Consider the following 57,528-nt stretch of genomic DNA (forward strand, 5'->3'; position numbering starts at 1 on the left):
ATTTTCAGAAGTTTTCGAAGAATTCTTCAACAACTTCAACCACTTGCGCTTCCGATCTCTCGTTAGCGGGAGGCGAATTCTACAGCGTTAATCGCTGCTGTCAACACCTCTTTTTCTCCGCTTTCGATCGAGAAGATCGAACCGTTAAAAGAGCCAAACATCACCGCTCTTTTAACTCCTTCCAGGCTTCGATGATCTGAAGCAAGCCGCTGCCGAAAACTGCGTAACTCTTTGAATCTCAAGGAGTTTTCCGTTTCGACTGCGCCGGAAGCGGGGCGAATTATAGACCTCTGGAATTCGCCGTCAACCCCTAATTCCAACTTTATTCAGATTTCAGCGTAATACGTGCGAACGCCTTCTTGCCAGCCTGGCAAACGTGAGTCGCGCCCAGTACATATATAAAGGAACGATCAACCACTTCACCATCAACACGCACGCCGCCCGCCGCCAACAGATCGCGCGCTGCTGCCGAGTTCTTCACCAGGCCCGCCTTATTAAGAACAGCAGCGATCGGCATATCTTCAGCCGAAGCCAGCTCGACCTCAGGCAAGTCATCCGGAAGCTCGCCATCCTTCATGCGATTTCCGGCACCACGGTGAGCATTCGCCGCCGCCTCTTCGCCATGGAATCGCGCAACGATCTCTTCAGCCAGCTTGATCTTGATATCACGCGGGTTCGCGCCAGCCTCAACGTCAGCTCGGAAGGCGTTGATTTCATCCATCGAACGGAAGCTGAGCAATTCGAAGTAACGCCACATCAGCGCATCCGGGATGGAGACCAGCTTGCTGTACATGACGCCCGGCGCTTCCTGGATACCGACATAGTTGCCCAGCGACTTGGACATCTTCTTCACGCCATCCAGACCTTCCAGCAATGGCATGGTCAGAATGCACTGGGCTTCCTGGCCATAACCACGCTGCAACTCGCGCCCCATCAGCAGGTTGAATTTCTGATCGGTACCGCCCAGCTCGACATTCGCGCGCAGCGCGACCGAGTCATAACCCTGAACCAGCGGATAGAGGAACTCGTGAATAGCGATTGGCTGGTTGGTGGTGTAGCGCTTGTCGAAGTCATCGCGCTCAAGCATGCGAGCGACGGTGTATTGCGAAGTCAGGCGAATAAAATCCGCCGGCCCCATCTTGTCCATCCAGGTGGAGTTGAATGCAACTTCGGTTTTCGCCGGATCAAGGATTTTGAAAACCTGAGTCTTGTAGGTCTCGGCATTCTCCAGAACCTGCTCACGCGTCAGTGGCGGACGCGTGGCGCTCTTGCCACTCGGATCACCGATCATCCCGGTGAAGTCACCTATAAGGAAGATCACCTGGTGCCCCAGTTCCTGGAACTGACGCAGCTTATTAATAAGCACGGTATGACCCAGATGCAGATCCGGAGCGGTCGGGTCGAAACCAGCCTTGATACGCAGCGGTTGGCCGCGCTTGAGCTTCTCGACCAGCTCGGACTCGACCAACAGTTCTTCCGCACCACGTTTAATCAGCGCTAGCTGCTCTTCAACCGACTTCATAACAGACCCGCAAGGCTCAGATTCAAAGGGAACCAACCATACAAGAACGCGCACCAATTACAAGTTTTGCCCGGCGCACGGACACCAATCCACAGACCCGAGGTCTGTAGACTTGCTTCAGCGATGATTTGGTTATATTTTATACAGTTATTTCATCTTCATCATGTCATTCATCTTTTCCAATTCATCTATTTCAAAGTCAAAAATTACCTATGACCACAGAACCGTCTAAAGCGCCCCCGCTTTACCCGAAGACCCACCTGCTTGCCGCAAGTGGAATTGCCGCCCTTCTCAGCCTGGCGCTGCTGGTATTCCCCTCCAGCGATGTTGAAGCCAAAAAGACGACTCTGAGTCTTGAACTGGAAAGTCCTGCTGAACAACTGACACAAGATCAAGACGCTGCCGACGCGGCTCAAGCCACAAACGAACCGGCAGCTTCGCCGTTCGCACAAATCGAAAACAGCGACGAAAACGCCGCGCAAACCGCTGAAACTTCGCCTGCACCTGTAGCGCCAGCGGAGAAACCAAAAGAGCCTGGCCACCGCGAAGTCGTGGTTTCCAAAGGCGACACGCTGTCCACCCTGTTTGAAAAAGTCGGTCTGCCAGCAGCCTCCGTGCATGAAGTGCTGGCTAGCGACAAGCAGGCCAAACAGTTCAGCCAGCTCAAGCGTGGTCAGAAACTCGAATTCGAACTGAATCCGGAAGGCCAGTTGACCAGCCTGCACAGCAAGGTCAGCGACGTTGAAACCATTACTCTGACCAAGAACGACAAGGGCTATTCATTCAACCGAGTTACCGCTAAACCAACGGTTCGCACAGCCTACGTTCACGGCGTGATAAATAGCTCGTTGTCGCAGTCCGCTGCCCGCGCTGGGCTTTCCCACAGCCTGACGATGGATATGGCCAGCGTGTTCGGCTACGACGTCGACTTCGCCCAGGATATTCGTCAGGGCGACGAATTCGATGTGATCTACGAGCAGAAAGTCGTCAACGGCAAGGCAGTCGGCACCGGCCCGATCCTGTCTGCGCGCTTCACCAACCGCGGCAAGACCTACACCGCTGTGCGCTACACCAACAAACAAGGCAACAGCAGCTATTACACTGCCGATGGCAACAGCATGCGCAAGGCTTTCATCCGGACGCCGGTTGACTTCGCCCGCATCAGCTCGAAGTTCTCCATGGGCCGCAAGCACCCGATCCTCAACAAGATCCGCGCCCACAAAGGCGTCGATTACGCAGCGCCGCGAGGCACGCCGATCAAGGCTGCCGGTGATGGCAAAGTCCTGCTGGCCGGCCGTCGCGGCGGTTACGGCAACACCGTGATCATTCAGCATGGCAACACCTACCGTACGCTTTACGGCCACATGCAGGGTTTCGCCAAAGGCGTGAAAACCGGCGGTACCGTCAAGCAAGGCCAAGTGATTGGCTACATCGGCACCACGGGCCTTTCCACCGGCCCGCATCTGCATTACGAGTTCCAGGTGAACGGCGTTCACGTCGATCCACTGGGCCAGAAGCTGCCGATGGCCGATCCGATCGCCAAGTCCGAACGCGCGCGCTTCCTCGCGCAGAGCCAACCGTTGATGGCGCGCATGGATCAAGAGAAGGCCACCATGCTGGCCTCGAGCAAGCGCTAAGCCATGGCCCTGTATATCGGAGTGATGTCCGGAACCAGTCTCGACGGGCTGGACATCGCCCTGATCGAGCAGACCTCGGCGATCAAACTGATCGCCACCCACTACCTGCCAATGCCTGAATCCCTGCGCGCCGAGCTGCTTGGCTTGTGCGCCAGCGGCCCCGACGAGATCGCCCGTTCGGCGATTGCCCAGCAACACTGGGTCGAACTTGCCGCGTCGGGCATTCACACCCTCCTCGCGAAACAACAATTGAAGCCCGATGCAATCCGCGCTATCGGCAGCCACGGTCAGACCATTCGCCATGAGCCGGCGCGCGGCTTCACCGTGCAGATCGGTAATCCAGCCCTGCTGACCGAATTGACCGGCATTGCCGTCGTCAGTGATTTCCGCAGCCGCGATGTTGCAGCGGGTGGCCAAGGTGCGCCTCTGGTGCCAGCCTTTCATGAAGCGTTGTTTGAAGCGCGTACCGATAACCAGGCAGTCTTGAATGTAGGCGGATTCAGCAATCTCAGCCTGATCGAGCCGAACAAACCTGTAGCCGGTTTCGATTGCGGGCCGGGGAATGTTCTGATGGACGCCTGGATTCACCGGCAACGTAGCGAAAACTATGACCGGGACGGCGAATGGGCCGCGACCGGCAAGGTTGAACCAACCCTGCTCAAGGCACTGCTCAGCGACCCGTTCTTCGTCACCAAAGGCCCGAAGAGTACCGGCCGGGAAGTCTTCAATCTGCCATGGCTGGAGCAGCATCTTTCACGCCTGCCAACCTTCGCAGCCGAAGACGTTCAGGCCACGCTGCTCGAACTGACGGCGCTGACCATCGTCGAGTCGCTACAAAGCGCTCAATCGGATACTCAGGAGTTGCTGGTCTGTGGCGGCGGCGCTCACAACGCCACGCTGATGAAACGTTTGGCCGCTCTACTGCCAGACACCACGGTCGCCAGCACCGCCACCCGCGGCGTTGATCCGGATTGGGTGGAAGCCATGGCCTTCGCCTGGCTGGCTCATTGCTGCCTCGAAGGCATCGCCGCCAACCGGCCAAGCGTCACTGGTGCTCGTGGCCTGCGCGTACTCGGCGCTATCTACCCGGCATAAGCTTCAGACACAAAAACGCCGCAGAACCGAAAGGCTCTGCGGCGTTTTGTTGCGTGCGGTGAACTGCGATCAGATCGAGAACGAAGAACCGCAACCACAAGTCGTTGTGGCATTCGGGTTCTTGATCACGAAGCGCGAACCTTCCAGACCTTCCTGATAATCCACCTCGGCACCGGCCAGGTACTGGAAGCTCATCGGATCGACCACCAGGCTCACGCCTTCGCGCTCGACGATTGTGTCGTCATCGGCCACGTCTTCATCGAAGGTGAAACCGTATTGAAACCCTGAACAACCGCCGCCCGTAACAAATACGCGCAGCTTCAAGCGATCATTCCCCTCTTCATCGACCAGGCTCTTCACCTTGTGCGCAGCACCTTGAGTGAATTGCAAAGCCGTGGGGGTGAAGGATTCGACGCTCATGCTGACTATCTCCCGGCGTTACGCCGCCATAATGCGTGATGACGCGCATTATCCGCTTGTCCTAGAAAATTGGTCAACTATTAGAGGAGCAGCGGCAAGCTTCAAGCGGTGAGCTTCAAGCTTGCCTCTGATCTCTTGTAGCTTGTGGCTTGAAGCTCGTAGCTGCTTTTAAGGCAGCATGCCGGCATGGGACAAACCGAAACGCTCGTCCAGTCCGAAGAGGATGTTCATGTTCTGCACCGCCTGACCCGAGGCGCCCTTCACCAGATTGTCGATCACCGAGAGCACGACCACCAGATCGCCATCCTGCGGACGATGCACAGCAATGCGGCAGACGTTGGCGCCACGTACGCTACGGGTTTCCGGATGGCTGCCGGCTGGCATTACATCGACGAACGGTTCGTTGGCATAGCGCTTTTCGAACAGTGCCTGCAGATCAACCGAGCGATCCGCTACTGTCGCGTAGAGCGTGGAGTGAATACCGCGAATCATCGGCGTCAGGTGCGGGACGAAGGTCAGGCCGACGTCCTTGCCCGCCGCGCGACGCAGGCCCTGGCGAATTTCCGGCAGATGGCGATGACCTTTTACCGCATAGGCCTTCATGCTTTCCGACGTCTCGGAGTACAAAGAACCTACAGCCGCACCACGCCCGGCACCACTGACGCCGGATTTGCAGTCGGCGATCAAACGCGATGCGTCGGCCAGACCTGCTTCAAGCAATGGCAGGAAACCCAGTTGCGTTGCGGTCGGATAGCAACCCGGCACCGCGATCAGGCGCGCTTTCTTGATCTGCTCGCGATTGACTTCCGGCAGACCATAGACCGCTTCGTCCAGCAGTTCCGGCGCGCCGTGTGGCTGGCCGTACCATTTGGCCCATTCATCAGCATCTTGCAAACGGAAGTCGGCGGACAAGTCGATGACCTTGGTACCCGCCGCCAGCAATTCGCCCGCCAGTGCGTGAGCCACACCGTGCGGCGTGGCGAAGAACACCACATCGCAAGCGCCGAGGGTTTTGATGTCCGGCACGCTGAACGCCAGCCCGTCATAGTGACCGCGCAGGTTCGGGTACATGTCAGCCACGGCCAGACCGGCCTCGGATCGGGAAGTGATGACGACCACTTCTGCCTGCGGATGCTGTGCCAACAGACGCAGCAGTTCGACACCGGTGTAACCCGTGCCGCCGACGATACCGACCTTGACCATAAACCTGCCCTCAACGAACCCACTGGAAAGCCGTCGATAATAGGGGCCGCGCGCGCCTGCGACAACCGCCAAGGTGACGCGCGGACGCTCAAGCCTCTACTATCTGGCTACCGTGAATGAGGGAATAACCAAAAATGCTCTATCTATGGCTCAAAGCGTTTCACATTGTCAGCGTCGTCTGCTGGTTTGCCGGGCTGTTCTACTTGCCGCGCCTGTTCGTTTACCACGCGCAAAGCGCAGACACGATCAGCCAGGAACGCTTCAGCGTCATGGAGCGCAAGCTGTATCGCGGCATCATGGGCCCGGCGATGATCGCCACGCTGATCTTCGGTGGCTGGCTGATCTACCTCAACCCAAGCCTTTTCAGCCAGGGCGGCTGGATTCACGCAAAACTGACTCTGGTCGTGCTGCTGATCGGTTACCACCATATGTGCGGCGCGCAGGTCAAACGCTTCGCCCGTGGCGAAAACACCCGCAGCCATGTCTTTTATCGCTGGTTCAATGAAGTGCCGGTTCTGATATTGCTGGCTATCGTAATTCTGGTCGTGGTCAAGCCGTTCTAACTTCAATCGATAGAAATCTTCGGGGGTTCACAATGTCGCTGCCCGCTGTGCTCGAACAACGTCTGCGTCTGCCCGTGGTAGCGGCGCCGATGTTCCTGATCTCCAATCCGGAACTGGTGCTCGCCTGCTGCCGCAACGGCGTGGTCGGCAGTTTTCCGGCTCTGAACCAGCGTGAAAGCAGTGGGTTCAAGGCCTGGCTGGAACAGATCGAAGCGGGCCTGGCGACGCTGGTTAATCCGGCCCCTTATGCCGTGAACCTGATTGTTCATCACAGCAACCCGCGTCTGCAGGCGGATCTGGACATCTGCGTCGAGCACAAGGTGCCGATCGTTATCACCAGCCTCGGCGCGGTGAAGGAACTGGTCGACGCGGTGCACAGCTATGGCGGTCTGGTTTTTCATGACGTGACCACGCGGCGCCATGCCGAGAAAGCCGCTGAAGCCGGTGTCGACGGGCTGATTGCCGTCGCGGCCGGTGCCGGCGGGCATGCCGGCACATGGAGTCCGTTTGCGCTGATTGCCGAAATCCGTGAGTTCTTCGACAAGACGCTGTTGCTTGCAGGATGTCTGAACCACGGCCATGAGATTCTCGCCGCGCAGCTGCTCGGTGCGGACTTGGCCTACTTCGGTACGCGATTTATCGGCACAACAGAAAGTCACGCGCCTGACGCTTATAAAGAGATGCTGCTGACAGCCAAGGCTGCCGACATCATTCATACTCCAGCGGTGTCGGGAGTGCCGGCCAGTTTCATGCGCCAGAGCCTGGAGGCGGCCGGTTTCGACATGGCGGCCCTGCAAGGCAAGGGCGAGGTGAACTTCGGCGACAAGCTCAAGCCGATCAACGATGAAGCCAAGGCCTGGAAGACCGTGTGGTCGGCGGGCCAGGGAGTTGGTCAGATTGACGATCTGCCGAGTGTGGATCAATTGATTGCACGGCTCGACGCTGAATATCGTCAAGCCCAAACGCGCGCTGCACAGCTGCCACAACGCTGGCCGCGCTGAAACATATATCCGGCCAGTCCTGATCAGACTGGCTGCCCAATGAATCGCGACAAGGATGCCTCGGCCATGAGCGACCCCCGTTACAAGATCGTCTTCGACGGCGCGCTGCAGCCCGGTGTCGACCTCACCACCGCCAAGCTGAATCTGGCGGATCTGTTCAAAAGCGATGTGTCCGCCATCGAGCGTCTGTTCAGTGGCCGCGCCGTCGCTCTCAAACGTGATCTGTCCCACAGTGAAGCCCAGACGTATCTGCAGGCACTGAACAAAACCGGGATCGATGCGCGGATCGAAGCGGAAACCGCCATCGAGCTGAATCTGGCGGATGTCCACGATAACCCTGCAGCGGTGGCCGAACCGGACTCGCCTTACGCGCCACCCCGCGCAAATGTCGGCGAAACTCTGCCGCCGTTCGCCACGCTCAAGCCATTCAGCGTCGAAGGCCGGATCGGTCGCCTGCGCTTTCTGGCCTGGACCATGGTCTTGAGCCTGGTGACCCTGCCCATCGTCGGCGTGTTCGCGTTGATTGCCTTGGGTCTGGTCAGTGGCGACTCGACCACCGGGCTGATCCTCGGCGGGATCCTGGCGGTCTTCCTGTTCATTGGCTTCATGATCGTCAGCATTCTGTTCAGCGTTCAGCGTCTGCACGATATCGGCTGGTCGGGCTGGCTGTGGCTGTTGAATCTGGTGCCGTTCGTGGGCAGTTTTTTCCCGCTGGTGATGATGGTCGTACCCGGCAATGCCGGCGCCAACCGTTATGGGCCGCCGCCACCGCCCAACAGCACGGCGGTCAAAGTGCTGTGCTCATTGTGGATCGTATTCTTCGCGCTGATTTTTGCCGGCGGCCTGCTTGGCGGCTTCTCGGCTGTCCAGGAAGAATATGAAAGCAATCTTGAAAGCAGCTATGACAGCGGCTCGGTGACCACCGACGAAGTCGAGGTTGTCGAACCGCCAGCGATTTCCGCTGACGAGGCAGCCGAACCGGCGCAGGCCCCTGTAGACTCTGCGCAAGAATGAACAGCGCTCCCTGCCGCGACAACCGCGTCGCCGGCGCGGAGCTGTTGCGATGGAGAACTGCATGACCCGTTACGCTCTGATCACTGGTGCTTCCAGCGGCATCGGCCTGGCCATGGCCGAAGCGCTGGCCCGGCGCGGCCGCAGCCTGATTCTGGTGGCACGACAGCGTGATCAGCTGGAAAGTATCGCCATCGAGCTGACCCAGCGTTTCGATGTCGAAGTATTGTTTCGCGCCTGCGATCTCGGCGAACCGTTGCGACTTTCCGGTTTTTTGCTGGAGCTTGAAGAAGGTGACCGGCAGATCGATCTGCTGGTCAACTGCGCCGGCATCGGCACTTGCGGGCCATTTCTCGCGCAAGACTGGATGACCGAGCAGGACCTCATCGAGGTCAACATCCTCGCCCTCACCCGCCTCTGCCATGCGCTGGGCAACAGCATGGCGCTGCTGGGTGGCGGGCAGATCCTCAATGTCGCCTCGGTGGCTGCGTACAGCCCCGGCCCATGGATGAGCACGTACTACGCCAGCAAAGCCTATGTGCTGCATTTTTCCGAAGCCCTGCGCGTGGAGCTCAAACAAAGCGGCGTGAAAGTTTCGGTGCTGTGCCCCGGCCCGACGCGCACACCGTTCTTCCGTACCGCACAGATGAGCAGCGAAAAGATTGAAAGCAGCCACTCGCTGATGAGTCCGGAAGAGGTCGCACTGCACGCCGTACGTGCACTGGATAAAAACCGCGCCATCATTATTCCCGGACGGCGCAACCGCTGGCTGGCGTTCCTGCCGCGACTGGGTTCACGCTGGCTTAACCGGACGATTGTCGGCATGGTCAATAAAGCTTACTGCCCCCGCTAGGAACACGACTTCGCAGCGGTACACTCGATTCAGCCCAACTCAACGGAGAAACAGCAGTGGATACTCTGTTCACCAAGATCATTAACCGGGAAATCCCGGCCAATATCATTTACGAGGACGACCAGGTTCTGGCCTTCCACGACATCGCCCCACAGGCTCCGGTGCACTTTCTGGTGATCCCGAAAAAACCGGTGCGCACGCTCAACGACCTGACCGAAGACGACAAGGCGCTGGCCGGGCACATTCTGTTCACCGCGCAGCGTCTGGCACTGGAGCTGGGCTGCGAAGAAGGCTTCCGCGTGGTGATGAACTGCAATGAACTTGGCGGGCAGACTGTCTATCACATCCATATGCACGTGCTGGGGCAGCGCCAGATGAACTGGCCGCCGGGCTGATTGGCGACAACCAACTGTGGGAGCGAGCCTGCTCGCGAAGGCGCCGATACATTCAACACTTCAGTAGCCGATAATCCGCTTTCGCGAGCAGGCTCGCTCCCACAAAAAAGCCTGACCGCCCAGCAAGTGACCCAGCGCAAACCCTCGCCGGCCGATTCGGTTAAACTGACCGCCGAGATTCTTCCCGGAGGTCAGCATGACTACCCAACGTCACTACTCGCCCATAGACCGTCTGCTGCTGCAAGCCGATGCCGCGATGCGCACTCTGTTGCCCTCCAGTGGCCAGCCCTACCGCCCGTCGCCAGCGATTCTGCAGCCGGATACGCCACTGAGCGATGAAGACACCCGCCATGTCGCCGGTCTGATGCGCATCAACCATACCGGCGAAGTCTGCGCACAGGCGCTGTATCAGGGCCAGGCACTGACCGCCAAGTTGCCGCAGGTGCGCGAAGCCATGGAGCACGCGGCTGAAGAAGAGATCGATCATCTGGTCTGGTGCGAGCAGCGCATCCATCAGCTGGGTAGCCACACCAGCGTGCTGAATCCACTGTTTTACGGCATGTCGTTCGGCATCGGCGCGGTGGCCGGACTGATCAGCGACAAAGTCAGCCTTGGTTTCGTTGCGGCGACCGAGCATCAGGTCTGCAAGCACTTGAACGAACATCTGGAGCAATTGCCGGCAGAGGACGAGAAATCCCGGGCGATTCTCGAGCAGATGCGCATCGATGAAGAACACCATGCGGAAAGCGCGTTGGATGCGGGCGGGTTTCGTTTTCCGGCGCCAGTGAAGTTCGGCATGAGTTTGTTGGCGAAGGTGATGACCAAGAGTACTTATCGGATCTGAGATCTGTGTCGGTGCTGATGACCTCTTCGCGAGCAGGCTCGCTCCCACAGAGGTTTTGTGTGAGGCATGAAAAAGGCGACCAGGAGGTCGCCTTTTTTGTTTCCGGGAATCTTAGGTCGGCATGTTGCGCGCGTAGAAGATTTCCAGCATTTCGTGTTTCACACGGTCGGTCACCTGGGCACGTTGCTCGGGCGAGAGGTTGCTGGTGGCGTCGCCGAACAGGTAGTTGTCCAGTTCGAAGTTCTTCAGCAGCATTTTGGTGTGGAACAGGTTTTCCTGGTACACGTTCACGTCGGTCATCTGGTACGCGTCGCGGGTGTCTTCGGAGAGGTAGTTCTGGATCGAGTTGATCTCGTGGTCGATGAAGTGCTTGTTGCCTTCAACGTCACGGGTGAAGCCGCGCACACGGTAATCCACGGTCACGATGTCCGAATCGAACTGGTGAATGAGGAAGTTGAGCGCTTTGAGCGGTGAAATGACACCACAAGTCGACACGTCGATATCCACACGGAAGGTCGCAATACCGTCGTCCGGATGGATTTCCGGATAGGTGTGCACCGTGATGTGGCTCTTGTCGAGGTGGGCCAGAATGATTTCGGGCAACGGGCCCGGCGATTCTTCGATCTGGCTGTCAGTCGGGGTTACCGGCTCTTCCGAAATCAGAATCGTGACGCTGGCGCCCTGGGGTTCATAGTCCTGACTGGCGATGTTCAGGATGTTGGCACCAATGATCTCGACAACTTCTGTGAGAATCTGCGTCAGGCGTTTCGCGTTGTACTCTTGATTGATGTACTCAACGTAAGCCTGCTGGTCTTGCGGGGTCTCCGCGTAGCAGATGTCATAGATGTTGAAGCTCAAGGTCTTTGTCAGGTTATTGAACCCGTGGAGCTTGAGTTTGCTTTTCACCGTTAAAAACTCTCTATGTATGCGGCGCGGCCGCGTGATCAAGCATGCCCGTCAAGTGCGAACAACGCACCTGCGTAGGACGGTTAACACCTCTTCGCGATGGCGATTTTGGTTATCTGTTCAGGCGGATGACCTGTCGGCTGACCGATCACTGCCCTGAAAAAAGTGGCGCATTATGCAGACGTCAGCGGGGGATCGCCAGAGTCTGCACTGCTTTTATGATAGTTGAATGTCGGTTCAGCCGAGTTCGACGATTTCATAGTCGTGAGTAATTGCCACGCCAGCCGCGCCGAGCATGATCGACGCCGAGCAATACTTCTCGGCCGACAGCTCGATGGCGCGCTTGACCTGAGCTTCTTTCAGGCCCCGGCCCTTGACCACGAAGTGCATGTGGATCTTGGTAAAGACCTTGGGATCTTCAGTCGCACGCTCGGCATCGAGGAAGGCTTCGCAGCTTTCAACGGCCTGGCGCGACTTCTTCAGGATGCTGACCACGTCGAAGTTGCTGCAACCGCCGACACCCAGCAAGAGCATTTCCATCGGGCGAACCCCGAGGTTACGACCACCGGCGTCCGGCGGGCCGTCCATCACCACGACATGACCGCTACCGGATTCGCCGAGGAACATGGCTTCGCCAGCCCATTGGATGCGTGCCTTCATCGCCCAGACTCCACTGTAAAAAAAGGGTCGCCAGCTTAGCACAGCACTTTGTCCCGACAGGAACGACGTCCTAGGACGGATGCTTTCTGGCTGTAGGTAATTTCTCGAATTTACGACGAAGTGTCTGGTAAGCTGGCGCCAATTCGCTGGCGCCAATTCGTCAGCTCTGTAGCGACCGCCTTCAGCGCCTCATAAAAACTCAAACATCACCGTGCAGTCTTTTCGGGATACAACCATGGTTGCTATTACCCCCACACCCAAAATCAAGAACATCGACAAGCTGTTGATGCATTGCCAGCGCCGGCGTCATGCGGCCAAGAGCAACATCATCTGCGCCGGCGATCGCTCGGACACGCTGTACTTCATCATCAAGGGTTCGGTCACCATCCTCATTGAAGACGACGATGGTCGCGAGATGATCATCGCTTACCTCAACGCCGGGGATTTCTTCGGCGAACTGGGTCTGTTCGAGCAAGCAGGTCAGGAGCAGGAACGCAGCGCCTGGGTGCGGGCGAAGGTCGAATGCGAAACCGCGGAAATCAGTTACGCCAAGTTCCGCGAGTTATCGCAGCAGGATCCAGACATTCTCTACGCGCTCAGCGGACAAATCGCACAGCGCCTGCGCAACACCACCCGGAAAGTCGGCGACCTGGCGTTTTTCGACGTAACTGGCCGCGTCGCCCGCTGCCTGCTGGAGCTGTGCAAACAGCCGGACGCCATGACCCATCCGGACGGCATGCAGATCAAAGTCACCCGTCAGGAGATCGGCCGGATTGTCGGTTGTTCACGGGAGATGGTCGGCCGCGTGCTCAAGGATCTGGAAGAACGCAATCTGGTCGACGTGAAGGGCAAGACCATGGTGGTCTTCGGTACGCGCTAAGCTCGTAAATCAGGCACTGTAAATCTGCGCCAGCATCAAACGAAACAATTCATCGAGACGCGCCAACGCCTGTGGCGCGTTGAATTTCTCATGCAGGGCGATGTGGCTTTGCGCCCTCACCCGCTGCTCCAGGCCGCAGGCTTCGTTGAAGCGATTGACCGCAGCGACCATCGCTTCGCGCTCGTCATCCATAAGCATCGCACCGTGCACCAGCCCCACCGGACGCTGGCCGCCCTGACTCTGGCGCCAGCGCTGGGCGGTGCCGACCATTTTGCGACCGTCGAGATTGACGTTGAAACGACCATCACAGAATGCGCCGTCGATTTCGCCCACCGACGAGGTGCCGCCCAGTTCGTCCAACAACTGACAGATCGGATCGCACAGACGGCGGTAGGCGGTTTCGATGCGGTTCAGATCGCCTTCACTGCGAGGCGGGGCATACACCAAGGCAATGTTGATGGTTGCAGCGGATTGCGGGACGGGCTCACCGCCGGTCTCGCGCAACAGCACCGGCCAGCCAGCGGCAGCGGAGACTTCGCAGGCGTGGTCGAATTGCGCGAGACGGTTGAGGCGGCGCGGCATGACCAGCGCGCGGTCGGTGGGTTGCCAGAACAGCAGGCCGAATTCGGCGTCGCCAGCGCAGACCGAGGCCAGCAAGTCCTGCTCGGCTTGCAGGCCGGATTCGATGGTCAGCGGGGTTGGCAGCGACATAACAGGCTCCGGCAACATGGAAATCTTTAGCGGTTTCGATGGGTCCTTCGCGAGCAGGCTCGCTCCCACACTGGAATGCAATCCTCTGTGGGAGCGAGCCTGCTCGCGAATGAGGTCGACTCGGTCAGTCGAGGGTCGACCCGCTGATCGGCACACCACGTTCCGGGAAGAACAGGCGCTGCAATTCAATGCCCGGATTTTCCGCGCGCATGAACGCTTCGCCGACCAGGAACGAGTACACGTCGCTGATTTCCATCAGCTCAACGTCGGCCCGATTGAGGATGCCGCTCTCGGTGATCACCAGGCGATCGCGCGGGATACGCGGCAGCAGATCGAGAGTGGTTTCCAGGCTGACGTCAAAGGTGTGCAGGTTGCGGTTGTTGACCCCGACCAGCGGCGTGTCGAGCGTCTTCAGCGCGCGCTCCAGCTCGTCACCGTCGTGCACTTCCACCAACACGTCGAGACCGACGCCTCTGGCTACGGCGGCCAGCTCGGCCATTTTCACGTCGTCCAGTGCGGAGACGATCAACAGCACGCAATCGGCACCCAGCGCTCGGGCTTCAACGATCTGGTACGGATCGATCATGAAATCCTTGCGGATCACCGGCAGCTTGCAGGCGGCGCGCGCCTGTTGCAGGTAGGCATCGGCGCCCTGGAAGTAATCGATGTCGGTCAGCACCGACAGACAGGTGGCCCCACCCTTTTCGTAGCTCTTGGCAATGTCTGCCGGCACGAAGTCTTCGCGGATCACGCCTTTGCTCGGCGAAGCCTTTTTGATTTCGGCAATCACGGCCGGTTGCTTCTTCTTCGCTTGCGTCAGCAAAGCCTGGGCAAAACCACGGGGTGCATCGGCCGCCTTGGCCAGACTTTCCAGCTCGCTCAGGCTGACCCGGGCGCTGCGCTCGGCGACTTCCTCAACCTTGCGCGCCAGAATGTTTTCCAGAACCGTCGGTACACTCATCCTTCATTCTCCACTTTGAATACCGCGGTAAAGGCACCCAGCTCCTCGAGTTTTTCCCGAGCGAGGCCGGTGTGCAGCGCGTCGTGCGCCAGCTCCACACCTTGTTTCAGACTGCTTGCCAGGTCGGCGGCGTACAGCGCCGCACCGGCATTGAGCACAATCATCTCGGCAGCTTTCTGACCGTTTTCGGTTTTGCGCTTGCCCAGGGCATCGCGGATCAGCGCCAGCGATGCTTCCGGGCCTTCGACGGACAGGCCGTGCAGGCTCTGGCTCTTCATGCCGAGGTCTTCCGGTTCGACCCAATACTCAGTGATTTCGTTGTTCTTCAGCTCGGCAACAAAGGTCGGCGCGGCGAGGCTGAACTCATCCAGACCGTCCTTCGAATGCACGACCAGCACGTGTTTGCTGCCCAGTCTTTGCAAGACTTCGGCCAATGGCCGGCACAGCGTCTGGGTGAATACGCCGACGACCTGATGTTTCACACCGGCCGGATTCGTAAGCGGGCCGAGCATGTTGAACAGCGTGCGCAGGCCGAGTTCGCGGCGCGGGCCGGCGGCGTACTTCATGGCTTTGTGGTGGGTCTGGGCGAACATGAAACCGATGCCGACGTTGTCGATGCAGCGCGCGACCTGCACCGGGGTCAGGTTCAGATAAATGCCGGCAGCTTCCAGCAGATCGGCACTGCCGCTCTTGCCGGACACCGCGCGGTTGCCGTGCTTGGCCACGGTGCAACCGGCCGCTGCGACAACAAAGGAAGACGCGGTCGATACGTTGAAGATGTTCGCACCGTCACCGCCGGTGCCTACCACATCGACTACGCCGTCGAGGGTTTTCAGCTCGACCTGATCGGCCAGCTCGCGCATCACCGACACCGCGCCGACGATTTCGTCGATGCTCTCGCTCTTCATGCGCATGGCCATCATGAACGCGCCGATCTGCGCTTCGGTGCACTGGCCGGTCATGATCTCGCGCATCACATCGCGCATTTCATCGGTGCTGAGGTCGAGGTGTTCGACGATACGGCTGAGGGCTGTCTTGATGTTCATGGGAAGTCCTTAGCGCGTGCCGCCGGTTTGTTTGAGGAAATTGGCAAACAGTTCATGACCCTGCTCGGTGAGGATCGACTCGGGGTGGAACTGTACACCCTCGATGTTCAGGGTCTTGTGACGCAGCCCCATGATCTCGTCGACCGAGCCGTCGTCGTGCTGGGTCCACGCGGTCAGCTCGAGGCAATCGGGCAGGCTGTCGTGCTTGACGATCAGCGAGTGATAACGGGTAACGGTGAGCGGATGATTGAGGCCGGCAAACACGCCCTTGTCCTCGTGGAATACCGGGCTAGTCTTACCGTGCATGACTTGGCGGGCACGCACCACATCACCGCCGAAGGCCTGGCCGATGGACTGGTGGCCGAGGCAAACGCCGAGGATCGGCAGTTTGCCGGCGAAGTGCTTGATCGCGTCGATGGAAACGCCCGCCTCGGTGGGCGTGCACGGCCCGGGGGAAACCACGATGCGCTCGGGATTCAGCGCTTCGATTTCGGCGATGGTCAGTTCGTCGTTGCGCACCACTTTGACCTCGGCACCCAGCTCGCCGAGGTATTGCACAACGTTGTAGGTAAAGGAGTCGTAGTTGTCGATCATCAGCAACATGGCGTTTCGAACCTCTTGAATTCTGACTTGATGACAGCCTTCAGATGACTTGCCCGCAGGGCGCTGCGCGATGTCGGACGCGCACAGGGCGCCAGCACAGCGGCATTTCAAACAGACAAGGAAGGCAAAGCGATACAGATCCGGCGGAGCCGGCAGAGAAGATTCAGGCGCGCCAACGCCAGCGGGCGTGTGCCTTGATGACTTGATCCAGAAGTTTGCTGGTGATCAACACGGGGAAGGTCTCGTTCATACGTTCCGGCACAGTAACTTAGCTGGGCGGAGCGTGCAATATGGCGGGGCCTGCGGGTTATAAAACGGCAGAGGGATTCACGACCGATGGCAAAATGCCGAAAGTTTTTGGTACTGTCGTTTCGTTCACCTACAACAATAAATAAACGGACTTGCTCATGATCAGACAGACGTTGTTTGTACCGCTGGCCAGCTGCCTTCTCGCACTCGCCTGCGCCCAGGCCAATGCAGCGCCCAATCCTTATTCCAGTTTCATCGTCTTCGGTGACAGCCTCAACGATGCCGGCACTTTCGCCGACAGTGGCGGCCCGGCGGGCTCCACCGAGCGCTACACCAACCGCACCGGGCCGGTGTATCAGGATGGCAGCGGCGAAGTTTTTTCATTGAATTCCACCCAGTTGCTCGGCGGCCGCCTGGGCTTTTCGCCCGACCAGACAGCCTCTTCCAGCTCCGCAGTGCGCGCGGAAAACGGCCAGCCCGACGGCAACAACTGGGCGGTCGGTGGTTATCGCACCGACCAGATTCTCGACTCGATCACCACCCAATCGGCCACCGGCGAACGCACCCGTGCCGGATACCTGCCGTCGAACGGCTTCCGCGCCGACCCGAATGCGCTGTATTACATTTCCGGTGGCGGCAACGACTTCCTCCAGGGCCGCATTCTCAGCCTACCTCAGGCCAACGCCGCAGCCGATCGATTGGCCGACAGCGTTCAGACCCTGCAGACCGCTGGCGCCAAATACGTGATGGTCTGGCTGCTGCCCGACGTGGGCCTGACACCGGCCCTCAATGGCACGCCGCTGCAAGCGTTCAGCAGCACCCTCGCCAACCAGTTCAACAGTCAGTTGGTGACGCGCCTGCAAGGCATCAACGCCGAAGTCATTCCGCTGAACATTCCGGTGCTGCTCTCGGAAGTCTTCGCCGACCCGGGACGCTTTGGTCTGGCTACCGATCAGAACCTCACCGCCACCTGCTTCAGTGGCAATAGCTGCACGGAAAACGCCCGCTACGGGATCAACAGCGCCACGCCGGATCCGACCAAACTGATCTACAACGATGGCGTACACCCGACCGAATCCGGGCAAAAACTGATCGCCGATTACGCCTATTCGCTGTTGGCTGCGCCGTGGGAATTGAGCCTGCTACCTGAAATGGCCCACGGCACCGTGCGTGCGCATCAGGATGAATTACGCAACCAATGGCAGGCAGACTGGGAGAACTGGCAAGCGGTCGGTCAGTGGCGCGCGATTGTCTCGGCCGGCGGACAGCATCTGGATGTCGACAGCCAAAGCAGCGGCGCCAGTGCCGATGGCAGCGGTTACAACCTCAACGTCGGCGGCAGCTATCGCTTGAACGAGGCTTGGCGCGTGGGTGTGGCGGCCGGTTTGTACCGGCAGAATCTCGAGGCTGGGCACAACGATTCCGACTACAAACTCAACAGCTACATGGCCACCGCGTTTGCCCAGTTCCAGCAGAACCGCTGGTGGGCCGACGCGGCGCTGACCGGCGGCAAACTCGACTACGACAATCTCAAGCGCAAGTTCGACCTCGGCGCCAGCGAGGGCGCGGAAAAAGGTGATACCGACGGCAGCCTGTGGGCGTTCAGCACGCGCCTGGGCTATGACATTGCGCAACCGGGCAGCCAATGGCATCTGTCGCCGTTTGTCAGCGCTGATTACGCCAGTGTCGATGTCGACGGTTACTCGGAAAAGAGCAACCGCGCCACCGCGCTGACCTTCGATGACCAGAGCCGCGATTCGAAACGCCTGGGCGTGGGCATCCAGGGCAAGTACAACTTCACCGCGCAAACCCAGGTGTACGGCGAATACGCCCACGAGCGTGAGTACGAAGATGACGTGCAGAAGGTCAACATCGCACTCAACACCCTGCCGGCCAATGACTTCACCCTTGAAGGCTACACACCGGCAAGTCACCTGAACCGCTTGAGCCTGGGTGTCAGTCACAAGCTCACGGCGGATCTGGCGCTGCGTGGCGGTTATACGTTCCGCAAGGATGATGACTTCAAGCAGCAGGGACTGAATGTCGGGGTTGTGCTGGATTTCTGAGTCGTAGATGCAAAAAAGCGGCGCCTGTCAGGGCGCCGCTTTTTTTATGCCTCAACACAAAACCCAATATGGGAGCGAGCCTGCTCGCGAAAGCGCCGGGTCAGTCAATATCAACGGTGACTGACACATCCTCTTCGCGAGCAGGCTCGCTCCCACATGGGAAATTGCGTGGATCAGGCGTCCGGGGTCTGCTCGGCCAGGGCCACGGCGCGGAACATCGCGCGGCGTTTGTTCAGGGTTTCTTCCCATTCCAGCGCCGGCACCGAGTCGGCGACGATGCCGCCGCCGGCCTGTACGTGCAATTCACCGTTCTTGATCACCGCCGTGCGAATGGCAATGGCGGTGTCCATGTTGCCGTTCCAGGCGAAGTAACCGACCGCGCCGCCGTACACACCGCGCTTGACCGGCTCCAACTCGTCGATGATTTCCATCGCGCGAATCTTCGGCGCGCCCGACAACGTACCCGCCGGCAGAATCGCCCGCAGTGCGTCCATTGCGGTCAGGCCCGACTTCAACTGGCCGGTGACGTTGGAGACGATGTGCATCACATTGGAATAACGCTCGATGACCATTTTCTCGGTGAGCTTCACCGAACCGATTTCCGAGACTCGCCCGGTGTCGTTGCGGCCCAGATCGATCAGCATCAAGTGCTCGGCGATCTCCTTGTCATCCGAGAGCAGGTCCTGCTCCAGCGCCACATCGGCTTCTTCGGTGGCACCGCGTGGGCGCGTGCCGGCGATCGGACGCACGGTGATCAGGTTGTCTTCGACGCGCACCAGCACTTCCGGCGAACTGCCGACGACGTGGAAATCGCCGAAGTTGAAGAAGTACATGTACGGCGTCGGGTTGAAGCACCGCAGGGCGCGGTACAGATCGATCGGCGCAGCCTTGAAGTCGATCGACATGCGCTGCGACGGCACCACCTGCATGCAGTCGCCGGCAAGGATGTATTCCTTGATGGTGTCGACGGCTTTTTCGTAATCGTCCTGGGTGAAACTGGAACGAAACACCGGATCGGCCGATTGCTGTTTGCTGAAATCCAGGCCACGACGCGGGGTGATCGGCTGACGCAGTTGCTCGAGCAGTTCCTGCAACCGCGCCTGGCCTTGCTCGAAGGCATCGGCCTGCGCAGGGTCGGCGAGGACGATCGCGTGCATCTTGCCGGCCAGGTTGTCGAACACCACAACGGCGTCGGAAACCATCAGCAGAATGTCCGGCACGCCCAGCGGATCCGGGTTCGGGCATTTGCCCAGACGCTTCTCGACATAGCGCACACAGTCGTAACCGAAGTAACCGACCAGTCCACCGTTGAAGCGCGGCAGGCCGGCGATGGTCGGCACGTTGTAGCGCGCTTTGAAGGTTTCCACGAAGGCCAGCGGGTCTTCGACGTCATGGCTTTCGGTCTCGACGCCATCGACGGTGATGCTGACGTGATGATCATGAACCCGCAGCACGGTGCGGCACGGCAAGCCGATGATTGAATAACGGCCCCATTTCTCGCCGCCCTGCACCGATTCGAGCAGGTAGGAATTGGGCTGGTCGGCCAGTTTCAGGTAGATCGACAGCGGCGTGTCGAAGTCGGCCAGGGTTTCGCAGGCCAGCGGGATGCGGTTATAGCCGTCAGCGGCCAGACGCAGGAATTCTTCGCGATTCATAAGGTGCCTCGTGGTGTGAGGTGCAATCAGTCAGGTATGCAAACGCGCCGGCACGGCCGGCCAGAATCAGTCAGGCGCGCCAACGCCAGCGGGCCAGGGCCTTGATGACTTTCATCCAGAGTTTGCGGGTGACCACCACGATGGCGTTTCCAGAAGGGGGTTGAACAGCGTCGGGCAACGTTATCCCACCGGCCAGATCCAGGCAACCGGGAATTAGTTTGCGCAAATCGTCGATCACCAGTGCCGGCGATTCCTCGGCAATCGGCCGGCCATGGTTGTAGCCATAACTCAGCGCCACACACTTGACCCCCGCTGCTTTCGCCGCCTGCACATCGCTGCGCGAGTCGCCGACGAACAACGATTGCGAGGCCGGGATATTGGCCATTTTCATCACGAAAAACAGCGCCGCCGGGTCAGGCTTCTTCTGCGGCAGGGTATCGCCGCCGATGATCCACTTGAAGTAGCGGCCGATCTTCATCTGATCGAGCAGCGGCGCGACGAAGCGCTCGGGCTTGTTGGTGATCAGCGCCATGGCCACGCCTTGCTTGTGCAGCCACTTGAGCGTGTCGCGCACACCGGGATAGACCACGGTCAGCTCATGGCTGGCGCCGTACGCCTCCATGAAAATCTCCAGTGCGCGCTCGGCTTCGGCGTCATCCACCGCCGAATGATCGATGCTACCGGCCAAGGCCCGACGCACCAGCACCGGCGCGCCATTGCCGACCCATTCGCGCACCGATTCGATACCCGCCGGCGGACGGCCGAGGGAGAGCAGCATGGTGTCCACCGCCGCTGCCAGGTCGGGAACCGAATCGATCAGCGTGCCATCCAGATCGAACATCACCAACCGTGGCAACTGCCCCGGGAACAACTGCTCAAAACCGCTCATGGGCGCGCCAGTGCCAGTTCGGAACGCATCTTGTCGATGACTTCCTGATAGTTCGGCGCGTTGAAAATGGCCGAGCCGGCGACGAAGGTGTCAGCGCCAGCAGCGGCAATCTCGCGGATATTGTTGACGTTGACGCCACCGTCGATTTCCAGACGGATGTCGCGGCCCGAGGCGTCGATGATCGCCCGCGCTTCACGCAGTTTGTCGAGGGTGCCGGGAATGAACTTCTGCCCGCCGAAGCCCGGGTTGACGCTCATCAGCAGGACCATGTCGACCTTGTCGATCACGTACTTGAGCACGTCCAGCGGAGTCGCGGGGTTAAACACCAGACCGGACTTGCAGCCGCCTTCGCGGATCAGTTGCAGCGAGCGATCGACGTGCAAAGTAGCTTCCGGGTGGAAGGTGATGTAGGTCGCGCCAGCTTCGATGAAGTCGCCGACGATGCGATCAACCGGGCTGACCATCAGGTGCGCGTCGATCGGTGCGGTGACGCCGTACTTGCGCAGTGCCGCGCAGACCATCGGGCCGATCGTCAGGTTCGGTACGTAGTGGTTGTCCATGACATCGAAGTGGACGAAGTCGGCGCCGGCGGCGAGAACGTTGTCCACTTCCTCGCCGAGGCGGGCGAAGTCGGCGGAGAGGATCGACGGAGCAATTACGAAGGGCTGCATGACGCACCTGTGCTGAGCTAAATCACGATGGCGCGCATTGTATACCTCAAGTTTCCACGCGCGCACCGGGACCGCGATGATTGGGTTGTGCCATGAGCCCTCAGCGACCGCGCCTCAGTAAGCCGCGCGGTAGATCTTCTCGATGTCGCCGGGGCTGAGTTTGCGCGGATTGTTGCGCATCAGCCGCTCGATGCCGGCGGCCTCCACGGCCATCGCCGGGATTGCTTCCTCCGGCACGCCGAAACTGCGCAGCCCGGCAGGGATTTCCACCGCTGCGCACAGGTCGGTCATGGCCTGTACGGCTTTGTCTGCGGCTTCGCTGGCGCTCAGATGCGCGGTCTTCACGCCCATGGCTTCGGCAATATCCTGCATGCGTTCGACGCAGGCCATTTTGTTCCAGGTCATCACATAGGGCAGCAGCAAGGCATTGCTGACACCGTGGGCAATGTTGAAGCGACCGCCCAGCGGATACGCCAACGCATGCACCGCACCGACCCCGGCGTTACCGAACGCCATGCCGGCCATGAGGCTGGCGGTGGCCATGTCTTCACGCGCTTGCAGGTTGCCGCCGTTGGCGTAGGCCTTGGGCAGAGCTTTGGCGATCAGCTTGATTGCGCCGATGGCGAGGGAGTCGGTGATCGGCGAGGCGTTCACCGACAGATAGGATTCGATGGCGTGCACCAGTGCATCGACACCACTGGCGGCGGTGACGCTGCGCGGACAGGTCAGGGTCATTTGCGGGCTGACCAGCGCCACATCCGGCAACAGATAGTCGCTGACGATGCCTTTCTTCAACTGCGCGACCTTGTCCGAGAGGATCGCCACGTTGGTGACTTCAGAGCCAGTGCCAGCGGTGGTCGGAATGGCGATCAGCGGCGGGCCTTTGCGCGGTACCTGATCGACGCCGAACAGATCTTCCAGCGCACCGTGGTAGCCGGCGTAGGCGGCGACACTCTTGGCAATGTCGATGGCGCTGCCACCGCCAAGGCCGATCAAGCCGTCATGCCCGCCTTCGCGATAGGCGCGCATGCAGTCTTCGACGATGGCGATTTCCGGATCGGGCAGCACACGGTCGAAAATCTCGTATTCGCGCCCGCCGAGTTGCACCAGCGCCAGCTCGACAGTACCGGACTTGACCAGCGCGGCGTCGGTGACGATCAACGGGTTGTCAATGTCGAGGCGGGTGAGTTCGGCGGCCAGTTGTTCGATGGCTGCGGCGCCGGTGATCAGTTTATGAGCGATTTTGAACTGGGACAGACTCATGGTGCGCAGCCTCTTATAGATGTGGGAGCTGGGCACAAGATTAGCTGGGGATTTGGGGTTGTCTGCTATTCAGGTCATGAATGACCAAAAGCAAAAGCCCCTCACCCTAGCCCTCTCCCAAAGGGAGAGGGGACTGACCGAGTTGTTTGGGAGAAGTACACCGACTTGCGATACCAAGTCGAACTCAGGCTTTGAAAAGCCCAACGTTCTGCTCCCTTTCCCCCTCGCCCCCCTGGGGGAGAGGGCTGGGGTGAGGGGTAAGCTTTTGATCTGGCCCTTAAACCTGAGCAGTACGCAGTTTCTCGCTACGCCCCCGCAACCATTCCAGCGTCAGCAGTAGAATCACCGAGAAAGCAATCAGCAAAGTAGCCGCAGCCGCGATCGTCGGGCTCAGGTTCTCGCGAATCCCGCTGAACATCTGCCGAGGCAATGTCGCCTGCTCGGGTCCGGCGAGAAACAGCGTCACCACCACTTCATCGAAAGAAGTCGCAAAGGCAAACAGCGCCCCGGAAATCACTCCCGGCGCAATCAGCGGCAAGGTCACCCGGCGGAATGCAGTCAGCGGCGATGCACCGAGACTCGCAGCAGCACGCACCAGGTTGTGATTAAACCCCTGCAACGTCGCCGACACGGTGATGATCACAAACGGCACACCCAATACCGCATGCACGACGATCAGCGAGAAGAAGCTGTTACCCAGCCCCAGCGGCGCGAAGAACAGATAACTCGCCACGCCGATAATCACCACCGGCACCACCATCGGCGAGATCACCAGCGCCATCACCAGCGACTTGCCGGGGAAGTCGCCGCGGGTCAGGCCGATCGCCGCCAGCGTGCCGAAGATCATCGCCAGCACCGTCGCCGCCGGAGCGACGATGATGCTGTTCTTCAGCGCACGCATCCATTCCGCCGAGGCGAAGAAGTCGTGGTACCACTGCAGCGAGAAACCTTGCAGCGGATAGACCAGGAAACTCCCCGAGTTGAACGACAGCGGAATGATCACCAGCACCGGCAGGATCAGGAACAGCAGGATCAGGCCGCAGAAAATCCGCAGGCTGTAGAACCACACCCGTTCGATGGGCGACATGTAAGGACTCAGCATCGCAAATTCCCCTTAGCTCAGGCGCAGGCGACTGGCGCCGACCAGCCAGCTGTAGATCAGATAAAGCACCACGGTCGCCAGCAACAGCAGCCCGCCGAGCGCAGTGGCCATGCCCCAGTTGATGCTGGTGTTGGTGTAGAAGGCGACGAAGTAGCTGACCATTTGGTCGTTCGGGCTGCCGAGCAGCGCCGGGGTGATGTAGTAGCCGATGGCGAGGATGAACACCAACAGGCAGCCGGCGCCGACACCGGCGTAGGTCTGCGGGAAGTACACCCGCCAGAAACTGGCGAACGGATGGCAGCCAAGGGAGATTGCAGCGCGCATGTAGGTCGGCGAGATGCCTTTCATCACGCTGTAGATCGGCAGAATCATGAACGGCAGCAGTATGTGCACCATCGAGATGTACACGCCGGTGCGGTTGAACACCAGTTCCAGCGGTTTATCGATGATGCCCATGGCCAACAGCGCACTGTTGATCAGACCGCCGGATTGCAGCAGCACGATCCACGCTGCAACCCGCACCAGAATCGAGGTCCAGAATGGCAACAGCACCAGAATCATAAGCAGGTTGCTCTGCCGCGAAGGCAGGTTCGCCAGCAGATAAGCCAATGGATAAGCGAGCAACAGGCAGATCACGGTGATTACCAGGCCCATCCAGAACGTGCGGGCGAAGATGTCGAGGTAGATCGCTTGATCCGGGGTGGCCGGGGCCAGTTCGCCGAGATCATCGATACGGTGATCGACCGCCGCCAGCAGGTAATACGGAGTGATGCTGCTGGTGTTGCGTTTCACCGCTTGCCAATAAGCCGGGTCGCCCCAGCGTTCGTCTAGCGCTTCCAGCGCTTCTTTATAAGAAGCCGGTTCGCTGGCGAACGGCAGCGCCCGGGCGGTTTTGGTCAGCAGGCTGCGGTAGCCGGCCAACTCCATGTTCAAGCGCTTGGACAGATCGCCCAGCGTCTGGTTTTTGCGGGCTTCGGCGAGGTCTTCGCTGGCAGCCTTGTACACCGGCTCGGCGGGCAGACCACGGCCGTCCCAACTGGCGATGGCAGTGACAGTGCGCGGCATGCCGCCAACCACTTCCGGGTTGCCGACGCTTTTATAGAGCAGCGCCACGATGGGCACCAGAAACACCAGCAGCAGAAACAGCACCAGCGGCGCAATCAGCGCCTGGGCCTTCCAGCGGTTGACCCGCTCGGCGTGCTTGAGCTTCTGCTTCAAGGTGGGGCTGGCGCCCTCGTTCAGGGGAACGGCGATGGCCATGACGTACTCCGCAAATCTTTGATCGTTACAGAGGTGGCGAACCACCTCTGTTGCGTTGAAACACTGCTACCTGTGGGAGCGAGCCTTCCTGTGGCAGCGAACCTTTGTGGCGAGGGGATTTATCCCCGTTCGGCTGCGCAGCAGTCGTAAAACCTGAGAATGCGGTTTACCTGACCCACCGAGCGGGTATGGCTTCGGGGCTGCTTCGCAACCTAACGGGGATAAATCCCCTCGCCACAAAAGCCCCCTTGCCATCCTCCATACAGGTAAAACAGTGGTTATTTCGCCGCCCAGGAATTGAAACGCTGCTCCAACTGCTCGCCGTTATCAGCCCAGAAGCTGACGTCGATCTGCACCTGGTTGGCGATGTTTTCCGGGGTGGTCGGCATGTCTTTCAGGACATCCTTGGCCAGCAACGGTACGGCCTGGGTGTTGGCCGGGCCGTAGGCGATGTTTTCCGAGTAGGTCTTCTGCTGCTGCGGCTGCACCGAGAAGGCAATGAACTTCTTCGCCGCTTCGGCGCGCTTGGCGTCCAGACCTTTCGGGATAGCCCAAGCGTCGAAGTCGTAGATGCCGCCGTTCCACACCACTTTCAGATTGGATTCTTTCTGCACCGCCGCGATGCGACCGTTGTAGGCCGAACTCATCACCACGTCGCCGGAAGCGAGGTATTGCGGCGGTTGTGCGCCGGCTTCCCACCACTGAATGCTTGGCTTGAGCTCATCGAGTTTCTTGAACGCGCGATCCTGGCCGCCCTTGCTCGCCAGCTCTTTGTAGACGTCTTTCGGCGCGACACCATCGGCCATCAGCGCGAATTCGAGGGTGTACTTGGCGCCTTTGCGCAGGCCGCGCTTGCCCGGGAATTTCTTCGTGTCCCAGAAATCCGCCCAACTGGTCGGTGCGGTTTTCAGCTTGTCAGCGTTGTAAGCCAGTACGGTCGACCAGACGAAGAAACCTACGCCGCACGGCTGAATGGCGCCTTTGACGTAGTCTTCGGTTTTGCCGAACAGCGCCGGGTCGAGTTGCTCGAACATGTCTTCGTCGCAACCACGGGACAGCTCCGGCGATTCAACTTCGACCAGATCCCACGACACGCTCTTGGTGTCGACCATGGCTTTGACCTTGGCCATTTCGCCGTTGTATTCGCCGGCAACGATCTTGCCATTACCTGTCGCTTCCCACGGTGCATAGAAGGCTTTGACTTGCGCCGCCTTGTTCGCCCCGCCAAACGACACCACGGTCAAGTCCGGGCCGGCAGCCATCGCGCCGGTCGCACCCATCAGGCCCAGAGTCAGGGCGGTGAACTTCAGGGATCTCAACATTTATTGTTCTCTCCACGTGCAGGGTTGGTGTTGGTATTGCCGGGGCGCTTAGTGCGCCTCTAAAAGCGGATCGAGCGCACGAACGTGCTCGACCTGCCAGCCAAGCGGAACCACGTCGCCGACAGCGAGCGCGGGATCGAGCTCGGCAATCGGTTGTTTCACGAAGAAGTCGGTCTTGCCGCAGACTTCCAGGCGCACCCGGACGTGGTCGCCCAGATAGATGAATTCCGCCACCCTCCCTGAGAAGCGGTTGACGCATTGATCGCTCGAACCGTTGAGGCTGACGCGCTCCGGACGGATCGACAGGGTTACCGGTTCGCCGGTCTGGCCAACGTTGACGGCCAGCGCCTCGACTTTTTCGCCACGCCCCAACTCGACCACGCAGCGCTCGCCACTCTGGCTGAGCAGGCGGCCGTTGAGGCGGTTGTTCTCGCCAATGAAGTTGGCGACAAAGGTGTTTTTCGGTTCTTCGTAGAGCGTGCGCGGTGGCGCGATCTGCTGGATCTCACCTTGATGGAACACCGCCACGCGATCGGACATGGTCAGTGCTTCGCCCTGGTCGTGGGTCACGTAGACCACGGTCACGCCGAGGCGCTGGTGCAGGTGCTTGATCTCCATCTGCATGTGTTCACGCAGTTGTTTGTCGAGGGCGCCCAGCGGTTCGTCCATCAGCACCAGTTGCGGCTCGAACACCAACGCGCGGGCCAGTGCCACACGTTGCTGCTGACCACCGGACAACTGCGCCGGATAGCGCGAAGCGAAGGCATCGAGCTGAACCATGCTGAGGACTTTCTTCACCCGCTCGCTGACGTCGCTTTTGTTCAAGCCGCGCACGGTCAACGGGAAAGCAAGGTTCTCCGCGACAGTCATGTGCGGGAACAGCGCGTAGTTCTGGAACACCATGCCGATGTCACGCTTGTGCGGCGGCACGTTATTGATCGAACGCCCGGCCAGCAGAATCTCGCCGGCGGTCGGCGTTTCGAAACCGGCGAGCATCATCAGGCTGGTAGTCTTGCCGGAACCGGACGGCCCGAGCAATGTGAGGAATTCGCCTTTGCGAATGTCCAGGTTGAGGTCTTTGACGATCAGGTTCTCGCCGTCGTAGCTTTTCTGCACACCACGAAAGCTGACCAGCACATCACCGGCCCCTGCGTTTGAATCGACCTGGCTCATACCCACACCTTTGTTGTTGATGACTGCTTGTTCATCAAGCCTAGTGGCTGGCGGCGGCCACGCAAATCAGGGCGCAGGAGAGAATCGCTTAAGCGCAATGGAAGGTTGGGTGTAGGGATTGCCCTACAAGGATGGCGCTAATGGATAAAGCAGTGGTGAGCGGTGGGCTGCAAGCCGCGAGCAAGGGCAAAAGCGTTTGTCGCTAACAGATATGCCAACGCGGTCTCATGTAGGAGCTGCCGAAGGCTCGGGCCGCGATCGGACGATCTTTTGACCTTGCTGTTTATAAGATCAAAAGATCGCAGCCTTCGGCAGCTCCTACAGGTGCGGGGCGGGTTCAGAGGAGTTTGTGCTCCATCGCGTATTTGACCAGCTCCGCCAGCGAGGTGATGTTGAGCTTCTGCATCAGCCGCGCCTTGTGGGTGCTGATGGTCTTGCTGCTCAGGGCCAGTTGCAGGGCGATGTCGTTGACGTTCGCGCCTTGGGCCAGGCGTTCGAACACCGAGAATTCGCGTTCTGACAAAAGTGAATGCAGCGGCCGGGTATCGGTCAGGCCAACTTCGAATACCATTCGGTCAGCCAGTTCCGGGTCAATGTAGCGCCCGCCCGCGGCGACTTTGCGGATTGCTGTAAGCAGCAGCGCCGGATCGCTGTCCTTGGTCGCATACCCGGCCGCGCCGACCTTCAAGGCGCGCGCGGCCATTTGCGCTTCGTCGTGCATCGACAGCACCAGAATCGCCGGCGGATTGTTCAGCGCCCGAATGCGCGGGATCGCTTCCAGGCCATTGACCCCGGGCATGGAGATGTCCAGCAACACCACTTCGCACGGCACGCTGCGCAGGGTTTCGAGCAGTTGCTCGCCATTGCTCGCCTCCCCCACGACTTGCAGATCCTTGGCCAGGCCGATCAATTGCTTGATGCCCTCGCGGACGATGGTGTGGTCTTCGGCTACCAGTACACGGATCACTTGGATTTCCTCGATATTTGCATGAAGCGAAAAGATCGCAGCCTTCGGCAGCTCCTACAGGGGTATGCGATCAGTGTAGGCGCTGCCGAAGGCTGCGATCTTTTAGCGATCCACAGGCACCCACACCTTAAGACTGGTGCCCTCCCCCGGCTCGCTCTCCAGTTCCAGTCGCCCGCCCATGATCAGCACCCGCTCACGCATGCCGACCAGGCCAAACGACGTCGGCCGACCTTCAGCGGCGACAAATCCTACGCCATCATCGCTGACGGTCAGACACAATTCATCGCCCGCAAGCTCCAGCGTCAACTCCACCGTATGCGCCTGAGCATGGCGCATCACGTTGGTCAGCGCCTCCTGCAAAATCCGGAACAGCCCCACCGCCTTGGCGTCACTGAGTGCCGGCAGGTTGTCCGGCACCTGCACCAGACACGGTATCTGTGTGCGCGCCTCGAAACGCCGAGCCTGCCACTCGATCGCCGAGGCAATCCCGGCATCGAGAATCGGCTGGCGCAATGCCGTCGCCACATCGCGCACCAGTTGGAACAACTGCGCGATCAGGCGTTTCATGCTGTTGAGCCGCTCGTTGAGTCCCGGATCGAGTTGCGCGTAGGCCAATTCGCACATCGATGTCTCCAGTTTCAGTACGGTGAGCATCTGTCCCAACTCATCATGGACTTCCCGGGCGATGCGCGCCTTCTCTTCTTCGCGCACGCTCTCCAGGTGCGCCGACAGTTCACGCAGTTGCTCGCGCGAGGCTGCCAGTTCCAGCTCGATGCGCTTGCTTTCACTGATGTCCCAAACGATGCCGTCCCACACGTAGGCGCCATCCTCCAGTTTTCGGGTGATCGCCTTGATCTCGGCCCAACGCTGCTCCCCCTGGCGCGTGACGATGCGGCCCTGCCACGACCAGTCGCTGTCGGTATCCAGCGCCTGATCCTGGGTGCGGTGATAACTGGCCTTGTCGTCGGGATGCACCAGACTGCGCAGGCCCATGTCGCGATGGGCGATGGCTGCCGGCGCATAACCGACCAGACTTTCGCTGCCCTCGCTGATGTAGGCAAAGTCGATCTGCCCGGTAACCGGCGCCCGCTCCAGCCTGAACACCAGACCCGGGACGTTGGCGGCGATGCCTTGCAGGCGCGCCTCGCTTTCCTGCAAAGCGGCGAGCGCGCGGCGGCGGTCGGTGACATCGGTGAGGTAGACAACCAGATATTCACTGTCGCGAAAACGCAGGAAGCTCAGGGAAACGTCGGCCGGCAATACGCTGCCATCGGCGCGCAGGCAGCTGGTTTCGAAGCTCAGCGGCCCTTCTTCACTGGCCCGTGCACGCTTCCACAGATTGAGCCAGCGATCCATGTGCAGGCCGGGCTCGAAATCGATCAGCGGCCGCTCGATCAGCCCGCCCGAGGGATAGCCGAGCATGTTTTCCGCCGCGCGGTTGGCGTAGCGCACATGGCTGTCCCAATTGACCCAGAGAATGCCGACGGTGCTTTGGTCGATGGAAAACTGCGTCAGGCGCAGTGCTTCTTCACTGGCCGCGCGCAACGCAATGTCCTCGCGGGCGCTGAGCAAGCGTTGTTCGAGACTGTGCTGTTGGCGCCGCTGCCAGACCACGATTGCCGCGCAACTGAGCAGCATCACCGCGAACAACAGGCTGAGGTTCTGCCAGAACCCCGGCGACTCGGTCAGCCGTGGGTATTTCGGCTGCAGCCATTGGTTGTGCAGTTGCTCCAGATCCTTGGCCGGGATCGCGCGCAAGGCGCTCTGGACGATGCCGGCCAGTTCCGGCCAATCGCGCCGCGAGGCCACGCGCAGCAGCTGTGGAAGGCCGATATCGCCGACCACCACCAGTTCGGCAAATTCTGGCTCCACCGACAGGCGCCCCAACTGCGCTTCGTCGACCACCGCGTAGGAGGCTTGCTGACTCAACAGTAGTTGCAACGCCTGACGTTCCAGCGGCACGCCTTGCAGATTCAAGTGCGGATAGTTGCTGCGCAGGTAATCGGCGGTGCTGCTCGGCATGCGCACGGCGACGCGGGTCTGGCTGTCGAGTTTTTCCAGATCGACCGCGCCGCTGCTTTTCTGGTCGCTGACCACCAGTTGCGGCACGCGCATGTACGGGTCGGAGAACTGCCAGAGGCGCAGCGCGCTCGGGGTCTGGCTGAGGCCCGGAGCGATGTCGATCTCGCCCTCGCGCAAAGCGTTTTCCAATGCTCCGAGATCCTGGAAGTTGCGCCAGCTCAGCTCCACGCCCGAGGTTTTGGCCAGCAGCTTCATCAACTCGACATTGGCCCCGGACAATCGCTGCAAGCGCCGATCGTAGGTCGCGTAGGGCGCCTGCAACACCAGGCCGACGCGCAATTCGTTGTGCTGCGCCAGCCATTGCTGCTGCTCTGGCGACAATTGCGCGGCATGAGCCAGCGGCGCAGGCGCCGCCCAGCCCATCAAGGGAAACCACAAACAGCCGATAACCCACAGGCAGCAAAATCGCTTCATTGAAGTCTCATACACTGACAAATTCTGACCAACCCATTAGGCTGCCGGGATACTTTTCTGGCCTGGAATAACCGATGCCCTTTGTCTACCGCCTGGCACTGCCAGCATTGTGCCTGTCGCTGATCCTGCCTTGTGCGTTTTCCGTCGAAGCCGCCGACCCTGCGCCTGCCGCCACGGATAAACCCGCCGAAGAAAAACCGGCCGAGCGCCAGCCACTGCTTGAGCGTAGTCAGGAAGAGGCCGCCGCACTGCAACGTAAACTGCCGGCGCAAGAGCAGCAACAACTGCAGGCTGGCAGCGACACCTTCCTCGCCCTGTGGAAACCGGCCAACAGCGCCGAACCCAAAGGTGCGGTGATCATCGTTCCCGGTGCCGGCGAAACCGCTGACTGGCCGCAGGCAGTCGGCCCGTTGCGACGCAAATTGCCGGACGTCGAGTGGAGCAGCCTGAGTATCACCCTGCCGGATCTGCAAGGCGACGCCATTGCTCCGCGCGTAATCGAACCGGCCGCCGCGCCGAAAGCCCCGGAAACCGCAAGCAAGGATGCCGCCACCGCGCAACCGATCGAGCAAGCCGCAGGCGGTGAAGCGGAAGTTGCCGAACAGGTGGTCGCCGAGACCAGCGAAGAACAAGCCAAAGCCGATGCCGATCGCATCTTCGGGCGCATCGACGCAGCGATTGCCTACGCCGAACAGCAGAGCGCGCGCAGCATCGTCGTGCTCGGGCATGGCACCGGCGCCTACTGGGCGGCGCGTTTTCTCAGCGAGCGGCAGACGCCGCAGGTGGAAAAACTGGTGATGGTTGACGCGCAAGCACCAGCCAAAGCCCTGCCGCCACTCGCCGAACTGACACCGACGCTGAAGCTGCCGACGGTGGATATTTTCTACATGGACAAAGCGCTGGATCGCAACGCAGCGCTGGAGCGCATGCAGGCGAGCAAGCGCCTGAAGACCTCGGCATTCAGCCAGGTGGCGCTGAAGGTGTTGCCGGACAAAAAGGCTGAGCAGGAGCAATTGTTTCGGCGGGTGCGGGGCTGGTTGAATCCTCAAGCTGTTGACTGACTGTTACACCGAGTCGCCCCTATTCGCGAGCAGGCTCGCTCCCACATTGAATTGTGCATAGATCCAATGTGGGAGCGAGCCTGCTCGCGAAGAGGGCCGCACAAACAACAACCCTCTAACGCCTAGCGAAAATCCCGCCGCTCGCGAATCAGCGTATAAGCGCTATGCAATTCCCGCGTCCGCTCGGTCGCCTCACGCACCTGTGCCGGGGTCGCGCCACTGCCGGCAATCTTGTCCGGGTGATGGCGACTGAGCAATCGCCGGTAAGCGCGCTTGATCTGCGCCGGCTCGCTGCTCGCCGACACCCCAAGCAATTTCATCGCCTCCTGGTAGCTCACCGCCGCACTGACGATCGGCCGCTTGCCCGGCTCGTAATCGCTGGCCAATGCCTGCACCTGCTGCGGCGTCCAGCCCAGCCACTTGCCCCACTGCGCCAGCAACTCGCGCTCACTCACCCCAGCGCGACCGTCGGCCCAGACCATCCGCCAACAGGCGCGCAACACACCTTCAGCCGCATGCGGTTGCGCACTCAGACGGCGCAGATAGCCGCGCAGATTGTCGCTGCCGGACTTGCCGCGATTGAACGCAGCGATGGCCCGGCGCGTCGCCGGCTCGCTCATTTCCAGTGCGCGCATTTCATTGCGCGCCTGCTGGATATGCCCGTCAGTGACGCGCCCGTCGCTCTTGGCCAGACGCCCGAGCAAGACGAACAGCAATTCATCGTTGCGCAGCATCGGCCGGCCGCCGAGCTTTTCGCGTAAATGTCCCCAGCTCTGCAAGTGCAGGCGCCGATCCAGCGCCTGCCCCAACAACGCCCCAAGCATGGCCCCCGGAATGCTGGCAATCGCGTACCCCACTCCGGCTCCAATCAGAGTCCCTGGCCACAGCATCTCAGCGACTCGCTTCTATCAAGGCTTCGGCTTCGGCCAGACGCTCGTGGGTCCCGACATCCACCCAATGCCCCTTCAGACGCTCGCCCGTCACTTCGCCATTGGCCATGGCATTGCGCAGCAGCGGCGCGAGCTTGAAAGCACCGTCGCTGCAACCGTCGAACAGCTGCGGATGAAGCACGGCGATACCGCTGTAGGTCAGGGTCGCCGCATCAGGCTCACCGTCCTGCACTTTGCCGTCGATCAGGCTGAAGTCGCCGTTGGGGTGATGCGCCGGATTGTCCGCCAGCACCAGGTGCGCCAGGCCATTGATCGGCTGGTGCAGCACGCTGAAGTCGTAATCGGTCCAGATGTCGCCGTTGACCACCAGAAACGCATCATCACCGAGCAACGGCAGTGCACGGAAAATCCCGCCACCGGTTTCCAGCGGTTCGCCTTCCGGCGAGTACCGAATACTCAGGCCGAAGCGCGAGCCGTCGCCCAGATGATCCTCGATCTGCTGGCCGAGCCATGCGTGGTTGATGACGATTTCGTTGAAACCTGCGGCCGCGAGGGCGCGCAGGTGATACTCGATCAGCGGTACACCGCCGGCACGCACCAGCGGTTTCGGCGTGGTCAGGGTCAGCGGGCGCATGCGCTCGCCTTTGCCCGCTGCCAGGATCATTGCCTTCATGCCGTCGCTCCAGCACGCAAGCTGCTGAACAGCGCTTGCAGCTCCGCCAGTTCAGGACGGCGGGCGGTCACTGCTTCTATATAGGAGAAGAAGCGCGGCACGTCCGCCAGATAACGTGGCTTGCCATCGCGGTGGCAGATACGCGCGAAGATGCCGATGACTTTCAGGTGACGCTGCACACCCATCAGGTCGCTGGCGCGCAGGAAGTCTTCGAAATCCGCCTGCACCGGGATGTCCAGCGCCGAGGCTTGCTGCCAATAACTTTCCAGCCAGCCGCGCACGCGTTCTTCCGGCCAGCTGAGGAAGGCATCCTTGAACAGGCAAGTCACGTCGTAAGTCACCGGGCCGTACACCGCGTCCTGGAAATCCAGCACGCCAGGGTTGGGCTCGCTGAGCATCAGGTTGCGCGGCATGTAGTCGCGGTGCACCAGCACTTTCGACTGCGCCAGCGCGCTGTCGATCAGCAACTCGCTGACGTGCTGCCACTGTTGCTGCTGGGCCGCATCGAACTCGACGCCCAGCTCGCGCTTGACGTACCACTCGGGGAACAATTCCAGCTCACGGCGCAACAAGGCGACGTCGTAACTGGGCAACGGCGCAACCATCGGCAACTGTTGAAAAGCCAACAGCGCTTGCAGGGCATCGTGGAATAACGCGTCGGCATTTTCGCCATCGATCACGTCGAGATAGGTCTTGTTGCCCAGGTCATTGAGCAAAAGAAAACCGCGCTCGAGGTCTTCGGCGTAAATTTTCGGCACATTAATTCCGGATTTCGCCAGCAAAAAGGCGATATCCACGAACGGTTTGCAGTTTTCCTGGGGTGGCGGCGCGTCCATGACGACGAAGCTGCGACCATCACCCTCCCAGCGGAAGTAGCGGCGGAAACTCGCGTCGCTGCTGGCCGCAGTCAACGTGGCCGGGGGCACGGTGCCCCAGCCCTGCTCGGCAAACAGCTTTGCCAACTGCTCATCGAGCCAAACTTTCAGGTGTTGCAAGCGTACATCTTGGTCAGGCATTGCAAGGGTCTCCGACGGCGCTAGCCGTCAAGCGGGTCATGCTTTATTATCCAGCATCTTTTTCAGACCATCGAGAGGCGTGCGGCCCACACCGCGGGCAGATGGCACGCAGGAAGCCCGGACTAATAAGATGGCATTGAAATCCCCCGCGTTTCGTAAAAAATTTCCGTTGTTGGTAACCGGCAGTCTGCTGGCTATGCAACCTCTGGCCAGTCAATTCGTTGTTGCCGCCGAGCAGTATGACTGCTCCGTCTCGGCTACGGGTGGCTGGGACTGTGCGCCCAAGTCGCCCGCCGCGGCATTGCCGCCGCGCCCGGTACATGACGGCAGTGCCGTCAGCTCTGCTGGCGAGGCCCCGGCCGACAACGGTTCCGGCGCAGAGACCGGTGCAAAAACCGCACTGGTCACCGAGTCCAAGGGCCGCGGCCTGAAATCCCGTAGCGAAGACTACAGTCACCTCGACTGGGTTCCGCGCGAGAAGCTCACCGCTGCGCAATTGGCCGAGACTGGTCCTTACTGCTCTGGTTCCTATATCGAACCGATTCGTCCTGGCATGAATGACAAGACGAATAAAAGTGACGCGCCGACCTTCATCGGTGCCAAAGCGTCGCGTTACGAGCAGGACACACAAGTCGCCAGCCTCGCCGGTGACGTGATCATGCGTCAGGGCAGCATGCAGGTCGAAGCTGACGAGGCCAATCTGTATCAGGCCGAGAGCCGTGGCGAACTGGCCGGCAACGTGCGCATCCGTGACAACGGCGCGCTGATCGTCGGCGACCACGCCGATGTGCAGCTCGACACCGGCGAAGCCAAGGTCGACAACGCCGAATACGTGATGCACAAATCGCGCATCCGCGGTAACGCGCTGTATGCCAAGCGCGCTGAAAACGCGATCATCCGCCTGAAGGACGGCACGTACACCACGTGCGAACCGAACAGCAACGCGTGGCAGCTCAAGGGCAACAACATCACCCTGAACCCGGCCACCGGTTTCGGCACCGCGACCAACGTGACCTTGCGCGTCAAAGACATCCCGATTCTGTACACGCCGTACATCTACTTCCCGATCGACGACCGTCGCCAGTCCGGTTTCCTGCCGCCAACCATCGGTTCGGGCAGCGACACCGGCTTCACGCTGCTCACCCCGTACTACTTCAACCTGGCGCCGAACTATGACGCCACGTTGTACCCGCGCTACATGAGCAAGCGCGGCATGCTGATGGAAGGTGAGTTCCGCTACCTGACCAAATCGAGCGAAGGTCAGTTCGGTGCGGCGTATCTCAACGATGAGAACGACGATCGCAAGCTTCAGTCCGACTACAAAGACACTCGCTATATGTACAACTGGCAGCACAAGGGCGGTCTCGACTCCCGCGTGATGACCCAGGTCGACTACACCAAGATCAGCGATCCGTATTACTTCCAGGATCTGCAGACCGATCAGATTGGCGTGAAGAGTGAAGACTTCGTCAATCAGCAAGGTTCGGTGACCTATCGTGGCGACAGCTATACGGCTCGCCTGAATGCTCAGCAGTACCAACTGGCGACTGTCTCGAACATTACTCCTTATGACCGCTTGCCGCAGATCACCTTCAGCGGTCAACTGCCATATCATCCGGAAGGTTTGAATTTCGATTACGAGACTGAGCTAGTACGTTTTGATCGGGACCTGAGGGACGGTACGTTCGTTCAGGAGGACGGCATCACTACCGAATCGCGTCTGGATAACAACATTACCGGACTTGCTCGTGCAAACGGTGATCGTTTGAATCTGAAGCCAGGCGTCAGCCTGCCGATGACGTGGACTTACGGCTTTCTCAAGCCGTCTTTGAAGTATCAGTACACTCAGTATCAGCTTGATCTCGATAACACTGGTAAAAACCAGATCATCGCTCAGCAGAACGCAGCAGCACAGACCGGCACCTCGTACATGGGGGGTGAGTTCAGCAGCAACCAGAACCGCGGCGTACCAATTGCCAGCATCGATGGCGGCCTGTACTTCGACCGTGATACTTCGTACTTTGGCAAAAACTACCGTCAGACTTTAGAGCCGCGCCTGTTCTATCTCTATGTTCCCGAGGAAGATCAGGAAGACATTCCAGTTTTCGACACCAGCGAGTACACCTTCAACTACTCCTCGCTGTTCCGTGATAACCGGTTCTCCGGCTCCGATCGCGTCGGCGACGAGAACAAACTGTCGCTGGGCGTGACCAGTCGCTGGATCGAAGAAGATGGTTTCGAGCGCCAGCGCATCAGCGTGGGCCAGGCGTACTACTTCAAGAACCGCGAAGTGCAACTGCCAGGCATCGATGCGAAAACTCGTGAAGACTCCAAATCCAGCGTTTCGCCATACGCGCTCGAATATGAATACCGCTGGAACCGTGACTGGCGCGCCACTGCCGATTACAACTGGGATCCGGACACTCGCAGCCCGCGCTCCGGCAGCGCGATGTTCCATTACCAGCCTGCGGACAACCCGAACAAGGTCATCAACGCCGGTTACCGCTATCGCAACGACCAGATTCGCTACGACCAGAATACCGGTCAATGGTCGGTGGGCGGTGGTGACTATGGCACCCCGGGCCAGCCTGGCTACGTGAAGGACTACTACAAGATCCAGCAGCATGATTTTTCGGTCATCTGGCCGATCGTTCCACAGTGGAGCGCCATCAGCCGCTGGCAGTACGACTACAACCGCAATCGCACGCTGGAAGCCTTCGGTGGTTTCGAATATGACAACTGCTGCTGGAAACTGCGCCTGATCAACCGTTACTGGGTTGCCTATGACGAGTTCAGCCAGGAAGCTCCGCAAAACGAAAAAGGCGACCATGGCGTCTTCCTCCAAATTGTTCTGAAGGGACTCGGCGGCCTGACTGGCGCCAAGGTAGAGAGTTTCCTCGATCAAGGCATTCAAGGTTATCGTGAACGTGAAGACCAAGCTTTCTGATTGTCTGCGCCCGCTGATGCTGGGCGCGCTGTTCCTGGGTACGGCGGCCAACGCCGCCGTACAGTCCATCGATAAAGTGGTGGCGATCGTCGACAACGACGTGGTCATGCAGAGCCAACTGGACCAGCGGGTTCACGAAGTTCAGCAGACCATCGCCAAGCGCGGTGGCGGTCTTCCGCCTCCGGGCGTGCTCGATCAGCAAGTGCTCGAGCGTCTGATCGTCGAAAACCTGCAACTGCAGATCGGCGAGCGCTCGGGCATCCGCATTACTGACGAAGAGCTCAACCAGGCTGTTGGCACCATTGCCCAGCGCAACAACATGACGGTCGATCAGTTCCGCTCAGCGCTGGCTCGTGATGGCCTGAACTATGACGACGCCCGTGATCAGATCAAGCGCGAGATGATCATCAGCCGCGTGCGTCAGCGTCGCGTGGCCGAGCGCATCCAGGTTTCCGAGCAGGAAGTGAAGAATTTCCTCGCCTCCGACCTCGGCAAGATGCAACTGTCCGAAGAACTGCACCTGGCCAACATCCTGATTCCGACCCCGGAAAGCGCCAACTCTGAAGCCATTCAGAGCGCCGCGCGTCAGGCCATGGAGGTTTACCAGCAGCTCAAGCAAGGCGCCGACTTCGGTCAGATGGCCGTGGCCAAATCCGGCAGCGACAACGCGCTGGAAGGCGGCGACATGGGCTGGCGTAAAGCCGCGCAACTGCCACCGCCGTTCGACCGCGAACTGAGCAGCATGGCCGTCGGCGACATCACTCAACCTGCGCGCACACCGGGCGGCTTCATCATTCTGAAGCTGCTGGGCAAACGTGGCGGCGAAGCGCAGATGCGCGACGAAGTGCATGTGCGTCACATCCTGGTCAAGCCGAGCCCGATCCGCGACGAAGCCAAGACCAAGGCCCTGGTGCAATCGTTGTATGACCGCATCAGCGCCGGTGAAGACTTTGCCGAGCTGGCGAAAAACTACTCGGAAGACCCGGGTTCCGCCCTCAACGGCGGCGACCTGAACTGGATCGACCCGAACGCGCTGGTGCCGGAATTCCGCGAAGTGATGGCCTCGACCCCGCAAGGTCAGCTGTCCAAGCCGTTCCAGACCCAATATGGCTGGCACGTGCTGGAAGTCCTTGGCCGTCGCGCCACTGACAGCACCGAACAGGCCCGTGAGCAGCAAGCCATGACCGTACTGCGTAACCGCAAATACGACGAAGAGCTGCAAACCTGGTTGCGTCAGATCCGTGACGAAGCATACGTAGAGATCAAACTCCCTGGTGCAGACCAGGCAGCGCAGTGAAACCCAAGCGTTTCGCGCTGACACCCGGCGAACCGGCCGGCATCGGTCCCGACCTGTGCCTGCTGCTCGCCTCGCAAGCCCAGCCACATCCCCTGATAGCCATTACCAGCCGCGACCTGCTCATTGAGCGGGCCGCGCAGCTGGGGCTGGCCGTCAATCTGCTGGATGTCGCGCCCGGGCAGTGGCCAAATGTTCCAGCGCCGGCCAACAGCCTGTACGTCTGGGATACGCCACTCAGCGCACCGGTAGTCGCCGGACAACTGGACACGGCCAACGCGGCATTCGTCCTCGAAACCCTGACCCGCGCCGGCAACGGCTGCCTGAACGGCGACTTCGCCGGGATGATCACCGCACCCGTGCACAAAGGCGTGATCAACGAATCGGGTATCGCGTTCTCCGGACACACCGAATTTCTCGCCGACCTGACGCACACCGCGCAAGTAGTGATGATGCTTGCCACTCGCGGTTTGCGCGTGGCGCTGGTCACCACGCATCTGCCACTGCGCGAGATTGCCGATGCGATCACCGCAGAGCGGCTGGAGCGGGTCACGCGAATCCTGCACACCGATCTGCAAGACAAATTCGGCATCGCCCGGCCACGCATTCTGGTCTGCGGTCTTAATCCGCACGCCGGTGAAGGCGGCCACCTGGGCCATGAAGAAATCGACATCATCGAACCGACATTAGAGCGCCTGCGCAGCGAGGGCATGGACCTTCGTGGCCCGCTGCCTGCCGACACTCTGTTTACCCCCAAATATCTGGAGCACTGCGACGCAGTGCTGGCGATGTACCACGACCAGGGCTTGCCCGTGCTCAAGTACAAAGGCTTCGGCGCTGCCGTCAACGTGACGCTGGGCCTGCCGATCATCCGCACCTCGGTCGACCATGGCACCGCCCTGGATCTGGCCGGCAGCGGCAGGATCGACACCGGCAGCCTGCAAGTCGCCCTGGAAACCGCCTACCAGATGGCCGAGACCCGTTTATGAACGAGCAATACCAACACAAGGCGCGCAAACGCTTTGGCCAGAACTTCCTGCACGATGCCGGCGTTATTGACCGCATCCTGCGCTCCATCCATGCCAAGGCTGACGACCGCCTGCTGGAAATCGGCCCTGGTCAGGGTGCCCTGACCCAAGGTTTGCTCGGTTCCGGCGCACAACTCGACGTGGTGGAGCTGGACAAGGATCTGATCCCGATCCTCAACCAGCAGTTTGCCGGCATGAGCAATTTCAACCTGCATCAGGGCGATGCGCTGAAGTTCGACTTCAATACGCTGAATGCCGCGCCGAACAGCCTGCGGGTGGTTGGCAACCTGCCGTACAACATTTCCACTCCGCTGATTTTTCACCTGCTGAACAACGCCGGCATCATTCGTGACATGCACTTCATGTTGCAGAAAGAAGTGGTCGAGCGTCTGGCTGCAGGCCCGGGTGGCGGTGACTGGGGTCGTTTGTCGATCATGGTTCAGTACCATTGCCGCGTGGAACATCTGTTCAATGTCGGCCCGGGCGCGTTCAATCCGCCGCCGAAAGTCGACTCGGCAATCGTGCGTCTGGTGCCCCACGCGGTACTGCCGCACCCGGCCAAGGATCACAAGTTGCTGGAGCGCGTGGTGCGCGAAGCCTTCAATCAGCGCCGCAAAACCCTGCGCAATACCCTCAAGCAACTGCTCAGCAATGCCGAAATCGAAGCCGCCGGCGTCGATGGCAGCCTGCGTCCCGAGCAGCTGGATCTGGCTGCATTCGTGCGTCTGGCCGACCAGCTCGCGATACAGGTCCCGGCAGCTCCCGCCGCCGACTAAGCCGCGATGAACGCTATCGGGCAGCACACCACTCTGGTTTACTGCCCGATACTTGCCTAGACTGATTCCCCATCAGCTACGCCCCGCGTTCCGCTTCGTTAAGGCCTTCTTGCATGTCCGATTCCCGTTATCAGGTCGATGTCAGCGTCGTCACCCACTATCTGGCAGACCAATCGCAACCCGAACACGACCGTTTCGCCTTCGCCTACACCATTACCGTGCAGAACAACGGCGAGATTGCGGCCAAGCTTCTGTCCCGGCATTGGGTAATCACCGATGGTGACGGCCATGTTGAACAAGTGCGCGGTGAAGGCGTCGTCGGCCAGCAACCGTTGATCGATGCAGGTAAGAGCCACACGTATACCAGCGGCACGGTGATGACCACCAAGGTCGGCACCATGCAGGGCACTTATCAAATGCTCGCCGATGACGGCAAACATTTCGATGCCGTCATCAAACCGTTTCGCCTCGCCGTACCCGGAGCCCTGCACTGATGACGACTTACGCCGTCGGTGACCTGCAAGGCTGTCTCGAACCGCTCAAGTGCCTGCTCAAGCAAGTCGCGTTCGACCCGGCGCTTGACCGGTTGTGGCTGGTCGGCGATCTGGTCAACCGTGGCCCGAAGTCGCTGGAAACCCTGCGCTTTCTCTACGAGATGCGCGAGTCGCTGGTTTGCGTACTCGGCAATCACGACCTGCATCTGCTGGCCGCCGCGAAAAAGATCGAACGCTTGAAGAAAAGCGACACACTGCGCGAGATCATCGATGCCCCCGACGGCCCGCATCTGATGGAATGGCTGCGCCAGCAAAAGCTCATGCACTACGACGAAACACGCGATGTTGCGATGGTCCACGCCGGCATCCCGCCGCAATGGTCGCTGCGCCGTGCCCTTAAATGCGCCGCCGAAGTCGAGACCGCACTGCGCGACGACAACGTTTTCCCGGCCTACCTCGACGGCATGTACGGCAACGAGCCGGCGAAATGGGACAACGACCTCAAAGGTATAGATCGCCTGCGGGTGATCACTAATTACTTCACACGCATGCGCTTTTGCACCGCTGAGGGCAAGCTTGACCTCAAGAGCAAGGAAGGCCTGGACAGCGCCCCGCCCGGCTACAAGCCGTGGTTTCAGCACAAGGAGCGCAAAACCCGCGGCCTGCGCATTATCTTCGGTCACTGGGCTGCGCTCGAGGGCAATATCCACGAGCCGGGCATTTCCGCGCTGGACACCGGATGTGTATGGGGCGGCAGCCTGACGCTGATGAATGTCGACAGCGGCGAACGCCTGTCATGCAAATGCGATGAACACGGCGGGCTTGCACACACGGTTGCACCACATATCCCCGAATCTTCGCCAGTCGACGCGCCGCGTTAGACTGCATTTTCAGTTGAGCTACAGGAACCCGCCATGAGCGAATTCAAACGAATCCCCCCGGAACAGGCGCAGGCCCTGCGTGAACAAGGCGCCGTTGTGGTTGACGTACGCGATCCAGCGACCTTCGCCGCGCTGCACATCAGCGGTTCGAAGCATCTCGACAACCATTCGCTGCACGCTTTCATTCAAGGCGCCGATCTTGATGCACCGACCGTCGTGGTCTGCTACCACGGCAATTCCAGCCAGGGCGCAGCCGCCTATCTGGTCGGCCAGGGCTTCTCCGACGTCTACAGCATGGATGGCGGTTTCGAGCTATGGCGTACGACCTATCCTTCGGAAACCGCGCAAGGCACCGACGAATAAATTTTTTGCGCGGCGCAGGCCCCGGCTGCCGTGGGCCTGCGCGCGGCAGACGAACGGTCTGCCACAACTAATTACGTATCTCGCCTTTACCTCTCGAATTCCCAACTATCCTTAAGCGCAGGCCATCCAAATCAGGGGAGAGCCGGTACACCGGCGCGCGGGTCATCGGGAGTAGCTTTCGCGGTTTGTCGACCGTGGGAGAATTCTGGGGGGTAAACAGCAGCTGCCACAGCGACTGCTGCCAGCATCGACTGAGTGATCCGGCGTCGGCTCCACGTATCGAGCGAGGTGACGTCATGAGTATCTTTAGCCACTTCCAACAACGCTTCGAATCCACACGCCAGGAAGAACTCTCTCTACAGGAGTACCTGGAGCTGTGCAAAAACGATCGCAGCGCCTACGTTTCCGCCGCCGAGCGTCTATTGATGGCGATCGGCGAACCGGAACTGCTCGACACTTCGACCAATTCGAGGCTGTCGCGCATCTTCTCCAACAAGGTGATCCGCCGCTATCCGGCCTTTGAAGACTTCCACGGGATGGAAGAATGCATCGACCAGATCGTCTCGTATTTCCGCCACGCCGCCCAAGGGCTGGAAGAGAAGAAACAGATTCTTTATCTGCTCGGCCCCGTTGGCGGCGGTAAATCGTCCCTGGCCGAGAAGCTGAAACAGCTGATGGAAAAAGTGCCTTTCTACGCCATCAAGGGCTCGCCGGTCTTCGAATCACCTCTGGGTCTGTTCAACGCCACTGAAGATGGCGCGATCCTCGAGGAAGACTTCGGCATTCCACGGCGCTACCTGAACACCATCATGTCGCCCTGGGCGACCAAGCGCCTGGCTGAATTCGGCGGCGACATCAGCCAGTTCCGCGTGGTCAAGCTGTACCCGTCGATCCTCAATCAGATTGCCGTGGCCAAGACCGAACCCGGTGACGAGAACAACCAGGACATCTCGGCGCTGGTCGGCAAGGTCGATATCCGCAAGCTCGAAGAATTCCCGCAGAACGACGCTGACGCCTACAGTTACTCCGGTGCGCTGTGCCGAGCCAACCAAGGCTTGATGGAGTTCGTCGAAATGTTCAAGGCGCCGATCAAGGTGCTGCACCCATTGTTGACCGCTACTCAGGAGGGTAACTACAACAGTACCGAAGGCCTCGGCGCGATTCCGTTCACCGGGATTTTGCTGGCTCACTCCAACGAGTCGGAGTGGCACACCTTCCGCAACAACAAGAACAACGAGGCGTTCATCGACCGGATCTACATCGTCAAGGTGCCGTACTGCCTGCGCGTCAGCGATGAAGTGAAGATCTACGACAAACTCCTGTTCAACAGTTCCTTGTCCAAGGCGCACTGCGCACCGGACACCTTGAAAATGCTTGCGCAATTCACCGTGCTGTCGCGCCTCAAGGAGCCGGAAAACTCCAACATCTATTCGAAGATGCGCGTCTACGACGGTGAAAACCTCAAGGATACCGATCCGAAGGCCAAGTCGATTCAGGAGTATCGCGATTCGGCCGGTGTCGACGAAGGCATGAACGGTCTGTCGACCCGCTTCGCCTTCAAGATCCTCTCCAAGGTGTTCAACTTCGATCCACATGAAATCGCCGCCAACCCGGTGCACCTGCTCTATGTGCTTGAACAACAGATCGAACAGGAACAGTTCCAGGCCGAAACCCGCGAACGCTACCTGCGCTATCTGAAGGAATACCTGGCGCCGCGCTACATCGAGTTCATCGGCAAGGAAATCCAGACCGCTTATCTGGAGTCCTACAGCGAATACGGTCAGAACATCTTCGACCGCTACGTGTTGTATGCGGATTTCTGGATTCAGGATCAGGAGTATCGCGACCCGGAAACCGGCGAGATTCTCAACCGCGTAGCCCTGAACGAAGAACTGGAGAAAATCGAGAAACCGGCCGGGATCAGCAATCCGAAGGATTTCCGCAACGAAATCGTCAACTTCGTCCTGCGCGCCCGGGCCAACAACAACGGCAAGAACCCGACGTGGCTCAGCTACGAAAAACTGCGGGTGGTCATCGAGAAGAAAATGTTCTCCAACACCGAAGACCTGCTGCCCGTCATCAGTTTCAACGCCAAGGCCAGCAAGGAGGATCAGCAGAAACACAACGACTTCGTTACGCGAATGGTTGAACGTGGCTACACCGATAAACAGGTACGCCTGCTGTCCGAATGGTACCTGCGGGTCCGCAAGTCGCAGTGAGGCAGCTGCAAGCTATAAGCCACAAGCTGCAAGAACCAAGCGCGTGAACCCGAAAACACGGGCATTCGCTTTTACTTGCAGCTTGCAGCTCAAAACTTGAAGCTCCCCGGAGGGGCCTTATGAGCTATGTGATCGACCGACGCCTCAATGGCAAGAACAAGAGCACGGTGAACCGCCAGCGTTTTCTGCGGCGTTACCGTGACCACATCAAGAAGGCTGTCGAAGAGGCAGTCAGTCGCCGCTCCATCACGGATATGGAGCACGGCGAGCAGATCAGCATTCCCGGCCGCGATATCGACGAGCCGGTGCTTCATCATGGACGCGGCGGCAAGCAGACCGTGGTGCATCCCGGTAACAAAGAGTTCACGGCCGGTGAACATATCGCTCGTCCACCGGGAGGCGGCGGTGGGCGCGGCCCGGGCAAGGCAGGCAACTCCGGTGAAGGCATGGACGAGTTCGTCTTCCAGATCACTCAGGAAGAATTCCTCGAGTTCATGTTCGAAGACCTGGAACTGCCGAACCTGGTCAAACGCAATCTGACCGGTACCGACACGTTCAAAACCGTACGCGCCGGGATCAGCAACGAGGGCAATCCGTCACGGATCAACATCATCCGCACCTTGCGTTCGGCCCATGCGCGGCGCATTGCCCTGTCTGGCAGCAGCCGCGCGAAACTGCGCGAAGCCAAGGAAGAGCTGGCGCGGCTCAAGCGCGAAGAACCGGACAACTTCGGCGATATCCAGGATCTCGAGGCTGAAATTGAAAAACTCAGCGCACGCATTCACCGCGTGCCGTTCCTCGATACCTTCGACTTGAAATACAACCTGCTGGTCAAGCAACCCAACCCCAGCTCCAAAGCAGTGATGTTCTGCCTGATGGACGTTTCCGGGTCGATGACGCAGGCGACCAAGGACATCGCCAAGCGCTTTTTCATCTTGCTGTACCTGTTTCTCAAGCGTAACTACGACAAGATCGACGTGGTGTTCATCCGTCACCACACCAGCGCCCGAGAGGTGGATGAGGAGGAGTTTTTCTATTCTCGTGAGACCGGCGGCACCATTGTTTCCAGCGCGCTGAAGCTGATGCAGGAAATCATGGCCGAGCGCTATCCGAGCAACGAGTGGAACATTTATGCCGCTCAAGCCTCCGACGGCGACAACTGGAACGACGACTCGCCGATCTGCCGCGACATCCTGATCAATCAGATCATGCCGTTTGTGCAGTACTACACTTACGTGGAGATCACCCCGCGCGAACATCAGGCCCTGTGGTACGAATACGAACGCATCGCCGAAGCCTTCTCTGACACCTTTGCCCAGCAGCAACTGGTCTCGGCCGGAGATATCTATCCGGTCTTCCGTGAACTCTTCCAGCGCAGGTTAGTGACATGACCGCCAAAGAGCAGAAGCGCCAACCCATATCCACCGGCTCCGAATGGACATTCGAGCTGATCCAGACCTACGACCGCGAAATCGCCCGGATCGCGGCCCGCTATGCGCTGGATACTTATCCCAACCAGATCGAAGTGATCACCGCCGAGCAGATGATGGACGCCTATGCCTCGGTGGGCATGCCGCTGGGCTATCACCACTGGTCCTACGGCAAACACTTCCTCAGCACCGAGAAATCCTACAGTCGCGGGCAGATGGGCCTGGCTTACGAGATCGTGATCAACTCCGACCCGTGCATCGCCTATTTGATGGAAGAGAACACCATCTGCATGCAGGCGCTGGTGGTGGCTCACGCCTGCTATGGCCACAACAGTTTTTTCAAGGGCAACTACCTGTTCCGCACCTGGACCGATGCCAGTTCGATCATCGATTACCTGGTGTTCGCCAAGCAGTACATCATGCAGTGCGAGGAACGCCACGGCATCGACGCCGTAGAAGATCTGCTCGATTCCTGCCATGCCTTGATGAATTACGGCGTCGACCGCTACAAGCGGCCGTATCCGATTTCCGCCGAAGAGGAACGCCGGCGGCAAAAGGATCGTGAAGAGCACATGCAGAAGCAGATCAATGATCTGTGGCGCACCATTCCCAAGGGCGCGGATAAATACAGCGACAAGGACAACGCCCGCTTCCCGGCCGAGCCGCAGGAAAACATCCTCTATTTCATCGAAAAACACGCACCGCTGCTGGAGCCGTGGCAGCGCGAAATCGTGCGCATCGTGCGCAAGATCGCCCAGTATTTCTATCCGCAGCGCCAGACTCAGGTGATGAACGAAGGCTGGGCGACGTTCTGGCATTACACGCTGATGAATGATCTGTATGACGAAGGCCTGGTCACTGACGGCTTCATGATGGAATTTCTCACCTCGCACACCAGCGTGGTGTTCCAGCCGGGTTTCGACAGCCCGTACTACAGCGGCATCAATCCTTACGCACTGGGTTTCGCCATGTACCGCGACATTCGGCGCATGTGCGAAGAACCTACCGAAGAAGATCGCCGCTGGTTCCCGGACATCGCCGGTTCCGACTGGCTGTCGACCATCAAGTTCGCCATGAGCAGTTTCAAGGACGAGAGCTTCATCCTGCAGTACCTGTCGCCCAAGGTGATCCGCGACCTGAAGCTGTTCAGCATTCTCGATGACGACCAGAAAGACGATCTGCTGGTGCCGGCCATCCATGACGAGGGTGGCTACCGCATCATCCGTGAAACCCTGGCTGCGCAGTACAACCTCGGTAATCGTGAGCCGAACGTGCAGATCTACAGCATCGATCGGCGCGGCGATCGCTCGCTGACCCTGCGCCATCAGCAGCACGACCGCAAACCTTTGGGCGATTCCACCGAAGAAGTGCTCAAGCACCTGCACCGGCTCTGGGGCTTCGACATTCATCTGGAAACCCTGCAAGGCGACCAGATCATGAAAACCCATCACGTGCCGCCACGCAGTGAACACAGCGAGGGCGATTACGGCCGGCTCGATCTGGCCGTGATTCATCTTTGATCCGGTTCCGGCCTCCGAAAGTCTGACGCAAGGGTTATCCTGTCGGACTGACGGAGGTTTTTTATGCAGGTTTACAAGGTTGGCGGCGCGGTACGTGATCGCCTGTTAGGGTTGCCGGTCACTGATGTCGACCGGGTCGTGGTCGGTGCAACCACTGAAGAAATGCTCGCCAAGGGATTCCGCCCGGTCGGCGCAGATTTCCCGGTGTTTCTGCACCCGAAAACCGGTGAGGAATACGCCCTCGCCCGCACCGAGCGCAAAAGCGGACGCGGTTACGGAGGTTTCACCTTCTATGCAAGTCCTGAAGTCACGCTTGAAGAAGATCTGATTCGCCGCGACCTGACGATCAATGCCATGGCCGAGGACGATCAACTCAACCTGACCGATCCGTACCACGGCCAGCGCGATCTTGAAGCGCGAATCCTGCGCCATGTTTCCCCGGCATTCGCCGAAGATCCGCTCCGTGTCCTGCGTGTTGCCCGTTTTGCTGCGCGCTACGCCGGGCTGGGCTTCACGGTTGCCGACGAGACCATGGACCTGATGCGTCAGCTCAGCGAGTCCGGCGAATTACAGGCGCTGACTGCCGAACGTAGCTGGAAGGAGATTTCCCGGGCACTGCTGGAAGACCATCCACAGGTGTTCATCCAAGTCTTGCGCGACTGTGGCGCACTCAAAGAGCTAATGCCGGAAGTCGACGCCTTGTTCGGCGTACCGCAGCCGGAGACCCATCACCCGGAAATCGACACGGGCCTGCACACCTTGAGCGTGCTGGAGCAGTCAGCTTTGCACAAACAACCGCTGACGGTGCGCTGGGCCTGCCTGCTGCATGACCTGGGCAAAGGCCTCACGCCGGAAGAAGAATGGCCCAGGCATATCGCCCATGAGCACACCGGGCTGAAGCTGATCAAAGCGGTCAACGAGCGCTTCAAAGTCCCCAAAGACTGTCAGGAACTGGCGCTGCTGGTCGGGCAATACCACACCCATGGGCACCGGGCGCTGGAGCTGAAAGCCTCGACGCTGCTGGAATTGCTGCAGAGTTTCGATATCTATCGCCGGCCGCAGCGATTCGAAGAGTTTATCGCCGCGTGCGAGATGGACGCCCGTGGCCGCAAGGGCCTGGAGCAGCGCAGTTATCCACAGGCGGATTATTTGCGCGGAGCCGCGAAGGCTGCGCGAGCGGTGGCGGTGCAGCCATTGCTGGAGCAAGGATTCAAGGGGCCGGAACTGGGCGAAGCGCTGAAGCGGGAACGACTGAAGGCGTTGAAAGCCTACAAAGAGGCGGCGACGGCCTGATAAAAAACTTCGCGAGCAGGCTCGCTCCCACAGGAGACCTCGATCCAATGTGGGAGCGAGCCTGCTCGCGAAAGCGCATTTGATATCACCGCAACTCCGAAGGCGTGAGCTGCTCCCCCCGCCATTCGAACGCAACCGGCGCCAACACCTGATCAATTTGCGCCTCAGCCCACAACGTCGCAAAGCTTTGGCCCACCCCCGGATGCACCCGCTGCGGCGCAATCAACGACAGCGGCCACAGCACAAAGGCATTTTTCAGAATTTCCGCACGCGGCAGTACCAATCCGTCGAAGTTACCCACCAGATCGCCATACAGCAGCACGTCGATATCCAGCGGCAAGCCCTTGCGATCCGGGGCATAACGACCGTTGTCCGCCTCGATGAATTTCAAGCGCCGATCGAGCTCCATCAACGGCAGGTCCGTGTAGGCCGAGACCACGAAATTGAAGAACGGCCCGCTTTTGATGCCCACCGGCTGGCTCTCGAACACCGCCGAACAACGGATATCCACCAGAAATTTGGCCAGCGCATCGAGACCGGCGCGCAAATGGGTTTCGCGCTCGATATTGCTGCCGAGCCCGAGGTAGACCTGAGTCAGCGACATCCGCGCTCGATCTCCACACCCACACCACCCTTGGCCGCTGGAACGGCGCCCGGCTTGGTCAGTTTCAGTCGCACCCAGGTGATCTTGAATTCGGCCATGAGCACTTCAACCAGACGCTCGGCAAAGGTTTCGACCAACTGGAACTGCGCCTGCTCGGCAAAAGCCTGAATGCGCGTGGAAACGCTGGCGTAATCGAGCGCCAGGGTCAGGTCGTCACCGGCGGCGGCCGGGCGATTGTCCCAGGCGAAGCTCAGATCAAGACGCAGACACTGACGGATGCCGCGCTCCCAGTCATAGGCACCGATCACGGTGTCGACTTCCAGGCCCTCGATAAACACTCTGTCCAAGCACTTCTCTCCGCTGCACGACAAGGGCGCGATGCGCCGTTAGAATCAGGGCGTCCTCGCCCGGAATAGTTAGCATGTTTTGGTTACTGGCGATTCTCGCCTACCTGCTCGGCTCGCTGTCCTTCGCCATTTTGCTCAGCCGCCTGACCGGAAATCCGGATCCACGAATGAGTGGCTCGGGTAATGCCGGCGCCACCAACATGCTGCGCCTGGCCGGTCGCAAACTGGCGATCCTGACCCTGCTCGGTGATCTGTGCAAAGGCCTGCTGCCGGTGCTGATCGCCTCAAGCGCGGGCCTCTCACTGCAGGATCAGGCCTGGATTGGCGTGTGCGCCGTGATCGGTCACCTGTTCCCTTTGTACTTTCGCTTTCGCGGCGGCAAAGGCGTTGCCACTGCCGCCGGCATGCTGCTTGGCCTGTATCCACCCGCCGCGCTGCTGGCGGTCTGCGCCTGGCTGCTGACGTTCTACCTGACCCGCACCAGCTCGCTGGCGGCGCTGATTGCCACACCGCTGACCCTGCCGTTGCTGGCCTGGCAAGAGCCGGAAGCCTTGCTGCCAATGAGCGCGCTGACCTTGCTGATTGTCTGGCGTCATCGCGGCAATCTACGCGACCTGTTTGCCGGGCGCGAACGGCATTTCTAGCTGCCGTCCCTGAGCGTCGCTCATTACAGCGCCGACAATTGTTCCATCGGCCAGCGTGCCTGCACGGTGATTGCCAGACTTTCCTGCTGACCGGCCTTCAGGCGCTGGCAACCGGCGAACGCGATCATTGCGCCATTGTCGGTGCAGAACTCGGGACGTGCGTAAAACACATCGCCCTTCATATCACCGAGCATCTTTTCCAGCGAAACCCGCAACGCCTTGTTGGCGCTGACGCCGCCGGCGATCACCAGTCGCTTCATGCCCGCCTGTTTGAGGGCGCGCTTGCACTTGATGGTCAAAGTCTCCACCACGGCCTGCTGGAACGCCAGCGCGATGTCGCAACGGGCTTGCTCGCCGTCGTCCCCGGCGCTGACGCATTGCTGCCAGGTGTTGAGGGCGAAGGTTTTCAAGCCGCTGAAGCTGAAGTCCAGACCCGGGCGGTCACACATCGGACGCGGAAAAGTGAAACGTCCTGCGACGCCCTTCTCGGCCAGCTTGGCGATTTCCGGCCCGCCGGGGTAATTAAGGCCCATCATCTTTGCGGTTTTGTCGAAGGCTTCGCCGGCCGCATCGTCGAGCGTCTCGCCGAGCAGGCTGTATTGGCCAATGCCGTCGACCTGAACCAACTGCGTATGACCACCGGAAACCAACAAAGCGACGAACGGAAACTCAGGCGGTTTCGGCTCCAGCATCGGTGCCAGCAAGTGGCCTTCCATGTGGTGCACGCCGAGCGCCGGAATGCCCCAGGCAAACGCCAGTGCCTGCGCGCAGGACGCACCGACCAGCAGCGCGCCGACCAGGCCAGGACCTGCGGTGTAGGCAATCGCATCGATCTCGGTCGGCACGCAGTCGGCCTCGGCCAACACCTGACGGATCAAGGGCAGCATGCGTTTGACGTGGTCACGCGAGGCCAGCTCCGGCACCACACCGCCATAGACGCGGTGCAGGTCGATCTGACTGAACAGCGCATCGGCCAGCAGACCGCGTTCACTGTCATACAATGCGACGCCGGTTTCGTCGCAGGAGGTTTCTAATCCCAGTACTAGCATGGGTTTGCGCCTTGTTTAGGCTGAATTCGAAGGCGCGCATAATAGTCGCCACGTGATGCCCCGACCAGCGGTTTTCGATCAGAGGCTTTGCATTCCGAGCGATGAGGGGTTAACATCCGCAACCCTTAAAAACCGACGTCTTCAAGTGCTCTTTTGCCGCGAGGATGTTGACCCCGGTAATGAATGAAGGTAGCTCTGGATGCCAGCCGTCAAAGTAAAAGAGAACGAACCCTTCGACGTAGCTCTGCGTCGTTTCAAGCGCTCCTGCGAAAAAGCCGGTGTACTGGCTGAAGTTCGTAGCCGCGAATTTTACGAGAAGCCAACTTCTGAGCGTAAGCGCAAGGCAGCAGCCGCTGTTAAGCGTCACGCCAAGAAAGTTCAGCGCGAACAGCGCCGCGCCGTTCGTCTGTACTAATCCACAGACGTTCGTAGCAAGCTTCTTGCCTAAGCCCGGCCCTCAGCCGGGCTAATGGCATTTGCGTAAAACGCTTGATGCTTCACCGTCGACGCCGCCGATGCGACCGAGACAAATCTGCTTCACCGCGTCAGGCCTGGCTCTTTTGCCAGCGGTGCACGTCTTTTCTGACGAGCCTTTCAAGGCTACTGACGAGCACACCCACTGATTCCTCTTACGACGATCAGCCCAAGGCACCTGCATGCGTGCCCGCTTTATTGAGCTATCCGAGGCCGACAACCGGCCGTCAGCGGATTCAGCGCAACACTTTCACATAGTCGAAGACTGATAGGTATTAACGTCAGTGGATTTTCGGCAGATACACTTCCCGACAGCGATCACGCAGACGACACCGGTCGAGCCGCACTTTTTGTGCGTTTCCAGCAATGGCCCGCGTCCGACAGCCTGTCGCAACGGATTTATTGCAGCGCAGACGACGAGAACGCCATGGCCGGGTTGATACCCCAGAGCTTCATTGACGACCTGCTGAACCGCACCGACATCGTCGACGTGGTCAGCTCGCGCGTGCAATTGAAGAAGGCCGGCAAGAACTACACCGCCTGTTGCCCGTTCCACAAAGAGAAAACCCCGTCATTCAGCGTCAGCCCCGACAAGCAGTTCTATTACTGCTTCGGCTGCGGCGCTGGCGGCAACGCCCTCGGCTTTCTCATGGATCACGACAACCTGGATTTCCCACAGGCCGTCGAAGATCTGGCCAAAGCCGCCGGCATGGAAATCCCCCGCGAAGAAAGCGGCCGCGAGCGTAAGCCGCGCCAGCCTACCGACTCGCCGTTGTACCCGCTGCTCACTGCCGCCGCCGATTTCTACCGGCAGGCACTCAAGAGTCATCCGTCGCGCAAGGCTGCAGTGGATTACCTCAAGGGTCGCGGCCTGACCGGCGAGATCGCTCGGGATTTCGGCCTAGGCTTTGCACCGCCGGGCTGGGACAACCTGCTCAAGCACCTGAGCAGCGACACGCTGCAACAGAAGGCCATGATCGAAGCCGGCCTGCTGATCGAGAACGCCGAAACCGGCAAGCGCTACGATCGCTTCCGCGATCGCGTGATGTTCCCGATCCGCGACACCCGTGGGCGGATCATCGCCTTCGGCGGCCGCGTACTGGGCGACGACAAGCCCAAGTACCTGAACTCACCGGAAACCCCGGTATTCCATAAAGGCCAGGAACTCTACGGCCTCTATGAAGCGCGCAAGAACAACCGCAACCTCGACGAAATCATCGTCGTCGAGGGTTACATGGACGTCATCGCCCTCGCCCAGCAAGGCTTGCGCAATGCCGTCGCCACGCTGGGTACCGCGACCAGCGAAGAACACCTCAAGCGCCTGTTCCGCGTCGTGCCGAACGTATTGTTCTGCTTCGACGGCGACCAGGCCGGTCGCAACGCCGCGTGGCGCGCCCTGGAAGCGACATTGCCGTGCCTACAGGACGGTCGCCGCGCACGATTTCTGTTTTTGCCCGAAGGCGAAGACCCGGACACCCTGGTTCGCGCCGAAGGCACCGACGCATTCAAGGCGCGCATCAATCAGCACGCGCAGCCGCTGGCCGATTATTTTTTCCAGCAACTGACCGAAGAATCCGACCCGCGCTCACTTGAGGGCAAGGCGCACATGGCCACCCTCGCCGCACCGCTGATCGACAAGGTTCCAGGCGCGAACCTGCGCATCCTGATGCGTCAGCGCCTGACCGAAATCACCGGCCTCAGCAGCGAGACCGTCAGCCAACTGGTTCAGAGTGCGCCGCAGGAAGCACCGCCCGCCTACGATCCGGGCTTCGATTACGATGCCATGCCGGACTACAGCGACTACCATCAGCCGCAGGCACAGGACATGTACGCGCCGCAGCAGGAATGGACGCCGAAGAAACCCGGCGCCGGCGGCAAGAAGTGGGACAAGAAACCGTGGGACAAGAACGGCAAGCGTGGTGGCGATCGCGAACAGCAGCGCCCGCGCACGCCGATTGGCGTCGAATCGCCGACCCTGACGGCATTGAGAACATTGCTCCATCATCCGCAACTGGCCAAGCGCGTCGAAGACGCCGGGCATATTGCCGATGAAAATCAGACCAACGCCCAGCTGCTTGTGGCGCTGCTCGAAGCCGTACAGAAGAATCCCAAGCTAAACTCATTTCAGTTGATTGCGCGATGGCACGGTACTGAACAGGGTCGCTTGCTCAAGGCACTGGCAGAAAAGGAATGGCTGATTGACGGAGATAACCTTGAACAACAGTTTTTCGACACCATTACTAGCTTGTCCGCCCGCCAACGCGAGCGAAATCTCGAACAGTTACTCAGGAAAGCGCGGCAAAGCGAACTGAGCGTCGAAGAGAAAAATCAACTGCGCGACCTTTTAAGTCGCAATGTTTCCGCATCAAACCCGACCTCAACTGGCGCGTGAGGTCATAGCTCAGGTATAATCCTCGGCTTGTTTTTTGCCCGCCAAGACCTTCAGTGGATAGGGTGTTATGTCCGGAAAAGCGCAACAGCAGTCTCGTATTATTGAGTTGATCAAACTGGGTCGTGAGCAGAAGTATCTGACTTACGCCGAGGTCAACGACCACCTGCCCGAGGATATTTCAGATCCGGAGCAGGTGGAAGACATCATCCGCATGATTAACGACATGGGGATCCCCGTACACGAGAGTGCTCCGGATGCGGACGCCCTTATGTTGGCCGACGCCGATACCGACGAGGCCGCTGCGGAAGAAGCAGCCGCTGCGTTGGCGGCGGTGGAGACCGATATCGGTCGCACCACTGACCCGGTGCGCATGTACATGCGTGAAATGGGTACGGTCGAGCTTCTGACCCGTGAAGGCGAAATCGAAATCGCCAAGCGGATCGAAGAGGGCATTCGTGAAGTGATGAGCGCAATTGCGCACTTCCCTGGCACGGTTGACCACATTCTCTCCGAGTACACCCGCGTCACCACCGAAGGTGGTCGCCTGTCCGACGTCCTGAGCGGTTATATCGACCCGGACGACGGCATCGCGCCGCCTGCGGCAGAAGTGCCGCCGCCGGTCGATCCGAAAGCCGTCAAGGCTGACGACGACACCGACGACGATGAAGCCGAATCTTCCGATGACGAAGAAGAAGCCGAAAGCGGTCCGGATCCGGTCATTGCTGCGCAGCGCTTCGGCGCCGTGGCCGACCAAATGGAAATCACCCGCAAGGCCCTGAAAAAGCATGGTCGTCACAACAAGGCAGCGGTTGCCGAGTTGCTGGCCCTGGCCGAGCTGTTCATGCCGATCAAACTGGTGCCGAAGCAATTCGAAGCCCTGGTCGAGCGTGTGCGCAGTGCCCTGGATCGCCTGCGTCAGCAAGAGCGCGCGATCATGCAGTTGTGCGTACGTGATGCGCGTATGCCGCGCGCCGATTTCCTGCGTCAGTTCCCGGGCAACGAAGTCGACGAAAGCTGGTCCGACGCCCTGGCCAAAGGCAAGAGCAAGTACGCCGAAGCCATCGGTCGCGTGCAGCCGGACATCATCCGTTGCCAGCAGAAACTGATTGCGCTGGAAACCGAGACCGGTCTGACCATTGCCGAAATCAAGGATATCAACCGTCGCATGTCGATCGGTGAGGCCAAGGCCCGCCGCGCGAAGAAAGAGATGGTTGAAGCCAACTTGCGTCTGGTGATTTCGATCGCCAAGAAGTACACCAACCGCGGCCTGCAATTCCTCGATCTGATCCAGGAAGGCAACATCGGTCTGATGAAAGCGGTGGACAAGTTCGAATACCGTCGTGGTTACAAGTTCTCGACTTATGCCACCTGGTGGATCCGTCAGGCGATCACTCGCTCGATCGCCGACCAGGCCCGCACCATCCGTATTCCGGTGCACATGATCGAGACGATCAACAAGCTCAACCGTATTTCCCGGCAGATGTTGCAGGAAATGGGTCGCGAACCGACCCCGGAAGAGCTGGGCGAACGCATGGAAATGCCTGAGGACAAGATCCGCAAGGTACTGAAGATCGCCAAAGAGCCGATCTCCATGGAAACCCCGATCGGTGATGACGAAGACTCCCATCTGGGCGACTTCATCGAAGACTCGACCATGCAGTCGCCAATCGATGTCGCCACGGTGGAAAGCCTGAAGGAAGCGACTCGCGAAGTGCTGTCCGGCCTCACTGCCCGTGAAGCCAAGGTACTGCGCATGCGTTTCGGTATCGACATGAACACCGACCATACGCTCGAAGAAGTGGGCAAACAGTTTGACGTAACGCGTGAGCGGATTCGTCAGATCGAAGCCAAGGCGCTGCGCAAGCTGCGCCACCCGACGCGAAGCGAGCATTTGCGCTCCTTCCTCGACGAGTGATACCAGAACCCCCGGCCCAGGCCGGGGGTTTTGTTTTATGGCAGATTAAATTCCCCGCCCCACCCTTCCCGCCGCGTACCCCGTCTACACTCGAAACAATCACTCCAAGCCCTGACGAGAGCGTTATGCCCAGACTGGCGCCCGTGCTGTTTCTGCTGTCATTGATGATCTGCACCGCCACGGCTGACGCGCTGACTCTCACCGATGAAGAACGCAGCTGGCTGGCGGCTCACCCTGACTTGCGCCTGGGTGTCGACGCGTCGTGGCCGCCTTTCGAATTTCGGGACGATCAGAACCGTTATCAGGGCCTGGCTGCCGACTATATCGACGTAATCCGTCAACGCCTGGCGATCAAACTTACACCTATCGAACCAGTGAGCTGGACGGTGGTGCTGGAGCAGGTCAAGAAGGGCAAGATCGATTTGCTGCCGGGGATCATGTCTACACCGGAACGCCAGAACTATCTGTCATTCACCCGACCGTACCTCGACTTCCCGATCGTCATCCTCGCCCATGTCGGTGGCGCCCAGCCGCGCAAACTCGATGATCTGTATGGCCTGAAAATCGCCGTGGTGGACAACTACGCTCCCCACGAACTGCTACGCACTCACCACCCCGACCTGAATCTGGTCGCCATGCCCAACGTCAGTTCGGCGCTGCAAGCTTTGGCGACCGATGAAGTGGACGCGGTGGTCGGCGATCTCGCTTCCAGCGTCTGGAGCCTGCGCCAGCTCAAGCTCGACGGCCTCTACGTCAGCGGCGAAACCCCATATCGCTATCAATTGGCGATGGCC

The 57,528-nt window shown here is 59.8% G+C and carries 53 protein-coding genes (1 of these 53 only partly in view); 27 read left to right on the top strand and 26 right to left on the bottom strand.

Features of this window, described 5'->3' with window-relative positions; all coding sequences use genetic code 11:
- Nucleotides 1-62: 62 nt before the first annotated feature.
- Together ND528_RS04760 and tyrS are read right to left on the bottom strand one after the other, a co-directional pair.
- Entirely contained in the window at nt 63-242 is a 180-nt protein-coding gene (locus tag ND528_RS04760) for a hypothetical protein (protein ID WP_263469811.1), read from the bottom strand.
- Between the two features lie 80 nt (nt 243-322).
- Entirely contained in the window at nt 323-1,522 is a 1,200-nt protein-coding gene (gene tyrS / locus ND528_RS04765; RefSeq protein WP_263469812.1) for a tyrosine--tRNA ligase, read from the bottom strand.
- A gap of 212 nt (nt 1,523-1,734) precedes the next feature.
- Between tyrS and ND528_RS04770 the strand changes: the two genes are divergently transcribed.
- Nucleotides 1,735-3,159, top strand: coding sequence for a peptidoglycan DD-metalloendopeptidase family protein (locus ND528_RS04770; RefSeq protein WP_263469813.1), 1,425 nt, complete (start codon nt 1,735-1,737; stop codon nt 3,157-3,159).
- A gap of 3 nt (nt 3,160-3,162) precedes the next feature.
- Nucleotides 3,163-4,254 carry an anhydro-N-acetylmuramic acid kinase gene (locus ND528_RS04775; RefSeq protein ID WP_263469814.1) on the top strand — a complete coding sequence of 364 codons (1,092 nt, stop codon included), beginning with the start codon at nt 3,163-3,165 and terminating at the stop codon, nt 4,252-4,254.
- A 69-nt stretch (nt 4,255-4,323) separates the two neighbouring features.
- Here ND528_RS04775 and erpA read toward each other — a convergent pair whose 3' ends face one another.
- Together erpA and argC are read right to left on the bottom strand one after the other, a co-directional pair.
- Entirely contained in the window at nt 4,324-4,674 is a 351-nt protein-coding gene (gene erpA / locus ND528_RS04780; RefSeq protein ID WP_007918905.1) for an iron-sulfur cluster insertion protein ErpA, read from the bottom strand.
- A gap of 168 nt (nt 4,675-4,842) precedes the next feature.
- Nucleotides 4,843-5,877 carry an N-acetyl-gamma-glutamyl-phosphate reductase gene (argC, locus tag ND528_RS04785; RefSeq protein WP_263469815.1) on the bottom strand — a complete coding sequence of 345 codons (1,035 nt, stop codon included), beginning with the start codon at nt 5,875-5,877 and terminating at the stop codon, nt 4,843-4,845.
- Nucleotides 5,878-6,011: 134 nt separating this feature from the next.
- Here argC and hemJ point away from each other — a divergent pair, with 134 nt between their 5' ends.
- From hemJ to coq7, 6 genes are all read left to right on the top strand, one after another.
- Nucleotides 6,012-6,440, top strand: a complete 429-nt coding sequence (gene hemJ / locus ND528_RS04790) for a protoporphyrinogen oxidase HemJ (protein ID WP_039757756.1) — start codon at nt 6,012-6,014, stop codon at nt 6,438-6,440.
- 32 nt (nt 6,441-6,472) lie between these two features.
- Entirely contained in the window at nt 6,473-7,441 is a 969-nt protein-coding gene (locus ND528_RS04795) for an NAD(P)H-dependent flavin oxidoreductase (RefSeq protein ID WP_263469816.1), read from the top strand.
- Between the two features lie 66 nt (nt 7,442-7,507).
- On the top strand, nt 7,508-8,455 hold the full coding sequence (locus ND528_RS04800; protein ID WP_263469817.1) for a DUF805 domain-containing protein: 948 nt from the start codon (nt 7,508-7,510) through the stop codon (nt 8,453-8,455).
- 61 nt (nt 8,456-8,516) lie between these two features.
- Nucleotides 8,517-9,305: an SDR family NAD(P)-dependent oxidoreductase gene (locus ND528_RS04805; RefSeq protein ID WP_056786709.1), complete on the top strand. Its 789-nt coding sequence runs from the start codon at nt 8,517-8,519 to the stop codon at nt 9,303-9,305.
- A 56-nt stretch (nt 9,306-9,361) separates the two neighbouring features.
- Nucleotides 9,362-9,700, top strand: coding sequence for a histidine triad nucleotide-binding protein (locus ND528_RS04810; protein WP_016772924.1), 339 nt, complete (start codon nt 9,362-9,364; stop codon nt 9,698-9,700).
- Between the two features lie 196 nt (nt 9,701-9,896).
- Nucleotides 9,897-10,544: a 2-polyprenyl-3-methyl-6-methoxy-1,4-benzoquinone monooxygenase gene (gene coq7 / locus ND528_RS04815; RefSeq protein ID WP_217865091.1), complete on the top strand. Its 648-nt coding sequence runs from the start codon at nt 9,897-9,899 to the stop codon at nt 10,542-10,544.
- 111 nt (nt 10,545-10,655) lie between these two features.
- Here the strand turns inward: coq7 and speD are convergent, their stop codons facing one another.
- Complete coding sequence (speD, locus tag ND528_RS04820; protein ID WP_024014530.1) at nt 10,656-11,450, bottom strand: adenosylmethionine decarboxylase; 795 nt, start codon at nt 11,448-11,450, stop codon at nt 10,656-10,658.
- A gap of 237 nt (nt 11,451-11,687) precedes the next feature.
- On the bottom strand, nt 11,688-12,110 hold the full coding sequence (locus tag ND528_RS04825; protein WP_016772921.1) for an OsmC family protein: 423 nt from the start codon (nt 12,108-12,110) through the stop codon (nt 11,688-11,690).
- A gap of 235 nt (nt 12,111-12,345) precedes the next feature.
- On the opposite strand from ND528_RS04825, the gene crp reads away from it, so the two are divergent.
- Nucleotides 12,346-12,990 carry a cAMP-activated global transcriptional regulator CRP gene (gene crp / locus ND528_RS04830; protein ID WP_016772920.1) on the top strand — a complete coding sequence of 215 codons (645 nt, stop codon included), beginning with the start codon at nt 12,346-12,348 and terminating at the stop codon, nt 12,988-12,990.
- A gap of 9 nt (nt 12,991-12,999) precedes the next feature.
- Here the strand turns inward: crp and ND528_RS04835 are convergent, their stop codons facing one another.
- The 4 genes from ND528_RS04835 to ND528_RS04850 form a co-directional block, all read right to left on the bottom strand.
- Complete coding sequence (locus ND528_RS04835) at nt 13,000-13,701, bottom strand: lipoate--protein ligase family protein (protein WP_212617267.1); 702 nt, start codon at nt 13,699-13,701, stop codon at nt 13,000-13,002.
- 124 nt (nt 13,702-13,825) lie between these two features.
- Nucleotides 13,826-14,662, bottom strand: a complete 837-nt coding sequence (gene trpC, locus ND528_RS04840; RefSeq protein ID WP_263469818.1) for an indole-3-glycerol phosphate synthase TrpC — start codon at nt 14,660-14,662, stop codon at nt 13,826-13,828.
- Nucleotides 14,659-15,708 carry an anthranilate phosphoribosyltransferase gene (trpD, locus tag ND528_RS04845; RefSeq protein ID WP_016772917.1) on the bottom strand — a complete coding sequence of 350 codons (1,050 nt, stop codon included), beginning with the start codon at nt 15,706-15,708 and terminating at the stop codon, nt 14,659-14,661. The genes trpC and trpD overlap by 4 nt, the downstream gene beginning before the upstream one ends.
- Before the next feature lie 9 nt (nt 15,709-15,717).
- Nucleotides 15,718-16,311: an aminodeoxychorismate/anthranilate synthase component II gene (locus ND528_RS04850; RefSeq protein WP_041476683.1), complete on the bottom strand. Its 594-nt coding sequence runs from the start codon at nt 16,309-16,311 to the stop codon at nt 15,718-15,720.
- Nucleotides 16,312-16,718: 407 nt separating this feature from the next.
- On the opposite strand from ND528_RS04850, the gene estP reads away from it, so the two are divergent.
- The gene (gene estP, locus ND528_RS04855) at nt 16,719-18,626 is read left to right on the top strand and encodes an esterase EstP (protein ID WP_263469819.1); all 1,908 of its coding nucleotides are present in this window, start codon (nt 16,719-16,721) and stop codon (nt 18,624-18,626) included.
- A gap of 173 nt (nt 18,627-18,799) precedes the next feature.
- On the opposite strand, the gene trpE is transcribed toward estP, so the two are convergent.
- The 10 genes from trpE to ND528_RS04905 all read right to left on the bottom strand — a co-directional run bounded on the left by trpE (nt 18,800) and on the right by ND528_RS04905 (nt 31,424).
- Nucleotides 18,800-20,281, bottom strand: a complete 1,482-nt coding sequence (gene trpE / locus ND528_RS04860) for an anthranilate synthase component I (RefSeq protein ID WP_122612453.1) — start codon at nt 20,279-20,281, stop codon at nt 18,800-18,802.
- Between the two features lie 70 nt (nt 20,282-20,351).
- Nucleotides 20,352-21,170: a phosphoglycolate phosphatase gene (locus ND528_RS04865; RefSeq protein ID WP_263469820.1), complete on the bottom strand. Its 819-nt coding sequence runs from the start codon at nt 21,168-21,170 to the stop codon at nt 20,352-20,354.
- Nucleotides 21,167-21,841: a ribulose-phosphate 3-epimerase gene (gene rpe, locus ND528_RS04870; RefSeq protein WP_007918813.1), complete on the bottom strand. Its 675-nt coding sequence runs from the start codon at nt 21,839-21,841 to the stop codon at nt 21,167-21,169. Before rpe ends, ND528_RS04865 begins: the two co-directional genes overlap by 4 nt.
- Before the next feature lie 114 nt (nt 21,842-21,955).
- On the bottom strand, nt 21,956-23,104 hold the full coding sequence (locus tag ND528_RS04875) for an iron-containing alcohol dehydrogenase (RefSeq protein ID WP_130911498.1): 1,149 nt from the start codon (nt 23,102-23,104) through the stop codon (nt 21,956-21,958).
- A gap of 277 nt (nt 23,105-23,381) precedes the next feature.
- The gene (locus ND528_RS04880) at nt 23,382-24,206 is read right to left on the bottom strand and encodes an ABC transporter permease (RefSeq protein WP_263469821.1); all 825 of its coding nucleotides are present in this window, start codon (nt 24,204-24,206) and stop codon (nt 23,382-23,384) included.
- A 12-nt stretch (nt 24,207-24,218) separates the two neighbouring features.
- On the bottom strand, nt 24,219-25,466 hold the full coding sequence (locus ND528_RS04885; RefSeq protein ID WP_016772908.1) for an ABC transporter permease: 1,248 nt from the start codon (nt 25,464-25,466) through the stop codon (nt 24,219-24,221).
- A 278-nt stretch (nt 25,467-25,744) separates the two neighbouring features.
- On the bottom strand, nt 25,745-26,788 hold the full coding sequence (locus ND528_RS04890) for an ABC transporter substrate-binding protein (protein WP_263469822.1): 1,044 nt from the start codon (nt 26,786-26,788) through the stop codon (nt 25,745-25,747).
- A 48-nt stretch (nt 26,789-26,836) separates the two neighbouring features.
- Nucleotides 26,837-27,961, bottom strand: coding sequence for an ABC transporter ATP-binding protein (locus ND528_RS04895; protein ID WP_130911379.1), 1,125 nt, complete (start codon nt 27,959-27,961; stop codon nt 26,837-26,839).
- Nucleotides 27,962-28,298: 337 nt separating this feature from the next.
- Nucleotides 28,299-28,928: a response regulator gene (locus tag ND528_RS04900; protein WP_130911380.1), complete on the bottom strand. Its 630-nt coding sequence runs from the start codon at nt 28,926-28,928 to the stop codon at nt 28,299-28,301.
- A gap of 102 nt (nt 28,929-29,030) precedes the next feature.
- Nucleotides 29,031-31,424: a PAS domain-containing sensor histidine kinase gene (locus ND528_RS04905; protein ID WP_263469823.1), complete on the bottom strand. Its 2,394-nt coding sequence runs from the start codon at nt 31,422-31,424 to the stop codon at nt 29,031-29,033.
- Between the two features lie 74 nt (nt 31,425-31,498).
- Here ND528_RS04905 and ND528_RS04910 point away from each other — a divergent pair, with 74 nt between their 5' ends.
- Complete coding sequence (locus tag ND528_RS04910; RefSeq protein WP_130911382.1) at nt 31,499-32,485, top strand: alpha/beta hydrolase family protein; 987 nt, start codon at nt 31,499-31,501, stop codon at nt 32,483-32,485.
- A 122-nt stretch (nt 32,486-32,607) separates the two neighbouring features.
- On the opposite strand, the gene ND528_RS04915 is transcribed toward ND528_RS04910, so the two are convergent.
- Genes ND528_RS04915 through ND528_RS04925 form a run of 3 tightly spaced genes read right to left on the bottom strand, consistent with a single transcriptional unit; the run spans nt 32,608 to nt 35,064 of the window.
- On the bottom strand, nt 32,608-33,375 hold the full coding sequence (locus ND528_RS04915; RefSeq protein ID WP_130911383.1) for a TerB family tellurite resistance protein: 768 nt from the start codon (nt 33,373-33,375) through the stop codon (nt 32,608-32,610).
- Nucleotide 33,376: 1 nt separating this feature from the next.
- Nucleotides 33,377-34,048, bottom strand: coding sequence for an N-acetylmuramate alpha-1-phosphate uridylyltransferase MurU (gene murU, locus ND528_RS04920; protein WP_130911384.1), 672 nt, complete (start codon nt 34,046-34,048; stop codon nt 33,377-33,379).
- Nucleotides 34,045-35,064 (bottom strand): aminoglycoside phosphotransferase family protein, encoded by a 1,020-nt coding sequence (locus ND528_RS04925; RefSeq protein WP_212617271.1) that lies wholly within the window; start codon nt 35,062-35,064, stop codon nt 34,045-34,047. Before ND528_RS04925 ends, murU begins: the two co-directional genes overlap by 4 nt.
- Nucleotides 35,065-35,194: 130 nt before the next feature.
- On the opposite strand from ND528_RS04925, the gene ND528_RS04930 reads away from it, so the two are divergent.
- From ND528_RS04930 to ND528_RS04980, 11 genes are all read left to right on the top strand, one after another.
- Nucleotides 35,195-38,011 (top strand): LPS-assembly protein LptD, encoded by a 2,817-nt coding sequence (locus ND528_RS04930; RefSeq protein ID WP_137214204.1) that lies wholly within the window; start codon nt 35,195-35,197, stop codon nt 38,009-38,011.
- On the top strand, nt 37,986-39,308 hold the full coding sequence (gene surA / locus ND528_RS04935; RefSeq protein WP_178083694.1) for a peptidylprolyl isomerase SurA: 1,323 nt from the start codon (nt 37,986-37,988) through the stop codon (nt 39,306-39,308). The genes ND528_RS04930 and surA overlap by 26 nt, the downstream gene beginning before the upstream one ends.
- Nucleotides 39,305-40,294, top strand: coding sequence for a 4-hydroxythreonine-4-phosphate dehydrogenase PdxA (gene pdxA / locus ND528_RS04940; protein ID WP_137214206.1), 990 nt, complete (start codon nt 39,305-39,307; stop codon nt 40,292-40,294). The genes surA and pdxA overlap by 4 nt, the downstream gene beginning before the upstream one ends.
- Nucleotides 40,291-41,109, top strand: a complete 819-nt coding sequence (gene rsmA, locus ND528_RS04945; protein WP_039757718.1) for a 16S rRNA (adenine(1518)-N(6)/adenine(1519)-N(6))-dimethyltransferase RsmA — start codon at nt 40,291-40,293, stop codon at nt 41,107-41,109. Before pdxA ends, rsmA begins: the two co-directional genes overlap by 4 nt.
- Before the next feature lie 113 nt (nt 41,110-41,222).
- A complete protein-coding gene (gene apaG, locus ND528_RS04950; RefSeq protein WP_122506055.1) occupies nt 41,223-41,603 on the top strand; it encodes a Co2+/Mg2+ efflux protein ApaG in 381 nt (126 codons plus the stop codon).
- Nucleotides 41,603-42,484 carry a symmetrical bis(5'-nucleosyl)-tetraphosphatase gene (locus tag ND528_RS04955; protein ID WP_137214208.1) on the top strand — a complete coding sequence of 294 codons (882 nt, stop codon included), beginning with the start codon at nt 41,603-41,605 and terminating at the stop codon, nt 42,482-42,484. Before apaG ends, ND528_RS04955 begins: the two co-directional genes overlap by 1 nt.
- A gap of 33 nt (nt 42,485-42,517) precedes the next feature.
- A complete protein-coding gene (glpE, locus tag ND528_RS04960) occupies nt 42,518-42,847 on the top strand; it encodes a thiosulfate sulfurtransferase GlpE (protein ID WP_122748131.1) in 330 nt (109 codons plus the stop codon).
- Between the two features lie 296 nt (nt 42,848-43,143).
- Nucleotides 43,144-45,066 (top strand): PrkA family serine protein kinase, encoded by a 1,923-nt coding sequence (locus ND528_RS04965; protein ID WP_016772892.1) that lies wholly within the window; start codon nt 43,144-43,146, stop codon nt 45,064-45,066.
- A 119-nt stretch (nt 45,067-45,185) separates the two neighbouring features.
- A complete protein-coding gene (locus ND528_RS04970; protein WP_056786661.1) occupies nt 45,186-46,457 on the top strand; it encodes a YeaH/YhbH family protein in 1,272 nt (423 codons plus the stop codon).
- Nucleotides 46,454-48,016: a SpoVR family protein gene (locus ND528_RS04975; protein ID WP_024014545.1), complete on the top strand. Its 1,563-nt coding sequence runs from the start codon at nt 46,454-46,456 to the stop codon at nt 48,014-48,016. The genes ND528_RS04970 and ND528_RS04975 overlap by 4 nt, the downstream gene beginning before the upstream one ends.
- Before the next feature lie 63 nt (nt 48,017-48,079).
- Complete coding sequence (locus ND528_RS04980; protein WP_130911390.1) at nt 48,080-49,309, top strand: multifunctional CCA addition/repair protein; 1,230 nt, start codon at nt 48,080-48,082, stop codon at nt 49,307-49,309.
- Nucleotides 49,310-49,394: 85 nt separating this feature from the next.
- Here ND528_RS04980 and folK read toward each other — a convergent pair whose 3' ends face one another.
- On the bottom strand, nt 49,395-49,913 hold the full coding sequence (gene folK, locus ND528_RS04985) for a 2-amino-4-hydroxy-6-hydroxymethyldihydropteridine diphosphokinase (protein ID WP_130911391.1): 519 nt from the start codon (nt 49,911-49,913) through the stop codon (nt 49,395-49,397).
- Nucleotides 49,904-50,260, bottom strand: coding sequence for a dihydroneopterin aldolase (gene folB / locus ND528_RS04990; protein WP_016772885.1), 357 nt, complete (start codon nt 50,258-50,260; stop codon nt 49,904-49,906). The genes folK and folB overlap by 10 nt, the downstream gene beginning before the upstream one ends.
- A gap of 74 nt (nt 50,261-50,334) precedes the next feature.
- On the opposite strand from folB, the gene plsY reads away from it, so the two are divergent.
- On the top strand, nt 50,335-50,904 hold the full coding sequence (gene plsY, locus ND528_RS04995) for a glycerol-3-phosphate 1-O-acyltransferase PlsY (protein WP_024014548.1): 570 nt from the start codon (nt 50,335-50,337) through the stop codon (nt 50,902-50,904).
- Between the two features lie 23 nt (nt 50,905-50,927).
- Here the strand turns inward: plsY and tsaD are convergent, their stop codons facing one another.
- Nucleotides 50,928-51,953, bottom strand: coding sequence for a tRNA (adenosine(37)-N6)-threonylcarbamoyltransferase complex transferase subunit TsaD (tsaD, locus tag ND528_RS05000; protein ID WP_039757706.1), 1,026 nt, complete (start codon nt 51,951-51,953; stop codon nt 50,928-50,930).
- A 199-nt stretch (nt 51,954-52,152) separates the two neighbouring features.
- On the opposite strand from tsaD, the gene rpsU reads away from it, so the two are divergent.
- The 4 genes from rpsU to ND528_RS05020 form a co-directional block, all read left to right on the top strand.
- A complete protein-coding gene (gene rpsU, locus ND528_RS05005; RefSeq protein ID WP_002551877.1) occupies nt 52,153-52,368 on the top strand; it encodes a 30S ribosomal protein S21 in 216 nt (71 codons plus the stop codon).
- Between the two features lie 486 nt (nt 52,369-52,854).
- Nucleotides 52,855-54,819 carry a DNA primase gene (gene dnaG, locus ND528_RS05010; RefSeq protein WP_024014549.1) on the top strand — a complete coding sequence of 655 codons (1,965 nt, stop codon included), beginning with the start codon at nt 52,855-52,857 and terminating at the stop codon, nt 54,817-54,819.
- 67 nt (nt 54,820-54,886) lie between these two features.
- Nucleotides 54,887-56,734, top strand: a complete 1,848-nt coding sequence (gene rpoD / locus ND528_RS05015) for an RNA polymerase sigma factor RpoD (protein WP_039757703.1) — start codon at nt 54,887-54,889, stop codon at nt 56,732-56,734.
- 125 nt (nt 56,735-56,859) lie between these two features.
- Nucleotides 56,860-57,528, top strand: partial view of a bifunctional diguanylate cyclase/phosphodiesterase gene (locus tag ND528_RS05020; protein WP_212617275.1) — the 5' end (the start) only. 3,078 nt of this gene lie beyond the right edge of the window; the window shows 669 of its 3,747 coding nt (coding positions 1-669); the start codon lies at nt 56,860-56,862; its stop codon lies off the right edge, out of view.

Origin of the sequence: Pseudomonas mercuritolerans (assembly GCF_025706525.1) — a bacterium.
Lineage (GTDB): Bacteria > Pseudomonadota > Gammaproteobacteria > Pseudomonadales > Pseudomonadaceae > Aquipseudomonas > Aquipseudomonas mercuritolerans.

What these genes read in the sequence shown, in the direction of transcription:
- trpE (WP_122612453.1), bottom strand. Translation starts at nt 20,281, where the DNA reads ATGAATCGCGAAGAATTCCTGCGTCTGGCCGCTGACGGCTATAACCGC.
- rpoD (WP_039757703.1), top strand. Translation starts at nt 54,887, where the DNA reads ATGTCCGGAAAAGCGCAACAGCAGTCTCGTATTATTGAGTTGATCAAA.
- rpe (WP_007918813.1), bottom strand. Translation starts at nt 21,841, where the DNA reads ATGCAGCCCTTCGTAATTGCTCCGTCGATCCTCTCCGCCGACTTCGCC.
- ND528_RS04825 (WP_016772921.1), bottom strand. Translation starts at nt 12,110, where the DNA reads ATGAAGGCACGCATCCAATGGGCTGGCGAAGCCATGTTCCTCGGCGAA.
- ND528_RS04775 (WP_263469814.1), top strand. Translation starts at nt 3,163, where the DNA reads ATGGCCCTGTATATCGGAGTGATGTCCGGAACCAGTCTCGACGGGCTG.
- ND528_RS04930 (WP_137214204.1), top strand. Translation starts at nt 35,195, where the DNA reads ATGGCATTGAAATCCCCCGCGTTTCGTAAAAAATTTCCGTTGTTGGTA.
- glpE (WP_122748131.1), top strand. Translation starts at nt 42,518, where the DNA reads ATGAGCGAATTCAAACGAATCCCCCCGGAACAGGCGCAGGCCCTGCGT.
- ND528_RS04805 (WP_056786709.1), top strand. Translation starts at nt 8,517, where the DNA reads ATGACCCGTTACGCTCTGATCACTGGTGCTTCCAGCGGCATCGGCCTG.
- ND528_RS04970 (WP_056786661.1), top strand. Translation starts at nt 45,186, where the DNA reads ATGAGCTATGTGATCGACCGACGCCTCAATGGCAAGAACAAGAGCACG.
- dnaG (WP_024014549.1), top strand. Translation starts at nt 52,855, where the DNA reads ATGGCCGGGTTGATACCCCAGAGCTTCATTGACGACCTGCTGAACCGC.
- tsaD (WP_039757706.1), bottom strand. Translation starts at nt 51,953, where the DNA reads ATGCTAGTACTGGGATTAGAAACCTCCTGCGACGAAACCGGCGTCGCA.
- ND528_RS04875 (WP_130911498.1), bottom strand. Translation starts at nt 23,104, where the DNA reads ATGAGTCTGTCCCAGTTCAAAATCGCTCATAAACTGATCACCGGCGCC.
- ND528_RS04965 (WP_016772892.1), top strand. Translation starts at nt 43,144, where the DNA reads ATGAGTATCTTTAGCCACTTCCAACAACGCTTCGAATCCACACGCCAG.
- folK (WP_130911391.1), bottom strand. Translation starts at nt 49,913, where the DNA reads ATGTCGCTGACTCAGGTCTACCTCGGGCTCGGCAGCAATATCGAGCGC.
- hemJ (WP_039757756.1), top strand. Translation starts at nt 6,012, where the DNA reads ATGCTCTATCTATGGCTCAAAGCGTTTCACATTGTCAGCGTCGTCTGC.
- ND528_RS04975 (WP_024014545.1), top strand. Translation starts at nt 46,454, where the DNA reads ATGACCGCCAAAGAGCAGAAGCGCCAACCCATATCCACCGGCTCCGAA.
- ND528_RS04890 (WP_263469822.1), bottom strand. Translation starts at nt 26,788, where the DNA reads ATGTTGAGATCCCTGAAGTTCACCGCCCTGACTCTGGGCCTGATGGGT.
- ND528_RS04770 (WP_263469813.1), top strand. Translation starts at nt 1,735, where the DNA reads ATGACCACAGAACCGTCTAAAGCGCCCCCGCTTTACCCGAAGACCCAC.
- ND528_RS04925 (WP_212617271.1), bottom strand. Translation starts at nt 35,064, where the DNA reads ATGCCTGACCAAGATGTACGCTTGCAACACCTGAAAGTTTGGCTCGAT.
- ND528_RS04800 (WP_263469817.1), top strand. Translation starts at nt 7,508, where the DNA reads ATGAGCGACCCCCGTTACAAGATCGTCTTCGACGGCGCGCTGCAGCCC.
- ND528_RS04795 (WP_263469816.1), top strand. Translation starts at nt 6,473, where the DNA reads ATGTCGCTGCCCGCTGTGCTCGAACAACGTCTGCGTCTGCCCGTGGTA.
- ND528_RS04980 (WP_130911390.1), top strand. Translation starts at nt 48,080, where the DNA reads ATGCAGGTTTACAAGGTTGGCGGCGCGGTACGTGATCGCCTGTTAGGG.
- trpD (WP_016772917.1), bottom strand. Translation starts at nt 15,708, where the DNA reads ATGAACATCAAGACAGCCCTCAGCCGTATCGTCGAACACCTCGACCTC.
- coq7 (WP_217865091.1), top strand. Translation starts at nt 9,897, where the DNA reads ATGACTACCCAACGTCACTACTCGCCCATAGACCGTCTGCTGCTGCAA.
- trpC (WP_263469818.1), bottom strand. Translation starts at nt 14,662, where the DNA reads ATGAGTGTACCGACGGTTCTGGAAAACATTCTGGCGCGCAAGGTTGAG.
- ND528_RS04835 (WP_212617267.1), bottom strand. Translation starts at nt 13,701, where the DNA reads ATGTCGCTGCCAACCCCGCTGACCATCGAATCCGGCCTGCAAGCCGAG.
- murU (WP_130911384.1), bottom strand. Translation starts at nt 34,048, where the DNA reads ATGAAGGCAATGATCCTGGCAGCGGGCAAAGGCGAGCGCATGCGCCCG.
- ND528_RS04955 (WP_137214208.1), top strand. Translation starts at nt 41,603, where the DNA reads ATGACGACTTACGCCGTCGGTGACCTGCAAGGCTGTCTCGAACCGCTC.
- ND528_RS04915 (WP_130911383.1), bottom strand. Translation starts at nt 33,375, where the DNA reads ATGCTGTGGCCAGGGACTCTGATTGGAGCCGGAGTGGGGTACGCGATT.
- crp (WP_016772920.1), top strand. Translation starts at nt 12,346, where the DNA reads ATGGTTGCTATTACCCCCACACCCAAAATCAAGAACATCGACAAGCTG.
- ND528_RS04880 (WP_263469821.1), bottom strand. Translation starts at nt 24,206, where the DNA reads ATGCTGAGTCCTTACATGTCGCCCATCGAACGGGTGTGGTTCTACAGC.
- rsmA (WP_039757718.1), top strand. Translation starts at nt 40,291, where the DNA reads ATGAACGAGCAATACCAACACAAGGCGCGCAAACGCTTTGGCCAGAAC.
- tyrS (WP_263469812.1), bottom strand. Translation starts at nt 1,522, where the DNA reads ATGAAGTCGGTTGAAGAGCAGCTAGCGCTGATTAAACGTGGTGCGGAA.
- ND528_RS04885 (WP_016772908.1), bottom strand. Translation starts at nt 25,466, where the DNA reads ATGGCCATCGCCGTTCCCCTGAACGAGGGCGCCAGCCCCACCTTGAAG.
- estP (WP_263469819.1), top strand. Translation starts at nt 16,719, where the DNA reads ATGATCAGACAGACGTTGTTTGTACCGCTGGCCAGCTGCCTTCTCGCA.
- ND528_RS04895 (WP_130911379.1), bottom strand. Translation starts at nt 27,961, where the DNA reads ATGAGCCAGGTCGATTCAAACGCAGGGGCCGGTGATGTGCTGGTCAGC.
- argC (WP_263469815.1), bottom strand. Translation starts at nt 5,877, where the DNA reads ATGGTCAAGGTCGGTATCGTCGGCGGCACGGGTTACACCGGTGTCGAA.
- ND528_RS04865 (WP_263469820.1), bottom strand. Translation starts at nt 21,170, where the DNA reads ATGAGCGGTTTTGAGCAGTTGTTCCCGGGGCAGTTGCCACGGTTGGTG.
- ND528_RS04850 (WP_041476683.1), bottom strand. Translation starts at nt 16,311, where the DNA reads ATGTTGCTGATGATCGACAACTACGACTCCTTTACCTACAACGTTGTG.
- plsY (WP_024014548.1), top strand. Translation starts at nt 50,335, where the DNA reads ATGTTTTGGTTACTGGCGATTCTCGCCTACCTGCTCGGCTCGCTGTCC.
- ND528_RS04905 (WP_263469823.1), bottom strand. Translation starts at nt 31,424, where the DNA reads ATGAAGCGATTTTGCTGCCTGTGGGTTATCGGCTGTTTGTGGTTTCCC.
- ND528_RS04910 (WP_130911382.1), top strand. Translation starts at nt 31,499, where the DNA reads ATGCCCTTTGTCTACCGCCTGGCACTGCCAGCATTGTGCCTGTCGCTG.
- rpsU (WP_002551877.1), top strand. Translation starts at nt 52,153, where the DNA reads ATGCCAGCCGTCAAAGTAAAAGAGAACGAACCCTTCGACGTAGCTCTG.
- apaG (WP_122506055.1), top strand. Translation starts at nt 41,223, where the DNA reads ATGTCCGATTCCCGTTATCAGGTCGATGTCAGCGTCGTCACCCACTAT.
- erpA (WP_007918905.1), bottom strand. Translation starts at nt 4,674, where the DNA reads ATGAGCGTCGAATCCTTCACCCCCACGGCTTTGCAATTCACTCAAGGT.